This is a genomic window from Mesoflavibacter sp. (assembly GCF_964226795.1).
GTDB lineage: Bacteria > Bacteroidota > Bacteroidia > Flavobacteriales > Flavobacteriaceae > Mesoflavibacter > Mesoflavibacter zeaxanthinifaciens.
In genome coordinates, this window is sequence record NZ_CAXQQP010000007.1 from 288,357 (window position 1) to 346,027 (window position 57,671).

The following is a 57,671-nucleotide window of genomic DNA, read 5'->3' on the forward strand; positions in this document are numbered from 1 at the left end:
CCGTCAAGATATTCTGTCACTAAAGATGGATATGTAATTATGTCTTCAGAAACTGGAGTGATAGAAATTGATCCTAAAAACATAGAAAAACACGGTCGTTTAGAACCAGGGAAAATGTTTTTGGTAGACATGAATCAAGGTCGAATTATTAATGATGAAGAAATTAAAGCAGATATTGTTACCAAACATCCTTATAAAAAATGGTTAGATAAAAACTTAGTGCACTTGGCAGATATACCTGCAAAAAAAGGACCAATAAAACACAAAGAAGACGCATTAGACAAAAGACAAGTTGTATTTGGGTATACGCAAGAAGATTTAAACACCATTATCAAACCTATGGCACAGCTAGGAAAAGAGCCAATAGGATCTATGGGAAATGATACGCCTATTGCAGTGCTTTCTCAAAAACCACAACTAATTTACAACTATTTTAAACAGCTTTTTGCCCAAGTTACAAATCCGCCATTAGATGGTATTCGCGAAAAATTAATTACAGATATTAGTTTGACTTTAGGTAGCGATACTAATATTTTCAAGATTAACGAAGATCAATGTCGAAAGTTGAAAATTCAAAATCCAGTCATTTCAAAACACGATTTAGATAAGATAAAAAACTATAAAAATAATCCAGATTTTGTAGTTAGTACGATATCAATGTTGTATGAAGTTGATAAAGGCTTAAACGGTTTGGAAGCAGCGTTAGAAGATTTGGTAAAGCAGGCTTCAAAAGCTATAGATAAAGGAGGAAATATTATCATACTTTCTGATAGAGGTGTAAACAAAAAACTAGCACCAATTCCTGCATTAATGGCGTGTTCATATGTAAATCACGAATTGTATAAAATAGGAAAACGTGCCAAGGTTAGCCTAATTATCGAGTCTGCAGAACCAAGAGAAGTCCATCATTTTGCACTACTGTTTGGTTACGGTGCAAGTGCAATAAACCCTTACATCGTAAACGAAATTGTTTACAATCAAGTTGAAAATAAAGAAATAGAAAATTTAGATTACCTACCGGCTATTAAAAATTACAACAAAGCTGTTGGGATGGGTATTCTTAAAGTAATGAACAAAATCGGTATTTCAACACTTAATTCTTATCGCGGATCTCAACTTTTTGAATGTGTAGGATTAAACACAAAAATTGTAAACGATTATTTTCCAAATACAATCACAAGAATACAAGGTGTTGGCTTACGCGAAATTGAAAAAGAAATTTACAAGCGTCACAAAAAAGCCTACAAAACAGATGAAGTTGATGCCGATTTAAATTTAGAATTTGGTGGACAATACAAATGGAGACGTCATGGCGAAAAACATACGTTTAATCCATTAACTGTTGCAAAACTTCAAGAAGCTGTGAGAAGTAATAAGCACAAGACATATAAAGAATATTCCGATTTAATTAACGAGCAAAGCAAACAGTTAATGACCATTCGTGGCTTATTCGAATTTACTAACTACGATCCAATTCCTTTAGAAGAAGTCGAACCGTGGACAGAAATTGTAAAACGCTTCAAAACAGGAGCAATGTCTTATGGATCTATTAGTAAAGAAGCGCATGAAAATTTAGCAATTGCGATGAATCGTATTGGAGGAAAATCCAATTCTGGTGAAGGAGGAGAAAATGAAGAACGTTTTTATAAAGACTTAAACGGAGATTGGAAAAACTCGGCAATAAAGCAAGTTGCATCAGGTCGTTTTGGTGTGACGTCAAATTATTTAACCAATGCGTCAGAAATTCAAATAAAAATGGCGCAAGGTGCAAAACCTGGAGAAGGTGGACAATTACCTGGTCCAAAAGTAAATCCAGATATTGCAAAAACACGTAATTCTACACCTTATGTTGGTCTAATTTCTCCGCCGCCACATCACGATATTTATTCTATCGAAGACTTATCACAATTAATTTATGATTTAAAATCGGCTAATCGTGACGCGCGAATTAATGTAAAATTAGTATCCGAAGTCGGTGTTGGTACCGTAGCTGCTGGTGTTGCAAAAGCAAAAGGCGATGTGATTTTAATTTCGGGTCACGATGGTGGTACTGGTGCTTCGCCTTTAACATCATTAAAACACGCAGGTTTACCATGGGAATTAGGTTTAGCTGAAGCACAACAAACTTTAGTAATGAATGATTTGAGAAATCGTGTAGTTTTAGAATGCGACGGACAATTAAAAACAGGTCGTGATGTTGCTATTGCTTGTCTTTTAGGTGCTGAAGAATTCGGTTTCGCAACAGCGCCATTAGTGGCTTCTGGCTGTATTATGATGCGTGTTTGTCACTTAAATACGTGTCCAGTTGGTATTGCAACTCAAAATCCAGAACTACGTAAAAAATTCAAAGGAAAACCCGAACATGTGGTTAACTTCATGTATTTCGTAGCTCAAGAATTAAGAGAAATTATGGCGCAACTTGGTTTTAGAACCGTTAATGAAATGGTCGGTCAAGTTCAAAAATTAAACAGAAATAATACCATTAAACATTATAAGGCTTTAGGTCTAGATTTAACGCCAATTTTACATCAAGTAGATGCGCCAAAAGACGCTAAATTTTATAACACCGAAAAGCAAGATCATGCTTTAGATTCGGCTTTAGATTTTAAAATTATTAGTCAAGCACATCCGGCGTTATTCAGAAAAGAAAAAACAGTACTAGAATCAAAAATAACTAATCGTAATCGTGCATTTGGAGCGATTTTAAGTAACGAAATTTCAAAAATTTATGGAGCACAAGGTTTACCAGATAACACGTTAAAAATCAATTTTACTGGTGCTGCAGGACAAAGTTTTGGTGCATTTGCAACCAAAGGTTTAACCTTGGTAATAAATGGTAACTCTAACGATTATTTAGGTAAAGGATTGTCTGGTGCAAAAATAGTGGTAAAAGTTCCTGACGAGTCCACTTTAGTACCTGAAGAAAATATCATTATTGGTAACGTAGCGCTTTATGGTGCAACGTCTGGTGAAGCTTATATTAACGGAAAAGCTGGCGAGCGTTTCTGTGTGCGTAATTCTGGTGCAAGTGCTGTTGTAGAAGGTATTGGTGATCATGGTTGCGAATATATGACTGGCGGACGTGCTGTAATTTTAGGTGAAGTTGGTCGTAATTTTGGAGCAGGAATGAGTGGCGGAATTGCATACATCTACGATCCAAAAAACATCTTTGAACAACATTGTAATAAAGAAGGATTAAATCTTGATCCAGTTGAAACTGCTGAAGATATTTCAGAATTAAAAGACTTAATAGAGAATCATTACAACGCAACATTAAGTCCGTTAGCACAACGTATTCTCGAAAATTGGCAAACAGAATTGCCAAAATTCATTAAGGTATTACCAGAAGAATACAAACAAGCATTAATAAGAATAGCAGAAGAGCAAACTGTAAAAGCTTAAAATTATGGGAAAGACAACAGGATTTCTAGAATATAAAAGAGAAGACGAAGGTTATTTAAAAGTAGAAAATCGTCTAAAAAATTATAAAGAATTTACAGTGCCTTTAAAAGAGGAAAAACTCAAAAATCAAGGCGCTAGATGTATGGATTGCGGTATTCCGTTTTGTCATAGCGGTTGCCCATTGGGTAATTTAATTCCCGATTTTAACGATAAAGTCTACAAAGGACGATGGAAAGAAGCAGCACAAATTTTACATTCAACAAATAATTTTCCAGAATTTACAGGACGTTTATGTCCAGCACCTTGTGAAGAAGCGTGCGTATTAGGTATTAACGAAGATCCAGTAAATATAGAAAATATTGAAAAAAATATTGCCGAAATCGCCTTTAAAGAAGGTTGGGTAGAAGCGCATCCGCCAAAGCATCGTACAGGTAAAAAAGTTGCTGTTGTAGGTTCTGGTCCGTCAGGTTTAGCAGCTGCTCAGCAATTAAATAGAGCAGGACATTTAGTAACGGTTTTTGAGCGTGACGCTAAAGTTGGTGGTTTATTGCGTTATGGTATTCCTGATTTTAAGTTAGAAAAGAAAATTATAGATAGACGTATTAAAATTCTTGAAGACGAAGGTATAACATTTAAAACCAATGCTCATGTTGGACAAAATATAAGTGTTGAAACGTTAAAAGCAGATTTTGATGTGATTCTTTTATGTGGCGGTGCAACTGTTAGGCGTAATATTCCTATAAAAGGAAATCATCTAAAAGGTGTACACCAAGCAATGGAATTTCTAAAGAAAAATAACCAACATGTTGATGGATTGATAGATGAAGATGAAATTATTTCAGCAAAAAATAAAAAAGTAATTGTCATTGGTGGCGGCGATACAGGTAGTGATTGTATTGGTACAAGTAATCGTCATGGTGCAACATCGGTAACAAATTTTGAAATTTTGAGCAAACCAACTAAAGGTCGTCCAGCGCATCAACCTTGGCCTTATTGGCCTATGCGATTAAAAACAACAACGTCTCATAAAGAAGGCGTAGAACGTTTTTTTAGTATTTCAACTAAAGAATTTTTAGGTGATAAAAACGGAAATTTAATTGGTTTAAAAACGGTTGAAGTCGAATGGATTTTTAAAGAAGGCGAAAGACCAGAACTTAAAGAATTACCAGATACCGAAAAAACTTGGGACTGCGATTTAGCGTTGTTAGCACTTGGTTTTACCGGTGCCGAAAAAACTTTAGTAGAACAATTTGGTCTAGAAATGGATTTTAGATCCAACATCAAAGCAACCGAAAAAGATTATGCAACCAACGTAAAAGGTGTTTTTACAGCAGGAGATATGCGTCGCGGTCAGTCGTTAATTGTTTGGGCAATTTCCGAAGGTCGTCAAGCAGCACATCACGTAGATGCTTTTTTAATAGGAAAATCTAATTTACCATTAAAAGAAGAAGGTGATTTACCAAGAGTGTAATCGTGTAATTTGGAGTTTAATTAAATAATTTCAATATTTGATTATCAAGATGAGCAAACAAATCGTAAATATCATTTCAATTATTAGCATTGTGATTATTAAATCACGGTGTTAAGGAATGGTGTCTATTAGTTAAGAATAAATTTAAAAGCCTTCCTTTTCAGGAAGGCTTTTTTGTTGGGTTCATTTCATTTCAAAGTAAAATAAAAAGATCAAATATTATCTATTGGACATCATAAGTGTTTTGTTTTAAATTATTGAAAATCAATAATTTAAATAGTTAAATTGAATTATGGCTTTAGTCTATAATTCAATAACTAAAAAATCAAGCATAGTCAAATTAGTAATTTAGAAAATCATAAATAAGAAACGGACTAAATGAGTCAACTAAATAAATACAGTAAAACAGTAACACAAGATCCAACTCAACCAGCAGCACAAGCAATGTTGCACGCTATAGGATTAACCAAAGAAGATTTTTATAAACCTATTATAGGTATTGCAAGTACAGGTTACGAAGGTAATCCATGTAATATGCATTTAAATGACTTAGCAAAACTCGCTAAGCAAGGCACAAAAAACAAAGATGTTGTAGGCTTAATTTTTAATACCATTGGTGTAAGTGACGGAATTTCTATGGGTACACCAGGAATGCGCTATTCTTTACCTTCAAGAGATATTATTGCCGATTCTATGGAAACCGTAGTGCAAGCAATGAGCTACGATGGGCTAATTACCGTTGTTGGTTGTGACAAAAATATGCCAGGCGCATTAATGGCAATGATTCGTCTAGATAGACCAAGTATTTTGGTCTATGGCGGGACCATTGATTCTGGTTGCCATAACGGAAAAAAACTAGACGTCGTTTCTGCTTTCGAAGCTTGGGGAAGTAAAGTCGCTGGTACAATGAATGAAAGTGAATATCAAAATATAGTTGAAAAAGCCTGTCCTGGTGCTGGTGCTTGTGGTGGAATGTATACTGCAAATACAATGGCGTCAGCTATTGAAGCTTTAGGAATGACCTTACCTTTCAACTCATCAAATCCAGCAACTGGCGAAGAGAAAAAACAAGAAGCCATAAAAGCTGGCGAAGCGATGCGATTGTTAATTGAAAAAGATATTAAACCAAGCGATATCATTACACGCAAATCTTTAGAAAACGCTATTCGTTTGGTGACTATTTTAGGCGGATCGACCAATGCAGTGCTTCACTTTTTAGCAATTGCTCGTGCGGCAAATATAGATTTCACCTTAAAAGATTTTCAAAATATCAGTGATAACACACCATTTTTAGCCGATTTAAAACCTAGCGGAAAATACCTAATGGAAGATGTACATCGCGTTGGTGGTATTCCTGCAGTTTTAAAATATCTATTGAAAAAAGGTTTGATTCATGGTGATTGTTTAACCGTTACCGGAAAAACACTAGCAGAAAATTTATTAGATGTTAATGATTTAACAGAAGGTCAAGATGTGATAAAACAAATCGAAGAGCCTATAAAAATCTCAGGTCACTTGCGCATGCTTTACGGTAATTTAGCCGAAGACGGAAGTGTTGCAAAAATCACAGGAAAAGAAGGATTACGCTTTCGCGGAAAAGCAAAAGTATTTGAAGGTGAATACGCAGCAAACGATGGTATTAGAGATGGTAAAGTAGAAAAAGGTGATGTGGTTGTAATCAGATACGAAGGACCAAAAGGCGGACCAGGAATGCCAGAAATGCTTAAGCCAACTGCAGCCATTATGGGCGCAGGTTTGGGTAAAGACGTAGCGTTAATTACAGATGGACGTTTTTCTGGCGGAACACACGGTTTTGTGGTTGGTCACATTACACCAGAAGCTCAAGATGGCGGAAATATCGCGTTAGTTAAAGATGGTGACTTTATCACAATTGATGCTGAAACCAATACCATTCAACTTGAAGTTTCAGAAGAAGAATTATCACAAAGAAAACAATCATGGAAAGCACCAGAATTAAAATTTAATCGTGGTGTCCTTTATAAATATGCTAAAACAGTGTCGTCTGCATCCAAAGGTTGTGTAACCGACGAGTTTTAGAATAGAAACTAATAAACGCCATACTAATTTATGGAAACAAAAACGATAAAAAATAACGAGCAATCAACTTCAAAATCTATCCGCATTTCAGGTAGCGAAGCGGTTGTTCGTAGCTTAATAGCAGAAGGTGTAGATGTACTTTATGGTTATCCTGGCGGCGCAATTATGCCAGTTTATGACGAGTTGTATAAATTTCAAAACGAAATTCATCACGTCTTAACACGTCACGAGCAAGGTGCAACGCATGCAGCACAAGGTTACGCACGCATTTCTGGTAAAGTTGGTGTTGCTATGGCTACTTCTGGTCCTGGCGCAACCAACCTAATTACAGGTATTGCTGATGCGCAAATAGATAGCACGCCAATGGTTTGTATCACTGGTCAAGTTGGTTCACACTTATTAGGTAGTGATGCCTTTCAAGAAACCGATATTGTTGGTATTTCAACGCCTGTTACCAAATGGAATCATCAAGTCACAAAAGCTTCAGAAATTCCTGAAGTGATTGCTAAAGCATTTTATATCGCAAAAAGTGGTCGTCCTGGACCTGTTTTAATAGACATTACTAAGGATGCGCAATTTGAAGAATTCGATTTTAAATACGAAAAATGTACAGGAATTAGAAGTTACAAACCAATTCCTGAAACTGATCCTAACACCTTACAAGCTGCTGCAGATTTAATAAATAATGCAAAAAAACCATTAGTCGTTTGGGGACAAGGTGTGATTTTAGGGGAAGCTGAAGCTGAATTTAAAGCGGTTATCGAAAAAGCTGGTTTACCATCGGCTTGGACTATTTTAGGTGCTTCGGCAATTCCTTCAACACATCCATTAAATGTTGGTATGGTTGGTATGCATGGTAATTATGCACCAAATGTGTTAACAAATGAATGTGATGTTTTAATCGCAATCGGAATGCGTTTTGACGATCGTGTTACAGGAAATTTAGCAACATACGCTAAACAAGCTAAAGTGATTCATTTTGAAATTGATCCAGCAGAAGTTGATAAAAATGTAAAAACAGATGTCGCTGTTTTAGGAAATTCGAAAGATACTTTGGCGGCAATTCTTCCACTTTTAAAAGAAAATTCGCATACAGAATGGCATCAAAAATTTAAAGATTTATATCAAGTTGAATACGACAAAGTAATAAAAGACGATTTGCATCCAACAAAAGATGGATTGACTATGGGTGAAGTGCTTAAAGAGATTAATGCACAAACCAAAGGTGAAGCAGCAATAGTTACCGATGTTGGTCAGCACCAAATGATTGCGTGTCGTTATGCCGATTTTAATGTATCTAAAAGCAACATTACGTCTGGCGGATTAGGTACAATGGGATTTGCTTTACCAGCTGCAATTGGTGCAAAAATGGGCGCACCAGAACGTGATGTTGTAATGATTGCTGGTGATGGTGGTTATCAAATGACAATACAAGAACTTGGAACTATTTTTCAAACCAAAGTACCAGTAAAAATTGTCGTACTTAACAACAATTTTTTAGGTATGGTAAGACAGTGGCAACAACTATTTTTTGATAAACGTTATGCATCTACAGAAATGGAAAATCCAGATTTTGTAGCAATTGCTAAAGGGTATCATATTAATGCAAAAAGCATATCTAAAAGAGAAGATTTAGCTAATGCTGTAAAAGAAATGATGGAAACGGAAGGCCCATATTTCTTAGAAGTTATGGTTGAAAAAGAAGATAATGTATTCCCTATGATACCAACAGGAGCAAGTGTTTCAGACGTAAGACTAGAGTAATTATGAGTGAAAATAAATTATATACCGTTTCTATATATACCGAAAATAATATTGGGTTATTAAACCGTATTTCGGCAATATTTCAACGTAGACATATCAACATTGAAAGTATAAATTCTTCAATTTCTGAAATTGAAAATGTGTCTAAATGGACCATTGTGGTAAAGTTAACCGAAGACCAAATGAAAAAAATTATTGGTCAAATTGAAAAACAGGTAGAGGTGATTAAAGCCTATTATCACACGGAAGAAGAAACTATTTATCAAGAGTCTTGTCTGTTCAAAATCAAATCAGATTTATTGTTTGAAGAGCGACAAATTCAAAATATTATTAAAGAAAGTAACGCAAGAATTGTCACTGTAAATAAAGAATTTTTTGTACTTGAAAAATCAGGAAGACGAAGCGAAATAGAATTATTGCACAGAGAATTAAGTGCGTTTGGGATTTTGCAATTTACCCGTTCTGGGCGAATTGCAGTCACCAAAACACCAATGGAAATAACTAAAATGTTGGAAGCCTTTCAACACTAAAAAACAAACTAAAATGGCAAATTATTTTAACACATTACCATTAAGAAAACAATTAGAACAATTAGGAAAATGCAGATTTATGGAAGCTTCAGAATTTGAAGATGGCGTAGCTGTATTAAAAGATAAAAAAATAGTCATCGTAGGTTGTGGCGCACAAGGATTAAACCAAGGACTAAACATGAGAGATTCTGGTTTAGATATTTCTTACGCCTTACGCCAACAAGCAATTGATGAAAAACGTGCGTCGTACAAAAATGCAACCGATAACGGATTTAATGTTGGAACCTACGAAGATTTAATCCCATCAGCAGATTTGGTGTTAAACTTAACACCAGACAAGCAACATACAGATGTAGTAAATCAAGTGATGCCTTTAATGAAAAAAGGCGCAACGTTAAGCTACTCGCATGGTTTTAATATTGTTGAAGAAGGTACACAAATCCGTAAAGATATTACAGTAATTATGGTCGCGCCAAAATGTCCAGGAACCGAAGTGCGTGAGGAATACAAACGTGGTTTTGGCGTGCCAACATTAATTGCTGTGCATCCAGAAAACGATCCAGAAAATAAAGGTTGGGCGCAAGCAAAAGCTTACGCAGTTGCAACTGGTGGCGATAGAGCAGGCGTTTTAGAATCGTCTTTTGTGGCTGAAGTAAAATCTGATTTAATGGGTGAGCAAACCATATTATGTGGCTTGTTGCAAACAGGAGCAATTTTGTCTTTTGACAAAATGGTTGCCGAAGGAATTGATGCTGGTTATGCTGCAAAATTAATCCAGTTTGGTTGGGAAACTATAACTGAAGCTTTAAAACATGGCGGTATTACAAACATGATGGATAGACTTTCAAATCCCTCAAAAATTAAAGCTTTTGAATTGTCTGAAGAATTAAAAACCATCATGCGTCCGTTATTTGAAAAACATATGGACGATATCATTTCTGGTCATTTCTCAAAAACTATGATGGAAGATTGGGCAAATGATGATGTCAATCTATTAAAATGGCGAGCAGCTACTGGCGAAACTGCTTTTGAAAAAACCGAATTAACTTCAGAGCACATCACAGAACAAGAGTATTTTGATCATGGTGTGTTATTAGTCGCATTTGTGAAATCTGGTGTTGAGCTTGCTTTTGAAACTATGGTGAGCGCAGGAATAATCGAAGATTCTGCTTACTACGAATCGTTACACGAATTACCATTAATAGCAAATACCATTGCGCGTAAAAAGTTATTTGAAATGAATCGTGTTATTTCTGATACTGCTGAATATGGTTGCTATTTATTTGATCATGCGTGCAAACCTTTACTAGCTGATTTTATGAAAACTGTTGATACATCAGTAATTGGAAAGTCATTTTCAACAAAAACAGGCGTTGATAATATCGAATTAATCAAAGTGAATGACGCTATTAGAAATCATCCAATCGAAACTGTTGGTAAGCGTCTTCGTGCAGCAATGACAGCTATGAAAGTGATAAAAACCGAAGCTAAAGAAGAAAGTGTTTTAGCTTAAAAACAAACTAATGCAAACGCAAACAATCTATTTTCCTAAATTAAAAGCAGTAGAAGCTGCAGCCGAAAAGTTACGCGATGTTGCAGCGGTGACGCCATTAACATCAAGTTTTAGATATTCTAAAGAATTTGACTGTAATATCATGTTTAAACGTGAAGATTTGCAGCAAGTACGTTCCTATAAAATTAGAGGCGCATATAATAAAATGTCTTCGTTATCAGCTTCAGAAGTAGAGAATGGTGTTGTTTGTGCTAGTGCTGGTAATCATGCACAAGGCGTTGCTTTATCTTGTAAATTATTAAAAATTAAAGGCACTATTTATATGCCTGCTCCAACACCAAAACAAAAGGTGGAGCAGGTGAAAATGTTTGGAGAAGAGTATATCGATATTGTTCTTGCAGGCGATACTTTTGACGATTCTTATCATCTAGCGATGAAAGAATGCGAGCGACTTTCAAAAGCATTTATTCATCCATTTAATGATGAAAAGGTAATTGAAGGTCAAGCTACCGTTGGGTTAGAAATTATAGACCAAGCACATCATCCAATTCATTATGTATTTGTACCTGTTGGTGGTGGCGGATTATCAGCTGGATTATCTTCAGTGTTTAAAGAGTTATCACCGCAAACAAAAATTATTGGTGTCGAGCCTTTAGGCGCGCCATCAATGAAAACATCGATTGAAAATCAAAAAAACACACAACTTAATCACATCGAAAAGTTTGTAGATGGTGCAGCTGTGCAACGCGTTGGCGATTTAAATTTTGAAATCTGTAAGTCAAATTTAGATCAAATGGTAACGGTTGCTGAAGGTAAAGTTTGCCAAACTATCTTGGATTTATACAATAAAGATGCGATAGTAGTTGAACCTGCTGGCGCTTTGAGTATTTCTGCTTTAGATGATTTTAAAGAAGAAATAAAAGGTAAAAATGTGATTTGTGTAGTAAGCGGAAGTAATAATGACATTACTAGGACTGCCGAAATTAAAGAACGTGCCTTGTTACATGCTAATCTAAAACACTATTTTATCGTGACCTTTCCACAACGTGCTGGCGCATTACGCGAGTTTGTTGTTGATATTTTAGGAGAAAATGATGATATTACTCACTTTGAATATACCAAAAAAACAAACCGTGAAAATGGTGCAGCAGTAGTAGGAGTAGAGTTAAAATCGGCAGACGATTTAGAACCTTTAATTACAAAAATGAAACTTCATAATTTTTACGGGGATTATTTAAATAATAAACCAGAGTTATTTCAGTTTTTAGTGTAAAAAAAAGCACCTTTTTCAAGGTGCTTCATAGACTCCAAATTAAATACTAAAACTTAAATAATTGTGGATTGTCCTAAGTGAATATTAGTAAAATTTAAATTACTATCCTTAGGATTATGGATAAAATCTTCTATAAAATCTCCAACTTTAGACGTTGTGATATGATCAAAATTATCATTTAAATCTGGTGTTGTTACATGCAATTGTAACGATTTTTCTACACCAGCTTTAATAACATTTGCTTCTTTGTAAAGACCAAAATGTTCAAGTAACATTGCAGCACTTAAAATTGAAGCTATAGGATTTGCAATACCTTTACCTTTTGCTTGAGGATAAGAACCGTGAATTGGTTCAAACATAGCATGCTTATCTCCAACAGATGCGCTAGCTAACAAACCAATGCTTCCACCAATAACGCTAGCTTCGTCACTAATTACATCGCCAAACAAGTTTTCGGTTAAGATCACGTCAAATTGTTTTGGATTTAAAATCATTTGCATTGCAGCATTATCTACAAATAAAAAGTCTAATTCTACATCAGGATAACCTTTAGCTAGTTCAGTAACCACTTTTCTCCATAAACGCGATGTTTCTAAGACATTAGCTTTATCTACTAAAGTCACTTTTTTCTTTCGGCTTTGAGCAGCTTTAAAAGCAAGATGTGCAATACGCTCTATTTCTTCCCGAGAATATTCACATAAATCTGAAGCTACATGTCCGTCTTCGCTTAATTGTTTTTTACCAAAATAAATACCACCAGTCAACTCACGATAAATACTAATATCTGTACCTTTAATAATGTGTTCTTTTAGAGGCGATTTGTCTAATAACGTCTCGTAAGCCTTAACTGGTCTAATGTTAGCGTAAAGACCAAGAGATTTTCTTAATTTAAGTAACCCTTGTTCTGGTCTAACTTTAGCACTAGGATTATTATCGTATTTAGGATCACCAATAGCGCCAAATAAAATAGCGTCACTAGCCTCGCAAAGTTGTAAGGTGTCGTCTGGTAAAGGATTACCAGTTTGGTCAATCGCAATAGCACCAACAGGCGCTTCTTTAAATCTAAAGCTATGGTCAAACTCTTGTGCGATAGCTTTAAGTACTTTTATAGCTTGATGCGTAACTTCTGGGCCAATACCATCACCAGATAAAACTGCAATATTTAATTTCATAGTATATATTTTAAAGCAATTTTTGCTTTTTGTTAGTTAATTTTTTGTTTTTGGGCGTTTCCCTATCGGGTCGCGCTTTTCGTTAAATCTTTTTACTCTGTTTTCGTTACAATGCTCCTATCGTCGCATGACTCAAACTGACGTAAAAAGGATACCACTGCAATCGCTAACGCAGGCTAACTAGCTACGTTGGTTTTCAAACTGAGTGATTAATTCTTTTTTGCTTAATAAATAGTCAATATCATCATAACCATTAATTAAGCATGTTTTTTTATAAGGGTCAATCTCAAAATGTTCTTTAAACGAAGTGTTGGCAACGCTTATCGATTGGTTTTCAAGATTTACAATTAATTCGGTTTTAGGATTCTCTTTAATTTCGTTTAAAAGTACCTTTAAAAAATCGTCACTAACTTGTACAGGTAATAACCCATTGTTAAGTGCATTTCCTTTAAAAATATCTGCAAAAAAACTAGAGACAACAACTTTAAAACCGTAATCGGTTAAAGCCCAAGCAGCATGCTCTCTACTAGAGCCACAACCAAAATTATTACCAGCAACCAAGATGCTTCCGCTATATTCTGGTTGGTTTAATGCAAAATCTGTATTAACAGAGCCGTCTTTATTAAAACGCCAATCTCTAAACGCATTTTCGCCAAAACCATTACGGTCTGTAGCTTTTAAAAATCGCGCAGGTATAATTTGATCGGTATCTATATTTTCTATTGCTAATGGAATAGCTGTAGATTGTAATGTTGTAAATTTTTCCATGTCTTAAATTTCTTCAGCAATAAAATTGGTTGCAGTTACATCAATAATTTTTCCTTCAATAGCTGTTGCGGCAGCAACTAATGGACTTGCCAAAATAGTACGAGATCCTTGACCTTGTCTACCTTCAAAATTTCTATTTGAAGTCGATACACAATATTCGCCTTCAGGAATTTTATCGTCATTCATTGCTAAACAAGCACTACAACCAGGTTGACGTAGCTTAAACCCAGCATCTTCAAAAATACTTTTTAAGCCTTCTTCAATAATTTGAGATTCTACCTGTTTGCTTCCTGGGACTAACCAAGCTGTTACATTATCTGCTTTTTGTTTGCCTTTTATATATTGTGCAGCAATCCTAAAATCTTCAATTCTTGAGTTGGTACAACTACCAATAAACACGTAATTAATGGTTTTGTCAATAAGACTTTCACCTTTTTTAAAATCCATGTATTTTAAAGATTTTTCAAACGATGCATCATTAAATTGCGGTATGTTATCGGTGATTTTTATGCCCATTCCTGGATTAGTACCGTAAGTAATCATGGGGTCGATATCTTCAGCATTAAAGGTGTATTCTTTATCAAAAACAGCACCTTCGTCTGTTGGTAAAGTTTTCCAGTAGGCTACTTTGTCTTCAAAATCTTTTACTTTTGGAGCAAACTCTCTATCTTTTACATAGTCAAAAGTAGTTTGGTCTGGAGCAATAATTCCGCCGCGTGCGCCCATTTCAATACTCATATTACAAACTGTCATTCTGCCTTCCATAGACATATTTTCAAATACATCACCAGTATATTCGCAGAAGTAACCTGTTCCAGCATTAGTACCTATTTGAGCGATGATGTATAAAATGACGTCTTTAGGTAAAACGCCTTTTTTTAGTGTTCCGTTAACGGTAACTCTTAAGCTTTTTGGTTTGGTTAATAATAGGCATTGACTAGCAAATACTTGAGCGACTTGGCTAGTACCAATACCAAAAGCGATAGATCCAAATGCACCATGTGTTGAGGTGTGACTATCACCACAAACTATGGTCATTCCTGGTTGGGTAATGCCAAGTTCTGGTGCCATAACATGAACAATACCATTGTATTTATGACCTAACTCGTAAAGTGTGATATTGTTAGCTTTACAATTTTCAGAAAGTTGTTTTAATTGCTTTCTTGATAAATCGTCTTTAACAGGTAAATGTTGATCTACAGTTGGTGTGTTGTGATCTGCTGTTGCAATAATCTGATCAGGTCTAAAAATAGGAATGTTACGCGCCTTTAGCTCATTAAAAGCTTGCGGACTTGTAACTTCATGTATTAAATGTTTATCTATATATAAAATTTGTGGACCATTTTCTATTGCATCTACCACATGTGCGTCCCAAACTTTATCAAATAATGTTTTTTTAGTCATTATCTTTAATATTTACGCTGTATTAAGCGCTTATAATTTGTTGATATACGTTGCTAGTTGCAATAATCTCGTGTATATCGTGATCGTTAATTTCCTTTTTTCTATCTGCAAAACTTAGGAAGTTTGCATACACGTCGTCTAACTGAAGTTTTGTTAATTCGTAACCAACATTTTTTGCTCTGTAAGCTAGAGCAGCTCTTCCGCTACGAGCGGTTAATACAATAGCGCTTTCAGTAACTCCAACATCTTTTGGATCAATAATTTCGTAAGTTTCACGATTTTTAATCACACCATCTTGATGTATTCCAGAGCTATGTGCAAACGCATTTGCACCAACGATAGCTTTATTTGGTTGCGTGTAAATACCCATATTTTCACTTACCAATTGGCTGATGCCGTAAAGGTGTTTTGTATTGATTGAAGTGTCTAAATTAAGATATGGATGTTGTTTTAAAACCATAACAACTTCTTCTAATGCAGTGTTACCAGCACGTTCTCCAATCCCATTTATAGTACATTCTATTTGTCTTGCACCATTAATTACGCCTTCTATAGAATTTGCTGTTGCTAAACCTAAATCGTTATGGCAATGACAAGAAAGTATGGCATTTTCAATGCCTTTTACATTTTCTTTTAAGTATTTTATTTTTGCACCATATTCACTAGGTAAGCAATAGCCTGTTGTGTCTGGAATATTTAAAACTGTTGCTCCAGCTTTTATGGCAGCTTCGCAAACACGTGCTAAATATTCGTTTTCTGTACGACCAGCATCTTCGGCATAAAATTCAACATCTTCAATAAAGGATTTAGCATACTTAACCGCTTCAAAAGCACGATCTATAATAGCAACTCTGTTTGATTTAAATTTGAATTTTATATGAGAATCTGAAGTGCCAATTCCTGTGTGGATTCTAGGATATTTTGCTTTTTTTAAAGCTTCTGCAGCAACTTTAATATCATTTTCTACAGCTCTTGTCAAGCCACAAACAGTAGCATTTTTTACAATTTCAGAAATTGCTTCTACCGATTGGAAGTCGCCAGGACTAGATACAGGAAATCCAGCTTCTATTACATTAACACCAAGTAAGTCTAGTTGCTTTGCAATGACTACTTTTTGTTCTGTATTTAATTTACAACCTGGGACTTGTTCTCCGTCCCTAAGTGTAGTATCAAATATTTGAATTGTGTTTTTAGACATTTTAAGAGAGAATTATTTTTCTATTGACTCACTAATTTATACTTTGGTATGTCTAACACATAATGGCTAATTGATATCTTACGATGTTCAGTTTCTAAAAACAAACATAAGCAACTGTAAATAAGTTAGTTAAATAACATGTTGATTGATGACTAAAGACCAAAAAGATAATTTATTTATACTAGTTAAATCTTTAACTAAGTCAGAAAAACGACAATTTAAATTGTATGTAGGTAGGTTAGGAGTAAATAGTGACTCTAAATTTTTAAACCTTTTTAATGTCTTAGATAAGTTGAAAATGTATGATGAAATTGCAATTTTAAAGTCTACTGAAATTAAAAAACAGCAATTAGCCAATGTAAAAGCACATTTATATAAGCAAATTTTAATAAGCCTTAAGTTAAGCCCATCTCATCAAAACATACGTTCTCAAATTAGAGAACAGTTAGATTTTGCTTCTATTTTATATCATAAAGGACTCTATAAACAGAGTCTAAAAATATTGGATAAAGCCAAAGAGCTAGCCGTACAAAATGAAGAAAAAAACTTAGCTTATGAAATTGTAGAATTCGAAAAAGTTATAGAATCTCAATACATAACACGTAGTATCAGTAGTAGGGCAGATGAGTTAACTGTTCAAGCAAAAGAGTTAAGTGCTCAAAACATGATAGCAAGTAAGTTGTCAAATCTATCACTTCAGCTTTATAGTATTATTCTTAAAACTGGCTATGTAAAAAGTGAAGCAGAAGGTAATGAGGTTAGTGATTATTTTAAAGCTAGATTGCCTAAATACAAAATAAAAGATTTAGGATTTAGAGAAAAATTATGGTTGTATAACGCTTATTTGTGGTACAGTTTTTTATTACAGGATTTTAAAAACTGTTATAAATATGCCTTAAAGTGGGTTGATCTTTTTTATGAAAATCCTTCAATGATAAGCCTAAATCCTGTTTTCTTCTTAAAAGGAAATAACTACTTGTTAGAATCACTGTTTTTTATAAAAAACAAAAATAAATTTGACGAAGCTTTAAATAAATTTCAAGCAGTTATAGAAGATAAAAAATTCCCTAAAGATGAAAATGTAGAAGCACTTTCGTTTTTGTACTTCAATTTAAATAAAATCAATTCTTTTTTTATTGATGGAAGCTTTAAAGAAGGTGTAGAATTAATACCAAAAATTGATAAAGATTTAGAGCGTTTTAAGGATAGGATTGACGAGCATCATACCATGATTTTTTACTACAAATTTGCTAGCTTACATTTTGGGTCTGGTAATAATAAAGCATGCATTTTTTATCTAGATAAAATAATTTCAAACAAATCTTTAACTATGAGAGAAGATTTGTTATGTTTTTCTAGAGTTTTAAATTTAGTTGCGCATTATGAAGCTGGTTTAGATTATCATTTAGAAACTTTATTGCGTACAACTTATAAATTTTTAATACAAATGAATGAGTTGCACGATGTGCAAAAAGAGATGATAAAATTTATTAGAAATTTACAAGATATTTATCCACAAGACATCAAAAAAGCATTTAAATCTTTACTTGAAAAGTTGAAAGTTTATGAGAATCATCCTTTTGAACGTCGTGCATTTTTATATTTAGACATCATTTCTTGGTTAGAAAGTAAAGTTGAAAACAAGCCTGTAGACCAGGTGATTAGAGAGAAGTTTTTGGAAGAAAATTAATAGTGTTTTTCATCTTTTTTAAAAATTTTAGTATAAATTATTTGGATTTTAAGTTTTTGTGTTTGAATATTTGTGCTCACAAAGTTCAATAACTTACTGAAATGTTATCAAGAAAGGCAGAGGGAATAGACCCAATGAAGCCTTAGCAACCCTTAAACTTACTAAGAAGGTGCTAAATTCTACTTGAAAGTGCGAATCATTTCTCGCATTCTCGGATAGATAACCAACACGTAATTACTCATCTGTAATTACTATTTTTCTTATAACATTTTTCTATTAAGTACGCTTCTTACGAGGCTTATTTGGCTTTTGGTTTAATTATTTATTAACTCAAAAACTTAGAAAAATGAGTACACAAAAATTTGCAACCCAAGCGTTGCACGCAGGTCATGACGTTAGTCAACATGGAGGAACAAGAGCAGTCCCAATTTATCAAAACACAGCATATGTTTTTGATAATGCAGATGACGCAGCAGGAAGATTTAATCTGTCAGTTCCTGGGTTTATTTACACTAGATTAAATAATCCAACTACAGATGTTTTAGAACAACGATTAGCTGCTTTAGAAGGCGGTATTGCTGCAGTAGCAACAGCTTCTGGCACATCTGCAATAGCAACTACATTACTAACATTACTTAAGGCAGGAGACCATATTGTTGCTTCAAATAGTCTTTATGGTGGATCGTATAATTTATTAAGTGTAACCTTGCCAAGACATGGTATAACGACCACTTTTGTAGACCCTTCAGATCCTGATAATTTTAGTAAAGCTACAAAAGAAAATACAAGAGCTATTTTTGTGGAATCTTTAGGAAATCCAAAATTAGATGTTTTAGATTTAGAAAGTATTTCTAAAGTAGCAAAAGCACACAAAGTACCATTAATTGTTGATAATACAGTGCTAACGCCATATTTATTAAACCCAATAGAATATGGTGCAAACATTGTTATTCATTCCTTAACAAAATACATTTCAGGTAATGGGACTTCATTAGGCGGAATTATTATTGATGCAGGAACATTTGATTGGACAAATGGTAAATTCCCAGAATTTACAGAACCATCACCAGGGTATCATGGATTAGTATATAGTGAAGCTATTGGTGCTGCTGCATTTATTGCAAAAATAAGAATAGAAGGTTTGCGTGATTACGGTAGTGCTTTAAGTCCGTTTAATGCGTTTCAAATCATACAAGGATTAGAAACTTTAGAATTACGTTTAAATAAGCATAGTGATAATGCACTACAACTAGCTAAATGGTTACAAGAACAACCAGAAGTTAATTGGGTAAACTATCCAGGTTTAGAAACCAGCAAGTACTATTCTTTAGCACAAAAGTATTTGCCAAAAGGACAAAGTGGTGTTTTAACTTTTAGAGTAAAAGGCGGTTATGAGTCTGCAAAAAAAATAGTAGATACAACCAAACTGTTTGATTTAGTAGCAAATTTTGGAGACTCAAAATCATTAATTATTCATCCAGCTAGTACAACACATCAACAACTTAGTGATGCGTCTCAAGAAGATACAGGTGTTACAAAAGATTTAATTAGACTATCTGTTGGGTTAGAAAATATTGAAGATTTAAAAGCTGATTTAAAAGAAGCTTTTAATGTTGTAGAAAAGTCAGTATTGGCTTAAAAATAGCATGTTTTATTTTTAGTTATTAGTAAGAAATAGCTTCGCATTTTATATGAAAAAGTGAAGTGCGAAGTCTATTTTAAAAAATCTGCAATTATGAGAAAATTACAACATATATCAATATATGACTTTGCGTTAAGCAACGGTCAAACAAAATCAATAGACTTAACATATCAAATATTTGGGCAAGCTTTACACACAGCACCAATAGTTCTTATTAATCATGCATTAACAGGAAACTCAAATGTAACAGGAATAAATGGTTGGTGGAACGATGTTGTAGGCGACCAAAACATAATTGATACCCAAAAATATACAATTTTATGCTTTAACATACCAGGTAATGGCTTTGATAATAAAAAAGAAAATATAATAAATAACTATAAAGATTTTACAGTAAATGATATAGCAAAAATCTTTGAAATTGGGCTTTATACACTAAATATTGACAGCATACATACTGTAATTGGTGCCTCTTTAGGTGGCGGTATTACTTGGCATTTGGCAGTAAACAATTCAAATCTATTTGATAATATAGTTGTTGTTGCTAGTCATTGGAAAGCAGACGACTGGTTGATAGGTAATGTTTTTATTCAAGATAATATTTTAAATAATTCTAATCGACCAATAGAAGATGCGCGTATGCATGCTATGACATTTTATCGCACAGCAACATCTTTCAATCATAAATTTAAAAATCAAAAAGAAGCTAATTATTATGCAATAGAAAATTGGTTGCAATATCATGGTAATACATTAAAAAATAGGTTTCAATTGTCTTCCTATAAATTGATGAATCATTTGCTAAAAACTATTGAAGTTGCCAAAACAAAAGAAGAGTTTATTAGCAAAGCTTCAAAAATATCTGGACAAATTCATCTAATAACGATAAATACAGATGGTTTGTTTTTATCAGATCATAACTGGGATACTTATATTCATCTAAAACCTAAAAAAGAAAATATATCTATTTCAGAAATTAAATCAATACATGGTCATGATGCGTTTTTAATAGAGTTTGAGCAACTTTCAAAAATTTTAAAACCTATTTTTCAATACTCAAACTTAAATAAAGAAGCCTTAACAAAATATAAACAAGCCGCTAGTTAATTAAGCTTTATCTTTGTAGCTGTTAGATAAACAATTTAATGGCTTTAACAATAAACGTAAGATTAAAAGATAAAGTAGAAGTTTTTACCAAAAGACTTTACTACTTTATGTTTGACGAACAAGCTGAGGATTCTCAATTTTTAGAAGAAAAATTTTTAGAAATAACTACAGCTTTAGGAGTAAATGATACAGCTCAAATTTGGAATGATTTCAACTCAAGTCTGCCTTCAATTAGAGAAAAATTGCATTTAGATGCAAAAGCTTTTCAAAATAATGACCCTGCAAATAAATGCGTAGAAGAAATCTATTTAGCATATCCAGGATTTTATGCAATTTCAATACACCGTTTAAGTCATCAATTATTAAAACTTGGTGTTAGGATTTTGCCAAGAATGATGAGTGAATATGTGCATGGTATAACAGGTATAGATATTCATCCAGGAGCAACTATTGGCGATTCTTTTTTCTTAGATCACGGTACAGGAATTGTAATAGGAGAAACCACAATCATAAAGGATGAAGTAAAAATTTACCAAGGTGTTACACTTGGCGGATTACATGTATTAAAAAGTCTTGCAGATACAAAAAGACATCCAACTATAGAAAAAAATGTGGTTATTTATGCCAATGCTACAGTGTTAGGCGATATTGTTATTGGCTCTAATACCATTATAGGTGCTAATGTATGTGTAACAGAAAATGTTCCTAAAAATTCAACGTTAACCTATAAAAAAGAATATAAAATCAGAACAAAAAGTGAGTAATAAAAGTATCATAAACCTTATAGGAAACACGCCTTTAGTAAAGTCTATAAGTATCAACCCAAATAAAAACGTGACCTTATATTTTAAATTAGAAGGACACAATCCTGGTGCTAGTGTTAAGGATAGAGCGGCTTATAACATGATAAACGAAGCTTTAAAAAGAGGAGATATAAAAAAAGGAGATACTTTAGTAGAAGCAACAAGCGGTAATACAGGAATAGCATTAGCTTTTATAGCAAACTTATTAGGCTTAAAAATGAAATTAATCATGCCTGAAAATTCTACTGAAGAACGTGTGAAAACGATGAAAGCTTATGGTGCAGAAGTCATTCTAACATCTGCAGAAGACGGTATTGAAGGCTCAAGAGATGTGGCTTTTAAACTTCGTGATGAAAAAGGATATACACTATTAAATCAGTTTGAAAATAATGATAACTGGAAAGCACATTACAAAACTACAGGTCCAGAAATCTGGAGAGATACTAACGGAGAAGTAACACATTTTGTATCTGCAATGGGAACAACAGGAACCATTATGGGTACATCTACTTTTTTAAAAGAAAAAAATAATAACATCACTATAGTTGGTGCGCAACCTACCGATGGATCAAAAATCCCAGGAATTAGAAAATGGTCACCAGCTTACGTGCCAACAATATTTGATAAAAACAAAGTAGATCAAGTTTTTGAAGTTAGTACAGAAGAAGCTAAAGCAATGACACAACGGTTAGCAAAAGAAGAAGGCGTTTTTGCAGGAATGAGTAGTGGTGGCGCTGTTGCAACTGCATTAAAATTGATTAAAAATTTAGACCAAGGAACAGTTGTTGTGATTATATGCGACAGAGGAGATAGATACTTATCTTCAGATTTATTTGATTAATAAAATTAGTGTTTTAAAAAACCATTACTTTTGTTTCATTAATTTTTAAGATGAAACTAAAACTAGCCCTAATTTGTTGTTGTTTTACAACATTAATTTTTGCTCAGGAAGACAAGCGACCATTCTCTTTAGATGTCAATTACTTTTATGGAAATATAGCAGAACATAATACTGATATTTCGCATTTAATTAAAGGTCATCCAACTGGTGTTATATTAAGTTATAACCAAAAAACCTTTGGCGATCAAGCATGGCAAAGCAGGTATAATTATCCGGATTATGGCGCGTCTTTTATCTATCAAAACCTTCAGAATAAAACCTTAGGAAACAATTTTGGGTTATACGCGCATTATAATTTCTACTTCTTAAAAAGACATTTAATGTTTAGGATTGGTCAAGGTTTAGCCTATAATACTAATCCTTACGATAAAGTAGAGAATTACCGCAATAATGCGTTTGGGACACATTTATTAAGTTCGACATATTTGATGCTTAACTACAAAAAAGAAAGCTTATTTAAAGGTTTAGGATTACAAACTGGATTATCGTTAATCCATTATTCTAACGCCAATGTAAAAGCACCAAACAGTTCAATAAACAGTATTACATTTAACTTAGGTGTAAATTATGTGTTAGATGCAGATCAATTACCAGAATATATCCCAAATACAGAAGACAAAGCTTTTACCGAAAAAATTAAATACAATTTCGCTTTTAGAACAGGTGTAAACGAAAGCGATATCATCAATTCTGGTCAATACGTATTTTACATTGTGTCTGCTTATGCAGATAAAAGATTAAATCGTAAAAGTGCCATCCAAATAGGAACAGATGTGTTTTTTTCAAACTTTTTAAAGAAGCATATCGAGTATAAATCAGTCGCTTTTCCTTTAGATAATGTTAGTGGAGACGAAGATTACAAACGTGTTGGCGCATTTGTGGGACATGAGTTGTTTATTAGCAAAACGTCCTTAGTGACGCAGTTAGGCTATTACGTGTATTATCCTTTCGATTTTGAAGGTCGTGTCTACAGTCGTGTTGGTTTAAAACGTTATTTTGGAGATAAAATTTTTGGAGCCTTAACCTTAAAATCTCACGGAGCAAAAGCAGAAGCTGTAGAATTTGGCGTTGGAATTAGATTATAAAATTTGGGCGTTACCACAAGGGTCGCGCTTTCGGTAGTCGCTTTTTTGTGTTGCATATGTGCAACAACACAAAAAGAGCTCCGACAAAACCTTAATCGCTAACGCAGGTAAAACCAATGGTTAGAGTTTGATGATAAAGTAAAGAGTAAATAAATGAAAAAATTACTATACATAATTACCCTATTTTTTGTTTTTGGATGCAATCAAGAAGATGCGCCAGACTGTTTTCAAAGTGCAGGAGATATCATACAGCAAACTTTTGAAGTTGGTACATTTTCTAAAATCACGGTACATAAAGATGTCGAGTTATTTCTAACTCAAGGCGCAACGCCAAGTGTTTTAGTAGAAACTGGTGAAAACTTAATTAATGATGTTGAGGTTTATGTACAAAACGACCGATTGATTTTAAGAGATAACAATACTTGTAATTTAACCAGAGATTACGGTATCACCAAAGTACACGTTACTGTTCCAAATCTAACCGAAATTAGAAATAGTAGTACTTTAGATGTGCATAGCGTTGGTGTTTTAAATTTTGAGGAATTAAAATTACTGTCTGAAGATTATGGTGGAGATTTTTATAACGTAGGTAATTTTAATTTAGAAGTTAATTGCACAACATTAAGAGTTGTAATTAACAATCTAACAACAAATATAATTTCTGGTACTACAGAAAATTTAAACATAAGTCATGCATCAGGAGATGGACGTTTTGAAGGACGATATCTTGTGGCGCAAAACGTGACTATTTATCATCGTGGTAGTAACGATATTCTTGTAAATCCGCAACAAGAACTTAAAGCAAACCTAGTAAGTACAGGAAATGTAATTGCAGTCAATACTCCACCAATTATTGATGTGACCGAGCAATTTGATGGTCGTGTTATTTTTGAGTAAATTAGAAAAAGTTAAATAAATATTGAAAATAGTTAAAAATATACTTTGGTTTAGTAGTGTTATTCTACTTTATACTTTATTCGGTTTTGTGTTTAGGGGTAATCATCAATGGTTAACTTTAGTTGTATTAATAAGTGTATTTTTTTTATCTCTTTTATTTTTTAAAACTCGTAAAGAAGATTTTTTTCAAGGATTTGTTTTTATAGTATTTCCAATAGTTGCTTTAATGTTAATAGTGTCTTTAGATGCAGGCTTTGTAAGGACTTTTTTATATTTAGTTTTTATACCAATAGCATTTTTATTGGCTTGGATATTAAGAAGTAAATCAATTTTAATAAAATCACTTTTAATTTTATCCTTTTCTCTTTTCGTTACTTTTTTAATTTTTCCAAACCATAGAAGTTATATTGCAAATCATAACTCTAAAAGCGATTTAATTTTTCCAGAAATTTCATTAGTTGATAGAAATCTTAATTCAAAACAACTACCTAATGATAAAATAATAGTCTTAGATTTTTGGAATACAGCGTGTGGAGTTTGTTTTAAGAAGTTTCCTGAATTTGAAAAACTCTATTTAAAATATAAAGACAATCCAAACATCGAATTCTACTCAGTAAACATGCCTCTTAAAAGAGATAAGTTTGAAAATGTATTAAACCTAGTTGATAAATTAAATTATAAATTTCCAACTTTATATTGTAAATCAGATAGTAAAGTAGTAGAAGAAAAACTAAAAATTGATGGTTACCCAACGTTTTTAATTATTAAAAACAATAGAATTCGTTTTGATGGCTTTTTAAATATTGATGATAACATCTTTTTATACAATACTATAGATATTATTGACCAATTACTAGATGAAGATGATTTGTCTTTAAAATAAACTTAACTCGTCAATTCCCTAAATAAACTCTCTAAACTCGCGTTTTTCTGGTTTAACTGAAGAATCTTCAACTCATTATCATGTGCAAAATCAAATACATGAGCACGCATATCTGTTGTTGTATCAAACACAATTTCATAAATAAAATCGTGAACATTTTTTACGCTTTTAGCATGCGGAAGTTTAAGTAAAAACGCATCTTCTACGCGATAATCAAACTCGACAATAACGGTTTGTTCTTGTCCTTCGCGTAATTCGCTTAATTTTTTATCGGCAACAATTTCACCTTTATTTATTATAATAACACGGTCACACATAGCTTCTACTTCCTGCATAATGTGCGTAGATAAAAACACGGTTTTGTCTTTGCCTAAGCCTTTAATTAATTGCCTAATGTCTACCAATTGGTTTGGGTCTAAACCAGTTGTAGGTTCGTCTAAAATTAAGACTTCGGGATTATGCAATAACGCATTAGCTAAACCAACACGTTGTCTGTAACCTTTAGAGAGTTGCCCAATAGTTTTATGTGCTTCTGGTGTTAATCCAGTAAGTTCAATAACCTCTTCAACTCTAGATTTGTCAACGTTATATACGTTTGCATTAAATCTTAAATACTCACGCACGTATTGGTCTAAATATAAAGGATTGTGCTCTGGTAAGTAGCCAACACTTTTTTGTACTTGCTTTTGTTGGTTTGATACAGCATGCCCATTTACTTCAGCGTTACCAGAAGTAGGAGAAAGGTAAGTGGTTAAAATTTTCATCATTGTAGATTTACCGGCGCCATTAGGACCTAAAAATCCAACAATTTCTGGACGATTAACGCTAAAAGATACATTGTTTAATGCCTTTTGAGATCCAAATTGTTTAGTGATGTTTTTAACTTTTATTGACATGCTAATATGTTTCTTCAAAAATAAACATTCTATAATTTAAAAGCTTAATTGTATCAAAATCTTTAAAACTTGTTATAAAACTCATAATTTCAGGCTTTAGTATTTTGATTTTTCAATTAATTGTCTACTTTAGCAATAACAAAACAACGATGAACACAATTTTAAATACATATTATAACTGGTTTTACTTCTTTTTTAACAAAAAGAACGAGACGTTATATGTGTAATTTAAACAACATAAATTCAATACAAAGTCTCGATTTAATCGGGACTTTTTTTTTTATGACAAAAACAATAGCAATACAAGGTATAAAAGGCTCTTTTCATCATATAGTGTCGTTAAATTATTATGGTAACACACAACATGTAAAAGAGTGCTTAACGTTTGATGAAACTGTTGCGTCCTTATTTGATAATACCGCAGAGACAGCAATACTAGCTTTAGAAAACTCTATTGCTGGTTCTATTTTGCCAAATTATGCGTTAATAGATAATAACGATTTACACATTGTTGGCGAGCATTATTTGGATGTGCAACATCAATTAATGGCGTTACCAAACCAAACAATTGCAGATATAAAAGAAGTGCACAGTCATCCTATGGCGCTATTGCAATGCAAATCGTTTTTTAAAGATTATCCGCATATTAAACTAGTAGAAGATAAAGATACTGCAGATGTGGCAAGAAAAATTGAGACGCAGCAAATAAAAGGTGTTGCAGCAATAGCAAGTACTTTGGCAGCAAAGATTTTTAACTTAGACATTTTAGCCGAAAGTATTCAAACCATAAAACACAATCAAACCCGATTTGCTATTGTAAAAACGCAACCAATTAACAATCATAAAAATGAAATAAACAAAGCATCATTAAAATTTGAATTAGATCATAAAAGAGGAAGTTTAGCTTCAATTTTAAATGTGATGAGCGATTGTAAATTAAACCTTACCAAAATACAATCCTTACCAAAAATTGAAACACCTTGGAAATATTCGTTTTTTGTAGATGTTACTTTTGAAGTTTATGAAGATTTTGAAAAAGCAGCATCAATTATGGCAATAATGGCAACACATTTTAAAATTTTAGGGACTTACAAAAACGCAAAACTATAATGAAAGTTGCAGATCGATTACATAGCGTTCAAGAATACTACTTTTCTCGTAAGTTAAAAGAAGTCAATCAATTAATTAAAGACGGAAAGCCAATTATTAATTTAGGAATTGGAAGTCCAGATTTAGAGCCACCAAAACAAGTGGTTGATGTTTTGGTAGATAGTTTAGTACATCCTGTGGCGCACAAATACCAAAGTTATCAAGGGTTACCAGAATTAAGAACAGCAATTGCAGATTTTTATAACTCTGAATTTAATGTCGAAGTAAATCCTGATACCGAAGTTTTACCACTTATGGGAAGCAAGGAAGGTATTATGCATATTTCTTTAGCGTTTTTAAATGAAGGCGATGCAGTTTTAATTCCAAACCCTGGTTACCCAACTTATAGCTCGGTAACACAATTGGTACAAGCAACACCAATTCATTATAACTTAGATGAAACCAATAATTGGCTACCAAATTTTGAAGCTATCGAGCAGCAAGATTTAAGCAAAGTTAAATTAATGTGGACCAGTTATCCGCATATGCCAACTGGTGCAAAAGCGACAAAAGCCGATTTAGAAACATTAGTCGCATTTGCTAAAAAGCACAATATTTTATTAATAAATGACAATCCGTATAGCTTCATTTTAAATAATAATCCAATAAGTATTTTAGATGTTGAAGGAGCAAAAGATGTCGCTTTAGAGCTAAATTCGTTAAGCAAAACATTTAATATGGCAGGTTGGCGAGTTGGAATGGTTTTAGGAAAAGCAGAGCATATCAATGCGATTTTAAATGTGAAAAGTAATATGGATTCTGGTATGTTTTACGGAATCCAAAAAGGTGCGATAGAAGCTTTAAAATGCTCATCAGCTTGGTATAAAAGTTTAAATGAAATTTATAAAAGCAGACGCGAACTTGTTTGGAAATTAGCCGATAAATTAGATTGTACGTACGATAAAAATGCAACAGGATTATTTGTTTGGGCAAAGTTACCAGAAGGAAAAACATCTGAAGCATTTATAGATCAAATTTTATATAAAAACAGCGTGTTTATTACACCAGGAACCGTTTTTGGTTCTCAAGGCGAAGGTTATATACGTTTTTCGCTTTGCGCTAAAGAAGCACAAATTAAAGACGCAATTAGTAGATTATAATGAAACATATATACATCATAGGAACAGGTTTAATTGGCGGTAGCTTGGCATTAGATTTTAAAAATGCGTTACCAGATTGTATCATTTATGGTATTGATAAAAACGAAGCGCATTTAATAGAAGCGCAAGAATTAGGCGTTATTGATCAAAAAGCAACTTATGAAGATTTGCCAAATGCAGATTTGGTAGTGCTTGCAATTCCAGTAGATGTTGCGGTAAATGAGTTGCCAAAAGTACTGGATAAAGTGTCTGATTTTTCGGTAGTGATAGATGTTGGTTCTACAAAACAAGCTATTTGTAAAGCGGTAGATAATCACCCAAAACGTCGTAACTTTTTAGCAACACATCCAATTGCTGGTACCGAGTTTTCTGGTCCTAAAGCAGCTATTCAAAATTTATTTAAAAATAAAACAAATATCATTTGTGAAGTTGAAAAAACCGCATCAAAACTACAAGAACAAGTTTTAAATATGTTTTCAAAAATAGGTATGCGCATGCGTTACATGAATCCTGAATCGCATGATAAACATATAGCATACGTGTCGCATTTATCACACATTAGTTCGTTTATGTTAGGAAAAACTGTAATAGAAAAAGAAAAAAACGAACGCGATATTTTTGATATGGCAGGATCTGGTTTTGAAAGTACAGTTAGACTTGCAAAAAGTAGCCCAGAAATGTGGACGCCAATTTTTGAGCAGAACAAACAAAATGTCGTAGAGACTTTAGAAGAGTATATTCAAAATCTTTCAATGTTTAAACAAATGATTGTAGAAGACGATTTTCAGTCGGTTTACAAAGCAATGAAAGACACTAATTATATAAAACAAATTTTAAACGGAATACATTAATATAACCTGGTAGGTTAAATTCAGAAAAAGAAATGGAAAACAAGAAAGAATTAAGAACATGGTTGGACGATTTACAATTAGATCATCCTTTAGTAATTGCAGGACCATGTAGCGCAGAAACCGAAGAACAAGTTTTAAAAATCGCTCACGATTTAAAAGAAACAGACGTAAGCTATTACAGAGCAGGAATCTGGAAACCACGTACAAGACCAGGTAATTTTGAAGGTGTTGGTGCATTAGGTTTAAAATGGTTACAAAAAGTTAAGAAGGAAACAGGATTAAAAACAGCTACCGAAGTTGCCAATCGTGCACACGTAGAATTAGCGCTAGAGCATGATATTGATTTGTTATGGATAGGAGCAAGATCTACAGTTAGTCCATTTATAGTGCAAGAAATTGCAGATGCTTTAAAAGGAACAGATAAAGTAGTATTAGTTAAAAACCCTGTAAATCCAGACTTACCGTTATGGTTAGGTGCGATAGAGCGTTTAGCAAGTGCAGATATTAAAAAGTTAGGTGTAATACATAGAGGATTTTCAACGTATGAAAAAACAAAATACAGAAACAATCCAGAATGGCAATTGGCTATCGAGTTGCAAACCAAGTTTCCGGATTTACCGTTAATTAACGATCCGTCACATATTACTGGTAAACGCGATATGATTTTTGACGTATCACAAACCGCATTAGATTTAAACTTTGATGGATTAATGATAGAAACTCATTTTGATCCAGATAATGCGTGGAGTGATGCTGCACAACAAGTTACACCAAGTAGTTTAGTGCAAATTATGAAAGACTTACGCATTAGAAAAGAAACCGATCCTGAAGCAGAGTTTAATAGAGACTTAGCCAATTTAAGAGCTAAAATTGATGTTGTAGATAATCAAATTATCGAGCTTTTAGGAAAGCGTATGCAAGTAGCAGATGGTATTGGACAGCTTAAAAAAGAAAAAAACGTAGCAGTTTTACAAAGTAAGCGTTGGAATGAGATTTTAGGAAAAATGGTGCTTGAAGGCGAGCAAAAAGGATTAAGTGAAGAGTTTATTTTAAAGTTATTTAAAGCTATTCATCAAGAATCTATAAATCATCAAGAGAAAATTATTAAATCTTAAAAATTAAAAAAGCCTTTTTCATTAATTGAAAAAGGCTTTTTTTATGATGTTTTTTAAGATTATTTTACTCTTTTAAAAGTATATCTAGTAATAAAAATACCTTTACCGTCACCTTTTCCACCTTCACTTTCTACACCTGTGTTTACAAATGCTAATTCCCAACCTTCACTAATCATTGTGTTAATTTTAGAAGACATTACAGCGTCATTTGCAGCAATATTTTGAAATCTAATTCCGCCTAAATTATAAAAGTTTAAAAGTTTAGTTTCTTCGTAATTTTTAACTCTTATTTCGTCTCTTTTAGATTTGTTTTTTTCGTCTTTATCTTTGTCGTCACTTCTTAAAGTTGTAAATTCTTGATAGTCTTTGTCTTCTGTAGCCATTATCATTCTAGAACGACCAATACCGTTAGGAACAATAGATTCTACAGCAGTAACAACCTTGTATTCTACTTGAGCAGGTTTGTTAATAAAAGAGATTGATGTGAAAGCAATTGCAATGATTGCGATTAAGAATAAAGATTTTTTCATAATAATGTTAAATTGATTAATAGTTTGAAGCTAATATACATTAATTATTTACAATTAAAATTTATTGCATTAAAGGCTATTATTCATCATATTTGTACAGATGACAGGACGCGTTTATAAATCTACAGGAAGCTGGTACACAGTAAAGACCGAATTAGGTCAGACTTACGAGTGTAGAATAAAAGGTAAATTCCGTTTAAAAGGAATAAAAAGTACCAATCCAATTGCTGTTGGTGATTTTGTAGATTTTGAACTAGATGATAAAAATAACGAAGAAATAGGTGTTATTAATAAAATCCATGAACGCAAGAATTATATTGTAAGAAAATCGGTTAATCTGTCTAAACAAACACACATAATTGCTTCTAATATTGATCATGTATTTTTGTTAGTAACAATTGATAATCCTCCAACATTTACCAGTTTTATAGATCGTTTTTTGGTTACTGCAGAAGCTTATGATATTAAGGCTGTACTTTTGTTTAATAAGGTAGATACTTATGATCAAGATACACTAAATGAGGTAAGGTATTTGGCACATGTTTATAGACAAATAGGATACGAGTGCGTTGGCATTTCAGCAAAAACAGGAAAAAATATAGACAAGGTAAAAAGTATGATGTCTGGTAAAGTAAGTATGTTTACAGGTCATTCTGGTGTAGGAAAATCTACTTTAGTAAATGCTATAGAGCCATCTTTAGATTTAAAAACTAAAGAAATATCCATGCAGCATATGCAAGGACAACATACTACTACTTTTGCAGAAATGTTTGATTTAAGTTTTGATGCTAAAATCATAGACACTCCAGGGATTAAAGGTTTTGGAGTTGTAGATATGGAAAGAGAAGAAGTAGGTGATTATTTTCCTGAGTTTTTTGCCTTAAAACAAGACTGTAAATTTAATAATTGTCTACATTTAGAAGAGCCAAAATGTGCTGTAAAAAATGCTTTAGAAAATGATGAAATTGCAGCATCAAGATATAGAAGTTATGTTCAGATTTTAGAAGGAGAAGAAGAGCATTACCGAACTGATAATTGGGATAAAGAGTAAGATGAAAGTTGTATTACAACGTGTTAGTCAAGCAAGTGTTACTATAGATAACCAAACAGTAGCTAAAATAGAACAAGGTCTATTAGTTTTAGTAGGAATTGTAGAAGAAGATGCGCAAGAAGACATTAATTGGTTAGTTAATAAAATAATGAATTGCCGTATTTTTTCTGATGAAAACGGTGTAATGAACAAGTCTGTAAAAGATATTGATGGCGATGTAATAGTTGTAAGTCAATTTACGTTACACGCCAGTACAAAAAAAGGCAATAGACCAAGTTATATAAAAGCAGCAAAACCAGATGTTGCAATTCCGCTTTACGAAAGTTTTATAAAAACTTGCGAAGCAGAGTTACAAAAACCTATTCAAACAGGACAATTTGGTGCAGATATGAAAGTTGCTTTAGTAAATGATGGACCAGTAACCATCATTATAGATACAAAAAATAAAGAATAACCATGAAAAGAAAAATCTTAGAATTTATTGTAGCTTTTTTATTTAACGGTATTATCTTTTCGTTAATTCATTTAGTTATAGATAATGATTATACTTTAAATGAATTAGTTAAAATGGGCGTGTTTTTTGGTGTAGCAATGGGATTATTTCATATTTTAATTTTACCATACATAGTTAAAAGGAAAAACAGAAATTGATATAAGTTTTTTTGTTGAATTAATATTCATATATTAGTCGCAAATTAATCAATAATGCCCTTTTATAAAAACCTGAAGAGCGCTTTGCTCTTAATCCTTTTTTCAACAACTTTTTTTGCACAAAGTAACTTACAGTTTAGTTTATTTAATACTGCTTTAACAGATAATGCTAATGCAATTATTAGAGAAAATTCAGTAGAGATTACTATTGAATCGGTTGATGTTATTACTTATAAAAAACGTCGAATAGTAACGGTTTTAAACGAAGCAGGAAATAGACACGTAAATGCAGTAGCTTATTATGATGATGGTAAAGATGTCAAGAAGATAAAAGCGATTATATATGATCAATTAGGAAGAGAAATTAAAACTGTAAAAAAAAGAGACTTTTCAGATGTTAGTGTAGCAGATGGATTCTCTATTTTTAATGATAATCGTGCATTGCATTTAGATTATACACCAAGCAGTTATCCTTATACAGTAGACTTTACTGTCGAGACAATTAATACAAATACTGCTTTTATTCCGTCATGGTATCCTTTAGAGGCTTATAACGTAAGTACAGAGCTTTCTTCCTACAAAATAATAAATAACACACCTATAGAGGTAGTTGTAAAGGAATCTAATTTAAAAGAATATAAAGCTGAAAAGATTTCAGATTTTAATTATAAGATTGAAAACGCTTCAGCAGTTACAAGAGAAGCTTTTAGTCCTTCATTATCAAAAATAGTTCCTTCAGTCAAAGCAACTTTAAAAAACTTTAGCATGTTAGGCGTAGAAGGTGTTAATAACAATTGGCAAGACTTTGGGAAGTGGATGGATGATAAACTATTATCTGGCACACAAGAGCTACCAGAAGAAGTTAAAACAGAAATTACAGAGCTTACCAAAGACGCTTCTTCACCAATTGAAAAAGCCAAAATAGTCTATAACTACATGCAAAATAAAACAAGGTATATAAGCATACAAGTTGGTATTGGTGGCTGGAAACCAATGTTAGCAGAAGATGTAGATAGACTTGGGTATGGAGACTGTAAAGGTCTTTCTAACTACACAAAAGCATTACTAGATTACGTAGGTGTAACCTCTTATTATACTGTTGTTTATGGTGACTCAGATATACGAGATATCGATTCAGATTTTTCTTCATTACAAGGTAATCATGCTATTTTAAGTATACCTAATAATGACGATTATATTACTTTAGAATGTACAAGTCAAACAGCACCATTTGGTTATATAGCTAATTTTACAGACGATAGAGATGTGTTGATAATAACACCAGAAGGCGGTAAAATAATACATACAAAAAGTTATGCTCCTAAAGAAAATAAACAAACAACTTTAGCAAGTGTAAGTATTGATCAAACAGGAAGTATTAAAGCTAATGTTAGCATAAAATCTCAAGGAACACAATATAAAAAATATCAACGCTTAGATATACAAACAGAAAAAGAAAATATACTTTATTATAAAAATTATTTTGATAATATAAAGAATCTTAAAATAGAAAATATCAACCTAATCAATAACAAAGATCAGATTGTATTTGAAGAAAATTTAAAATTATCTGCAAAAAACTACACAACAAAAGCAGGAAACAGATTTTTGTTCTGCCCTAATATTTTTAATATAATGGCATACGTGCCACCAAGATATAAGACCAGAAGTTTACCTTTTGAAATAGACAGAGGTTTTTATGATGTTGATGAGTATGAAATATTACTACCAGAAAATGTAGTAGTAGAAGCTCTATTTGAACCAATAGAAATAAAAAATAAATTTGGGCTATATAAAGCTTCTATCCAATCAAAAGATGAAAAAACTTTAATATACACAAGAGAATTACTTATCAATAAAGGCGCATATACTAAAGAAGACTACAAAAACTACAGACAATTTAGACTAGATATAGCAAAATATGACAAATCAAAAATGGTCTTAAAAATAAATCAATAACCAATGGGAAGAATAATTATTATTTTACTGTTAATATCTACAGTAACAACAAAAGCACAAAATTTTAAATTCGGAAAAGTTAGTAAAGAAGAGGTTGAAGAAAAACAACATCCTTTAGAGCCAGAAGCAAATGCAGCAGTATTATATAAAAGTGAAGAGATTGCTTTTGATTTTAGTACAATAGAAGGCTTCGAGCAAACAAGAAAAGTACACGAAAGGATTAAAATTTATAATAAAGAAGGTTACGATTATGCAACTAAAAAGTTGAAACTATACAATGAAGATGCCTCAACAAGAGAGAGAGTTATAGGAATTAAAGGCTATACTTATGTTTTAAAAAATGGAAAAGTCGAAAAAATAAAACTTAGAAAAGAAAATATTTTTGAAAACGAAAACAATGAATTTTGGGCTACCAAATCTTTTACAATGCCAAGTATAGAAGAAGGATGCGTAATAGAGTTTGAATATATTCTTAAAACTCCATTTATGACTATAGATGACATTATTGTACAATATGATATTCCAATAAATAAAATAGAAAGTAGAATAGCAATACCAGAGTATTTTAACTACAATAAATACCCAAATCTTAAAGCAAAAATTCAACCAGAACTAACAGAAACAAAAAAAGTAAGAAGAGAGCAATTTGATGCAAAATCTCAAGGATTAGAGTTTGATGAAAACATCATCAATATCAATATGGATAATGTAGCTTCGTTAAAAGATGAACCGTATGTTGATAATTTAGATAATTATAGAGGTAAATTAGCATTAGAGTATGCTTTTTATAGAGCTCCAAACGGAAAAGTTACATCATATTCTACCACTTGGGACAAAATCACAAAAAACATAAATAAAAGCGAAAGCTTTGGAGAGCAAATAGAAAAATCAAGTTACTACGAAGAAGATTTAGCAAAAGTACTTAAAGAAACTAATAGTGATGACGAAAAGATTCTTGCAATATTCGACTTAGTAAAATCCAAGGTAAAATGGAATGACTTTATAGGATATAAAACCAATGACGGTGTAAAAAAAGCTTACAAAGAAGGAGTAGGTAATGTTGCAGAGATAAACCTTATTTTAGTATCAATGCTTAAAAAAGCAGGAATAAAAGCAAATCCTGTATTAATAAGTACAAGAGATAATGGTGTGCCTCTTTTTCCAACAAGAAGTGGATTTAACTATGTAGTCTGTGCAGTAGAAAAAGAACAAGGTTTAATCTATTTAGACGCTACACAAAAAAACGCAAACATAAATATTCTTCCTACAAGAGCTATTAATTGGTTAGGTAGAATTGTAAGAGAAGACAATACTTCAGATTGGGTACGATTGTCTCCAAAAAAAACATCTAAAGAAATAATTTCATTAAACTTAGATTTAAATGAAGATTTAACCGAAACAGGTAAACTTAGAAAAAGACTAACCGATTATTATGCTTTTAATTATAGGGATGATAATAGAGGTAAAGCAAAAGAATCTATAATTCAAGACATAGAAAATGATAATTCAGGGTTAATAATTAATGAGATTAATCATAAAGATTTAGATAATACATACAAGCCAATAACCTATGATTACGATTTTACATACGAAGGTGCAGCAGAAGAAATTGCTGGTATGATCTATTTGTCTCCTTTAGCATTTTTAATCTCAGAAGAAAATCCATTTGTACAAGAACAAAGAAATTATCCTATAGATTTTGTAGCACCATTATCAAGTAAATATATCGTAAATATTAACCTACCAGAAGGCTATGTGGTAGATGCTTTACCAGAAAGCGCATCAGTTAAGTTTAATGCTAATGCAGCTAGCTTTACCTATATAGCAAAACAGGTAGGTAATAAAATTCAGATTATGGTAGATACAGAGATAAATCAAACTTTAATTACTCCAGATCAATATCTTGATTTTAAAAAATTCTATCAGTTTTTAAAAGACAAAGAGTCAGAAAAAATTGTTCTTAAAAAAGCTTAAACAAAAATTTAATCAAACATTCTAATCATATTTTAAAAGTATTATAGCTTTTGAAAATACAATAATTATCTTTGAAGTGTTTAATCAACATTTCAAAGGTAATTAGTAATGAATATCAAAAACGCACAGCAAGAAGTAGATAATTGGATTAAAAATCATGGAGTAAGATATTTTAACGAGCTTACTAATATGGCGCAACTTACAGAAGAAGTAGGTGAAGTTGCACGTATTATTGCAAGACGTTATGGAGAGCAAAGCGAAAAAGAAAGCGATAAAAATAAAGATTTAGGTGAAGAGTTAGCAGACGTTATGTTTGTAGTTTTATGTTTAGCAAATCAAACAGGAGTAGACTTACAAGATGCTTTTGATAAAAAGTTAGACTTAAAAACAAAACGCGATCACGACAGACACCATAACAATCAAAAATTAAAGTAAATCATAGATAGATGAATTTACAACTCCATAAATCTACCATATCAAGCAACAAAAAAATAGCTATAACAGGATCAAAAAGTGAGTCAAACAGACTGTTGCTTTTACAAGCGTTATATCCAAGTATTAATATTGCAAACCTGTCAAATTCAGACGATAGTCAATTAATGCAAAAGGCATTAAAATCATCAGATAGAATTATAGATATACATCACGCTGGTACAGCAATGCGTTTTTTAACAGCATTCTATTCTACTCAAAAAAATAGAGAAGTAGAATTAACTGGATCTAAACGGATGAAAGAGCGACCAATAGCCATATTAGTTGATGCTTTAAGACAAATTGGTGCAGATATTTCATATAAAGAAAACGAAGGTTTTCCTCCATTGATCATAAAAGGAAAACAACTAACAGGTCATGAAGTTATTTTAAAAGCCAATGTTAGTAGTCAATATATTTCGGCATTATTGTTAATTGCTCCTAAATTAGAAAACGGACTAAAGTTAACTTTAGAAGGTACAATAACATCTATTCCATATATTAAAATGACGCTTAATTTATTATCACAAATAGGCGTAGAATCTTCTTTTAAAGATAATGTAATTACAGTAAAACTATTACTAAATATAAAAGAAAACAAAAATTTGGTAGTAGAGTCCGATTGGTCTTCTGCATCTTATTTTTATAGTATTATAGCACTTTCAGATATAGGTGCTAATGTTACTATTTCATCTTATAAAAAGGAAAGTTTGCAAGGCGATTCTGTTTTAGCACAGATTTATAAAACATTTGGAGTTTCGACTGAATTTAATAATAACTCCGTAACAATTTCAAAAACTTCCGAAGCAAAATCAATTAAAGAGTTAAACTTACAAGAAGCACCAGATATAGCTCAAACTATTGCAGTAACAGCATTTGGCTTAGGCTTGTCTTGTCATTTAACAGGTTTGCACACTTTAAAAATAAAGGAAACAGATAGATTAATTGCTTTAAAAACCGAAATAGAAAAACTTGGAGGTAATGTGTCTATAACTAATGATAGCTTAACTCTAGAAGCGTCAAATTCAATTTTAAATAATATCGAAATAGATACCTATAATGACCACAGAATGGCTATGGCATTTGCACCATTGGCATTAAAAACAGATATTATAATTAAAGATTATAAAGTCGTTTCTAAGTCATATCCAACATTTTGGGAAGATTTAAAAACTTTAGGTTTTAATTTAGCTCTGTAAACCCTTGTTATTGCTAGGTTGTAAATAATAATTGCTCATTTACTTGACAACGCCTAGTTTCAGATTGTATATTTGCAACTTGTAAATAAAATAAAGCAATTAGATGAAATTATCACATTTTAACTTTGACTTACCAGAAGAACTTTTAGCAGAATATCCAGCAGAAAATAGAGACGAGTCTCGTTTAATGGTATTGCACAGAGATACTCAAAAAATCGAACACAGAATGTTTAAAGACTTGATCGATTATTTTGATGAAAAAGACGTGATGATTCTTAATAATACCAAAGTGTTTCCTGCACGTTTATTTGGTAACAAAGAAAAAACAGGAGCACGTATAGAAGTATTTTTATTAAGAGAATTAAACGAAGAACAACGTCTTTGGGATGTATTAGTAGATCCAGCGCGTAAGATTCGTATTGGTAATAAATTGTATTTTGGAGAAGACGAGTCTTTGGTTGCAGAGGTAATAGATAACACAACATCTCGTGGTCGTACACTACGTTTTCTTTACGATGGATCTTACCAAGAGTTTCGTAGAAAATTAAATGAGTTAGGAGAAACACCATTACCAAAATATATTAAAAGAGAAGTAGAGCCAGAAGATGAAGAGCGTTACCAGACCATTTTTGCAAAAGAAGAAGGCGCAGTAGCAGCACCAACAGCAGGATTACACTTTTCAAAACACTTATTAAAGCGTTTAGAAATTAAAGGTGTAGACTTTGCAGAAGTAACATTACACGTTGGTTTAGGTACATTTAACCCAGTAGAGGTAGAAGATCTTTCTAAACATAAAATGGATAGCGAAGAGCTAAAAATAGGACCAGAAGCAGTAAAAATAATCAATAACGCAAAAGCCGAAAAACGTCGTGTATGCGCAGTTGGTACTACAGCAATGCGTGCTATAGAAAGCTCGGTATCTTCAAGCGGTACGTTAAACGAGATTGAAGGTTGGACAAATAAATTTATTTTCCCACCATACGATTTTAGTATTGCTAATTCAATGATTACAAACTTCCATACACCAAAATCAACATTATTAATGATGATTTCTGCATTTGCAGGACACGATTTTGTTAAGCATGCTTACGAAGAAGCTGTTAAAGAAAAATACAAGTTTTACAGTTATGGTGATGCCATGTTAATTCTATAAAAGAAAAATAAATATAAATTAACCTCTTTTTATGTCAATAAGAAGAGGTTTTTTTATGGCATTACCCAAAAGGGTCGCGTTTTCGGCAGTCGCTTTTTTGTGTTGCATATACGCAACAACACAAAAAGAGCTTCAACAAAGCCTTAACCGCTAATGCGCCAGCCAAAGACTATTACATTAAATAAGTCAATCACTTACACAAAGGATAAATCATAATTTGTAGCTTTGCAAAATCTATGGAAATAAAGAAAAAAGACATACGTGCATTAACCAAAGACCAATTAAGAGATTTTTTTGTGTCTCAAGGTGACAAAGCCTTTAGAGGTAATCAAGTATATGAATGGTTATGGAGTAAAAGCGTTCATACTTTTGAAGATATGACCAATATCTCAAAAGAAACACGTCAAATGCTAGAAGATAATTTTGTAATTAATCATATACAAGTAGATACTTTACAGCGTAGTAGTGATGGTACAGTAAAAAATGCTGTAAAACTACATGATGGTTTGGTGGTCGAGTCGGTTTTAATACCAACCAGTACACGTACAACAGCATGTGTTTCTAGTCAAGTTGGTTGTAGTTTGGATTGTAAGTTTTGCGCCACAGCACGTTTAAAACGTATGCGTAATCTTAATCCAGACGAAATTTATGATCAAGTAGTAGCTATAGATAGAGAAAGTAGATTATACCATGATAGACCTTTAAGTAATATCGTTTTTATGGGTATGGGAGAACCATTAATGAATTATAACAACGTATTAAAGGCAATAGATAAAATAACCTCTCCAGAAGGTTTAGGGATGTCTCCAAAACGTATTGTAGTTTCTACATCAGGTGTGCCAAAGATGATTAAAAAAATGGCAGACGATGAGGTTAAATTTAAATTAGCAGTGTCATTACACTCTGCAATAGATGAGGTAAGAACATCAATAATGCCATTTAACGCAACATTTCCTTTATCAGATTTAAGAGAAGCTTTAGAATATTGGTATGCTAAAACAAAAAATAGAATAACCTACGAATATGTAGTCTGGAAAGGTATAAACGATAAACGTAAAGATGTAGATGCATTAGTTAAGTTTTGCAAATTTGCACCAAGTAAAGTTAATTTAATCGAATATAATCCAATTGATGATGGCGAGTTTCAGCAAGCAAACACAGAAGCGATTGATATGTATCAAAATATATTAGAAGCTAATAATATAACGGTAACAGTTAGGCGAAGTAGAGGTAAAGATATTGATGCCGCTTGTGGTCAATTAGCCAATAAGAGTAAATAAAAAAAGCGATTTCAATTATTTTGAAATCGCTTTTTAAATATTAATAAGTGTAATTATTCTTTTATAACTTTAAAAGTTTCTTTCCTTTCTTCAGCGGTAATAGTCATAAAATAAATACCGTTATTAAACTCTTTTACATTTATGGAGTTGTCTATTATTTGATCATTATTTAATGATAATACTTTTTGTCCTAATTGATTAAATATTTCAACAGAATTTATAGTTACTTCTGTTTTAATTTTTATAAAGTCTGATGTTGGATTAGGATAAATACTAAATGGTTTAATGTTAAATTCATCTGTAGATAAAGGATCAGCTTCGGTTGTAAAAGTGTAATCAACACTAGTTACTGTTCCTAAACAATTAGTAGAAGTAATATTCCATGTATAGGTCGTGCCATAAGCCCAAGAACCATAAGTTATGTTAACAGGACTTGTAACTCCAGTAACAGTTCCTACAGTTAATAGATTTAAGTCGTACGTAGTAGCAGCGCCATTATCTGTCCATGCAAAACCGTTTATAACAGGGTTTGCTGGATCTGTCATATCAATTGGTACATCGATAGCCCCATTAGCAGGATAAGTAATATTTGCAGCATCAGGCATCATTGTAGCGGTGCAGGTACAAGAAGGACTTGTACATTGTATTGTAGTTACTGTTGCGTCAAAAGCTTGGGTTTGACAAGCTGCATTTAAATGCCAATGAATTATGACATCTGTTGTAGTAGCAGTAAACGATACAGAAGAAGCACCATGTGCTAATACTGTACCTCCTACAACAGGATTTTGCCAGTCGATTTCTGCAACAGTAATATATATGCTAGTAGTATTTGTTCCTGTAACAGTATAGGTGTTACCTATAATTAAGCCTTCAATAGCAGAATATTCTGCGTTTGGCCAATTATCTGCAGCAATTTGTTCTGCTGTACCATCATTGACCATAACCAAGTTTCCATAATTTTCACCTGTAATAGTGGTGCATTGGCTATAAGCACCAATCGAAAAAATAATGGATAATAAAAGTAAAGTAAAATTTCTCATAAGCTAATTAGTTGTTGATTAATAAATTAACTTAAAGTTAAACAAAAAAATCTATTAAATAGCACGACTACAAAAAATTACAAAATATTAATAATATTGTGTCTTACTTTATTCGTATTTTTGAAATTCATAAAATAAGCACTGTTTTTTGAAAATAACCGAACAAATAAAACAACCTATAGCGTTTGAAATGGATCTTTTCGAACAAAAATTTAGGTTGTCAATGTCTTCTAAAGTCGCATTACTTAATCGTATTACCTACTACATTGTAAATCGAAAAGGAAAACAAATGCGACCAATGTTTGTGTTTTTAGTTGCAAAAATGGTAGCAAACGGAGAGGTTAGCGAACGTACCTATCGTGGTGCATCTGTTATAGAACTAATCCATACAGCAACTTTAGTACACGATGATGTTGTTGATGATAGTAACAAACGTCGTGGTTTTTTCTCGATCAATGCACTTTGGAAAAACAAAATAGCAGTTTTAATAGGAGACTTTTTATTATCAAAAGGGTTATTACTTTCTATAGATAATAACGATTTTGATTTGCTTAAAATAATTTCGGTTGCCGTAAGAGAAATGAGTGAAGGCGAATTACTTCAAATCGAAAAAGCCAGAAAATTAGATATTACCGAAGAAGTCTATTACGAAATCATCCGACAGAAAACAGCAACTTTAATTGCTGCTTGTTGTAGTTTAGGCGCAGCGTCTGTAAAACCTAATTCTGTTGAAGTAGAAACCATGCGTAAATTTGGAGAGTTAATAGGAATGGCTTTTCAAATAAAAGACGATTTGTTTGACTACGGTTCTAAAAGTATTGGTAAACCTATAGGTATAGATATTAAAGAGCAAAAAATGACCTTACCGCTTATTTATGTGCTTAATACTTGCTCTAAAAAAGATAAAAACTGGTTAATCAATTCAGTAAAAAATCATAACAAGGATAAAAAGAGAGTTAACCAGGTTATAGAATTTGTAAAAGAAAATGGCGGACTAGATTATGCTGTTTCTAAAATGAAATCTTTTCAAAAAGAAGCCCTAAACATCCTTGAAACTTTCCCAGAATCAGACTATAAAGCATCATTAAAACTGATGGTAAATTACGTGATAGAAAGAAAAAAATAATTTTTTTTCAACTTCAGGCAACCTTTTTCACAGTTTTTGCGTCTTTATAAATACAACGTCCAACTAAACACGTTTTTGTGAAAGTAGTAACACTTTTTAATAACGAAGCAAAGCTGATAAAAAAAGCAATTCAGCATAACAGAAAAGCGCAGCATACGCTATACGAGATGCATGCGCCAAAAATGTTAAGCGTTTGTCGTTATTATATAAAAGACCTTCAAAAAGCAGAAGAAGTCATGTTAAACGGTTTTTTAAAAGTGTTTAATAATCTTAAACAATTTAAAAGCGAAGGAAGTTTTGAAGGATGGATAAGACGCATTATGATAAGAGAAAGTATCTCTTTCTTACGTCAAGACAAGCAACTATTTTTTACAGAAGATACGCATCCTTATACCGAGATAGAAGATAGTACATCACAACAATATGATGTGGCACATTTGCAAAAAATGATTGATAATTTACCTGATGGCTATAAAATGGTTTTTGTTATGTATGCAATAGAAGGTTATAAACACTCAGAAATTGCAAAAGAATTAAACATTTCAGAAGGTACATCAAAATCACAATTGTATAAAGCACGACAATTATTACAAACCCAAATTAATAACCAAAATACCAAAGAGTATGGCTCCAAATAAATTTGAAAAGAAAGCTAAAGACGTTTTAGAACGCCGTACCATAGCGCCAAGCAAAGACGCTTGGGCACAGTTAAATAATAAACTAGAGCAGTCTGATAAAAAAAGAAAATTATCTGTTTGGTGGTTAGGTGTAGCTGCAACTTTAGTAGGTGTAATGTTAGCAATTACTTTGTTTAACAAAGAAGAAGTATTGCCAGAAAACACTATTGTTAATCAAGAAAAAAACCAACAAAACAAAGAAAAGCCTACAATTACAAAAAATAAAATTGAAGATAAAATTGAAGAAAATTTAGAAAATAAACCATTAGTAAATGTTAATGAAGAAAGCGAAAACTCTAAATTAAAAACAGAAGCACCTAAAACATTAATAACTAATAAAAAGAAAAAACCAGAGCAACATTTAGCAACGGTTAACCATAAAAATAAAGAAGAAAATAACAATCAATTAATTAATCAAATATCAGAAAATATAGTTGCAGAAGTATCTAAAGAACAAATAAATTTAGACGAAGCTAACCAGCTTTTAGAAAATGCAATGAATCAATTTTCTGTAGATGATTATAAAAACGTAACAGAAAAAATAAACGCTAACGATCTATTGGAAGAAGTAGAGATGACTTCAGAAAAGTCATTAAAACACAGACTGTTTCATGTCGTAAAATCAGGCTATGAAACCGTAAAAAGCACAGTAGTAAGTAGCGATAATTAATATTTCATCTAACAAAATTAACACGAACAATTATGCAAAACATTATTAAACACTTAACGCTATTAATTTCAATTTTTGTAGTTAGTCAACTGCAAGCACAAGACACATTAACAGTTGCAAAACAAGACGTTTCTAAAATGATCGAAGATTATAAAGAACGTATTAAAAAAGCCGAACTTGAAACTTTAAAAGAAGAAGTAGATAATATTAATGACCGTTTAGATAGAGAAGATATTACTTTTGAAGAAGCAGAAAAGCTTAAAAAAGAAGCTGCGGAAAAACATGCTAAAAACATAGAGAATCGTTACATTATTTTAGAAAATAAGTTCGAATTAATGGAGCGCAATAACGATCTGCCAAATCCAGATAAAAAGTCAACAGTGTTTTCTATCAATATAGGAGATGGACAAAAAGAAATAGTAGAAGTTAAAGCAAAAAAAACTCCACCAAAATATGATATAAGAACTGGTAATCAATTGCTTTTTGCAATGGGTTTTAATAACGCAATTATAGATGGTGTTTCTTTAGATGATTCTCCATACAAATTAGGAGGATCTGGGTTTGTAGAACTTGGTTGGTTATGGAATACACGAGTTTTTAAAGAATCAAACTTTTTAAGATTTAAATACGGGTTATCTTTTCAGTGGAATAAATTTGATATAAAAGACAATTTGTATTTTGAAAAAGGAACAGAAGAAACAACTCTGCAGGTTTTTCCTAACGACCTTAAAAAAGCAAAGTTTAGAACTACAAATCTTGTAATACCTGTGTATTTTGAGTTTGGACCATCAACTAAAAAAGAATATAAAGATCGTATTAGATATTTTACAGATGATCATTTTAAAGTAGGTATAGGTGGTTATGGTGGTGTCAATTTAGGGACACAACAAAAGTTAGTTTACGAAGATGAATTTGGTGATCGTGTAAAACAGAAAATAAAAACAAGCTACAATACTAATACTTTTGTTTATGGTTTAGCGGCTTATATAGGTTATGGAGATTTAAGTTTATATGCTAAATATGACTTGTCTACAATTTTTAAAGACACAACAGTAGATCAAAATAATATTTCATTAGGTATTAGAGTAGATTTGGATTAAGTCTAATAAGTTAGTATTAAAGCCTCTTAAATTTTAAGAGGCTTTTTTTGTTTAGATTGTTTTGTTATTAAAAGAAGAAGTAAAATATTATTACTTTTACAATCTAAATAAGCATTAAAAAACACACATCTTTTGATATCAAAAACTACCATAGATCAAGTATATGAAACCGCTAGACTAGAAGAGGTTATTGGTGACTTCGTTCAGCTTAAAAAAGCTGGTAGTAACTTTAAAGGGTTAAGTCCGTTTTCAGACGAGCGTACACCAAGTTTTATGGTGTCTCCAGTAAAGCAAATCTGGAAGGATTTTAGTACAGGTAAAGGAGGAAATGTAGTAGCTTTTTTAATGGAGCATGAGCATTTTACTTATCCTGAAGCAATAAAGTATTTAGCAAAAAAATACAACATTGAAATTGAAGAAACAGAGCAAACTAACGCTCAAAAAGAAGCGCAAGATAAAAGAGAAAGTCTTTATTTGGTAAGTGAATATGCAAACACATATTTTCAAAATATATTACATAATACAGATAAAGGTAAAGCAATTGGTTTAAGCTATTTTAAAGAACGTGGTTTTACACCAGAAACTATAAAAAAGTTTGATTTAGGTTATTCTTTAGACGATTGGAGTGCTTTTACAGATGAGGCTATAAAACAAGGATATCAATTAGAGTTTTTAGAAGAAACAGGACTTACAATAGTTAAAGAAAACAAACAGTTTGACCGATTTAAAGGTCGTGTAATGTTTCCTATACAAAGCATGAGTGGTCGTGTTTTAGGTTTTGGAGGTCGTATTTTAACAAACGATAAAAAAGCTGCCAAATACCTAAATAGTCCAGAGAGTGAAATTTACCATAAAAGTAAAGTGCTTTATGGTATTTATCATGCTAAGCAAAGCATAGCAAAAGAAGATAATTGTTATTTAGTAGAAGGTTATACAGACGTTATTCAGTTTTATCAAACAGGAATAAAAAACGTAGTTTCAAGTTCTGGTACAGCTTTAACAAGTGATCAAATTAGATTAATTAATAGGCTAACCAAAAATATTACGGTGCTTTTTGACGGCGATGCTGCAGGTATGCGTGCGTCATTACGTGGTATAGATTTGATTTTAGAGCAAGGTATGAATGTTAAGGTTTGTACCTTTCCAGAAGGCGAAGATCCAGATAGTTTTGCAAAATCAAATACATTAGAAGAGTTAACAACTTATTTAGAAGAAAACGCTAAAGATTTCATTCAGTTTAAAGCATCGGTGTTATACCAATCTGCAAAAGGAGATCCAATAAAAAAAGCTGAAACGATTAGAGACATTGTTACAAGTATCTCAAAAATACCAGACAGGATTAAAACCGAGGTTTATATTCAAGAATGCGCTCGTATTATGGATATAAGTGAAGATGTACTTTTTACAACTTTAGCACAACTTCAAAATAAAGAAGTAAACGAAGCTTCAAAACAAAATGTCGCAGCAAAAAAAGCATTTGATGTAATAAAACCAGAGCAATCTGTAAAAAAGGTTGATGTTCAATATGAATTAGAAAGAAAAATTATTGAAATTTTATTGCTTTATGGTGATAGAACAGAAGAGTTTGAAGATTCTATATTGAAAGAAAATGAAAAAGGTGATTTAGTAGAGGAAACAGTAATGCAAGAAGCTAAAGTATTTGAAAAAATTTACTTAGATCTTCAAGAAGACGAAATGGAGTTTTTAAATCCTAAATTTAAATCTATTTATTATGAAGTCATAAATGGTTTAAACCAAGATCCTAATTTTAAAATAGAAAACCTTATTAACACTATAGATCCTGTACTTTCACAAGAGATCACTTCTATTATGATGGAAGACGAAAAATATAGTCTAGCAGATTGGCAAAGAAACAATATCTTTCCTAAGGACAAAACAATAAGTTTATCTCAATTAGTTAGCCAAACTATTTTGCACTTAAGGTCATTTTTAATAACTAAAAAGATAAACAGTTTGTTGCAGCAAACAGATAGTGATTTAACAGTACAAAATAGATCTATTATTGAAGATGTAATGGATTATAAAAAATTAGATAACATTTTATCTAGACGCTTAGGTAAACCTCTATAGGTTTAAATTATTAGCTTGATTAACCAAGTCTATTAAGTTAGAAACGTTTAACTTTTTCATTAATCTTGCTTTATAAGTACTTACCGTTTTTTCGTTTATGTTTAATTCTTCAGCAACTTCTTTGTTTCGTCTACCATTAGAAAGAAGTTTTAAAACTTCTACTTCTCTTGTAGATAGTTTTTTAAAATAACTTCCTCCTCTACTTTTAGATTTATTTGATGCAATTTTTTTAGATAAAGCAGGACTTAAATAAACGCCTCCTAAATGCACTTTCATTATTGCATCTTTTAATGTTAATAAGTCTTCTGTTTTAGATATAAATCCATCTGCTCCAGCTTTAATAGTGCTAATTGCATAAACATCTTCTTGCTGTCCAGAAAAAATAATTGTTTTAACGTTAGGATATTCTTTTTTTAAGCGTCTTAAAACGCTTATCCCATTAAGTTTGGGTAAGTCAATGTCGCACATTATAATGTCTACGTAGTATTCATTTAAAACGTCAAAGATAGCTTCTCCGTCTGCTACAGTAGCAACAATTTTTACATCTCTAGAATCTGAAAAGACCAATTCTATTCCTTTTGTAATAATAGGATATTGGTCTGCAACCAATAATTTGACCATGTTGTAAGTTTTTTATATCTATCAAAAAGTAAGATAGACTGGTTATAGAATAATTAATAGCATTCTAAAGTTATGTAAAAAACAGAAAAAAACAAAGTAAATTAAGGTGTTATAACAAAAATTTAGGGATTTCACACACAGGTATAGGGTTCATTTTGTGTAAGTTTCTGGTATTGTATGACTTATATATTTTAAAAACTTCTTTTTCTCTTCCCGAAAAATCAGAAATCTGTTTTCCTTTGGCATCCATGGTCATAGCCCATTCTAATTCAGGATAGCTAGCGCCTATTTGTTCTTCGTCGCTTCTTGCGTCACCAAATAAACCATCGCTTGGTGCTGCCTCAATTATTGATTTAGGGACATGTAAAAATTCGCCAATTTTATATACTTCACTTTTCATCAAATCTGCAATTGGACTTAAGTCTACGCCGCCATCTCCATATTTTGTATAAAAACCAACGCCAAAATCTTCAACTTTATTTCCAGTTCCAGCAACTAATAACCCATATAAACCGGCATGGTAGTACAAAGTAGTCATGCGCAGTCTTGCTCTTGTGTTAGCAAGTGCCATATCTACAGTCTCTTGTTTGCCTTCTAAAGAAACTTCTGTCTTAAATTCCTCAAAAACAGGAGTTAAATCTACTCTAACATCTTCAACATTACTATATCGACTTTTAAGTTGTTCGATGTGTTCTTGTGCTCTACTTACGTGGCTAGCTGCTTGATGTATAGGCATTTCTATGCATAAAACTTTTAAGCCTGTTTCTGCGCACAAAGTAGATGTTACTGCGCTATCGATTCCGCCAGAAACACCAACAACAAAACCATTAACTTTTGCGTTATTTGCATAGTCTTTTAGCCAGTTTACAATATGTTTAACAACTTTTTCTGTTTGCATAATAAAAGAATTTAAGTTAAAGTGTAGTACCTTTGTTTAACAAAAGTAAAGTAAAGCTTTAAGTAATAAAAATTAAGAGAAGTTTAAGTCTATGAGAGTTTACATTTTTTGTGTTTTTGTTTTTTTTAGTCTGTTTTCTTGCGAAGACGACAATAAAATAGAAGAAGAAATATCTAAAATTAATGTGAATTTAGATGTAGAACGTTTTGATTTAGCGTTTTCTAACACTTCTAAAGAAGATTTTCCAAAACTAAAAGAAGCATATCCATTTATGTTTTCTAATAAATATGAAGATGAGTTTTGGTTAAACAGAATGACAGATACTTTAGATGTTCTAATTGCTGAAAAAACAAGAGAAGTTTTTCCTGATTTTAAGGATGAGACTGTTGAAATAAAAAAAATGTATCAACATCTAAAATATTATTTCCCAGATACTAAAATCCCAAGAATAATAACCTTTAATGATAGAGTGGTGTATCAAAACAGAGTTTTTGTAACGGATACTGTTACGTTAATAGAACTTGATACGTATTTAGGAAAAGATCATGAGTTTTATCAAGGTATGCAAAAGTATATTGCTAGTAATATGGAGTCAGAATATATAGTTTCAGACCTATCTGAAGCTTATGCTAAAAAAATAATTTTAGATGGCAAACGAAAAAACTTGTTAGAAGAAATGATTTACCACGGAAAGATACTGTATTTCAAAGACATGATTATTCCGTTTAAAACTGATGCAGAAAAAATAAAATACACACCAGAGCAAATAGAATGGGTAAAATCTAATGAAGAGTACATCTGGCGTTACTTTGTAGATAAAGAGTTGCTTTTTAGTACAGATGCAAAATTACCTGGTAGGTTTATTAATCCAGCTCCTTTTTCTAAATTTTATTTAGAGCAAATTGATAATGAATCGCCTGGTCGTGTAGGAAGATACATAGGTTGGCAAATTGTAAGGTCTTATGCAGAAAAAAATGACATAGATTTTGTACAGTTGTTAAATACACCAGCACAAACAATTTTTAATAAAGCAAAATATAAACCAAATTAATAATGGCAAATATTAAATCAGAAATAAAATTAAACGTAGAATTAGATGAAAATCGTGTTCCAGAAAAATTAAACTGGACAGCACAAGATGGCGGAATAACAAATGCAGAAGCTAAAGCAATGATGCTTTCTGTTTGGGATAGTAAAGCGCAAGAATCTTTAAGAATAGATTTATGGACTAAAGATATGCCTGTAGATGAAATGAAAGTATTTTTTCATCAAACATTAGTAGCTATGAGCAACACATTTCATAGAGCAACACAAGACGAAAAAATGTCTGCTACAATGAAAGATTTTTGCGATTACTTTGCAGAAAAACTTGAATTGAAAAAATAAGAGCATCATAATTTAAAATAAAAAAACCGAAGCAATTTGCTTCGGTTTTTTTTATTGAATAATTTATAGATTATTCACCTAAAAACGGATATCTGTAATCTGTTGGAGTTACAAATGTTTCTTTAATCATTCTTGGTGAAACCCAACGTAATAAATTTAAAGCACTTCCTGCTTTATCGTTAGTTCCAGATGATCTTGCACCACCAAAAGGTTGTTGTCCTACAACAGCACCAGTTGGTTTATCGTTAATGTAGAAGTTACCAGCACAATTTTGTAATGCTTTTGTTGCTTCTACAATAGCATATCTGTCTTGTGCTAAAATAGCTCCTGTTAAAGCATACTCGCTAGTGCCATCTACTAATTCTAAGGTTTCAGAGAATTGATCATCTTTAAACACGTAAATAGTAATTACAGGACCAAAAAGTTCTTCTTGCATTGTTGTATACTTTGGATCTGTAGTTAAAAGTACAGTTGGTTCAATAAAATAACCTTTACTTTTATCGTAATTTCCACCAGCTATAACTTCAACATTATCATCAGCTTTAGCTTGGTCGATATACTTTGCTAATTTATCAAAAGAACCTTCGTGTATTACTGCAGTAAAGAAGTTGCTCATATCTTCTGGAGAGCCCATTTTAAATGACTTTACATCTTCAACTACGTAATCTTTAACTTGGTCCCAAATACTTTCAGAGATGTATGCTCTAGAAGCTGCGCTACATTTTTGACCTTGAAACTCAAATGCGCCTCTAACAATTGCAGTAGCGACTTGTTTTGGGTTTGCAGTTTTATGTGCAACAATAAAATCTTTTCCTCCAGTTTCACCTACAATTTTAGGGTATGTTTTGTAGTTGTGAATGTTGTTACCTATTTTTTTCCATAATTCTTTAAAGATGAAAGTAGATCCTGTAAAGTGTAATCCTGAAAAATCTGGACTGTCTAAAACAGTATCTGTAATCATCACTGGATCACCAAAAACAACGTTAATTACACCATCTGGTACACCAGCTTCTTTAAATACATCCATTACAACTTTAGCAGAGTAGATTTGTGAGTCACTTGGTTTCCAAACCACAACATTACCCATCATAGCCATACAAGAAGGTAAGTTTCCTGCAATTGCAGTAAAGTTAAATGGAGTTACTGCGTATGTGAATCCTTCTAACGGGCGATATTCTAAACGGTTCCAAGCATCACTTGTGCTTTCTGGTTGGTCGTGATAAATATCTGTCATGTATTGCACATTAAAACGTAAAAAATCAATTAACTCGCAAGCAGAATCAATTTCAGCTTGGTGTATTGTTTTTGATTGTGCAATCATGGTTGCTGCATTAATTTTTGCACGGTATGGACCAGCAATTAATTCTGCAGCTTTTAAAAATATAGCAGCACGTTGTTCCCAAGGTGTGTTAGCCCATGTTTTTCTAGCTTCTAATGCAGTTGCAATAGCTTCGTCAACATGTTTTTTTTCAGCTAAATGGTAGGTTCCAACAACATGTTTATGGTCGTGAGGCGGAGACATTGTTCTTGTGTTTCCTGTAGTAACATCTTTACCATTAATATACATTGGTACATCAATAGTCGTGTTAATCATTTCTTTGTATGCTTTTAAAACTGCTTCGCGTTCTGGCGAGCCTGGAGCATAGCTTTTTACTGGTTCATTAACAGCAATAGGTACGTTAAAAAATCCTTTTCCCATAGTTTAATGTTGTGTTTTTAATTCAAAATTTTGTCACACAAAGGTACAATTTTTTTATGGGTAAAAGTATGTTTTTAGGAATAGTTAATGGGTAATGTAAATGCTTGTTTGGTAGCTTATTATTTAAAAATAATTAGTTGATAGCAAATGGCGCACTAAGGTGAAACTTAGGTATTGCTACTTCAAAATTTTTGGTGGTTGCAAAATTAACCATATTGTAAAATCCTGACATAGCTCCAAATGGAGATGTTAATAAGCAACCAGAAGAATAGGTGTGAGATTCACCAGGTTTAATTACAGGTTTTTGACCAATTACGCCTTCGCCTTCAACTTCTTCAATATTGTTTAAAGCATCGTAAATTGTCCATTTTCTTGAATTAAGTTGAACAGCATCTTTACCTTGGTTTTCAATAGTTACTTGATAACCAAAAGCAAAATGAAGTTTGTAGTTTTTGTAAAACGTACCTTCAAAATTTGTTTCTACCGAAATTTTTATGCCTTTAGTAATTTGCTGTACCATAATAGATTAACTGGTTTTCTGCTATTGCAAAAATAGCAAATTATCAGTTAAGTTGATTGTTTTTAATGTTTATTAGAATAATTTTAAGATTAATTGGTGATTCCAACCGAGTTTTTTTCGCCTAAACCAATGATTTTGTCATATCTAGCACCAAGTTCTCTATAATAAACTATAACTTTATAATTATTTTCTGTTTGCCAAAAACTTCCGCCTATTTTATCATGATCTATGGAGTTGTCTTTATTTAAAATAACATATTTGTAGTTGTAAAAACCTTGTTTTAATATAAATGAAGTGGTATAAATACCTTCTTCTTCAAAAAACTCCATTCTTGTAGCATCTTCAAGTTCGTAATTATTGAAATTTCCGTAAACAAAAATATCTTGACCATCTTCTAATTTTGGGTATTGAAGACTAAAATGAACTTCGGCATAATCTGCTTCTACATCAGGATTATTAACATCTAAAGCGGTGATTACAAAATTACCGTTAATGTCAGGGTTGTATGTGTATTTTTGATTTGCTCTTGATACGTTTGTAAATAAATATGAGTGGTATAAGTCTTGTAAATCAATAAATTGAACGCCGTTACTTGCGGCTCTTATTTCTTTGTTTTCGAAAAAGAAAAATTCGTTACCTCCATAAAAGCTAGACTTTTCATTATATCTATAAGTTAACTCGTTGGCTAAGATGTATTGTGGTTTTAAATCAGTAATTGCAGTTTTTAAATTGTTGTTTTGAATAACTACGGTTTTTACAGTTTCTTTTGGGTTTACAAACTGAATTTGACTAGAGTTAATGGTAATATCTACTGATTGTTTTTTGTCTATTTCTTTAACGTTTCTGGATCGTCTTATTGCAACTCCAACATCAGCTAATTGCTCATAAACCATAAATTTTCTAGAGAAAATTATATCGTCATAATCATCATAAATGGTAATCATATAGTTGCCTGTAACCTTAATGGCTTGCGTGTATTGATTAGGTATAGTTAACTTGTAATGCGAGTAAGTTTGTAGTGTGTTAAATGAGTTTTGGTAGTTTCTTATGCGTTGTTCATCAAAGCCATCTAAGTATTCAGATTCTACTAATTGCGATGGTGTCCAGTCAAAATTATAATGTTTAATCTCGTAATAATAATCATCTTCATTTCCATTAAGAGCATCAAATTCAAGTTGTAAGGATTCGCCTAATTTTATGATTGGAAGTTGGCTTTCTGCAGTCCCGCCATTAAAATAAATGGTTTTAATATAGTCAGGAGGAATAATTTCTTCAACTTGTGAAAAGCCAAATAAAGGAAAGATTAATAGCAATATAAGTTGTTTAATTTTTTGTTGCATTTAACGAAGATTTTATATAACAAATATAAACAAAATCTGTGCCTTAAAGTTTTTCTTGATTATTTATGATATAATTATGTATTTATTCTTAAATTTGCACGGATTTTTGATTCCTCAAAACTCAATCAGTATAACTATTAACTAATAGATTTATAACATGTCAAACGACATTAAGATTAAAAAAGGTCTAGATATAAAGTTAGAAGGAGAAGCAGAAAAGGCTACTGAAAATGCCATAGTAAGCAACTTTTACGCTATTAGACCAGAAGATTTCCATCAAGTTACTCCAAAATTAGTTGCTAGAGAAGGAGATAAAGTAAAAGCAGGAAGTACTGTTTTTTATGATAAATCCGACGAAAGTGTAAAATTTGTTTCTCCTGTTTCTGGAGAAATCGTTGAGATAGAACGTGGAGCTAAAAGAAGAATTTTAACAATCAAAATTAAAGCAGACAAAGAGCAAGCTTACGAAGATTTTGGAAAGTTAGACGTACAGTCTGCAAATGCAGAAGCAGTAAAGTCTAGGTTATTAGAATCAGGTTGTTGGGCTTTTATCAAACAACGTCCTTACGATGTTGTTGCAAAGCCAAATAGTATGCCAAAGTCTATCTTTATCTCAGCTTATGCAAGTGCGCCATTAGCAGCAGATTTAGATTATACACTGCAAGGTAAAGAGGCTGAGCTTCAAGCTGCAGTAACTGCTTTAAGTAAGTTAACAGAAGGAGCAGTGCATGTTTCTGTTGGTAAAAATGGTAACTCACCATTAGCTAACTTAAATAATGTAACAGTACACAAAGTATCTGGTCCACATCCATCTGGTAATGTAGGAACACAAATCAACAAAATAGATCCGATTAATAAAGGTGAAGTTGTTTGGACAGTAAATGCTCAAGATTTAGTAATCATAGGAGAATTACTTTTAACAGGAAAGTTTAATGCAGAACGTGTTATCGCGCTAGCAGGAGCATCTGTTAAAAAGCCAAGATATTTCCGTACTAAAATAGGAAGTGAAGTGTCTACTATGATTTATGATAATGGTGTTGATAAAGATGGTAATGACCGTATTATTTCAGGAAATGTCTTAACAGGAAAGCAAGTTAAACCAGACGGATATTTAGATTACTACAGTAACATAATTACGGTAATTCCTGAAGGAGACGATTACGAATTTTTTGGTTGGAATAAGCCTGTATTTAATAAAATATCTACATCAAGAGCTTTAACTTTTTCTTGGTTATCGCCAAACAAAAAATATAACTTAGATACTAATACTAACGGAGAGCATAGAGCTTTTGTAGTAACAGGAAGTTATGAAGAAGTGTTTCCTTTAGATATTTATCCATTACAAATCTTAAAATCTTGTATGTATAAAGATTTAGATGAGATGGAAGCTTTAGGGATGTATGAGGTTGCACCAGAGGATTTTGCTTTAACAGAATTTATTTGTGTGTCAAAACAACCACATCAAAAAATAATTAGAGAAGGATTAGACTTAATGCTTAAAGAAATTGGATAATGGGTTTAAAAAGTAACTTACACAATTTAAAAGAAAAGTATAAGGGCACCAAAATGGCGCCAGCATTTAATGCAATACATACTTTTTTATATCTGCCAAATGAAACGACTCATGGAGGAACTCATGTAAAGGCAGCAGACGATTTAAAGCGTACAATGAATACTGTAATCATGGCATTAATACCATGTTTAATCTTCGGTATTTTTAACGCCGGTTACCAACACTATGCAGCTATCGATGCTGCAGCAGGTATAACAAGAGAAGCTTCTTTATTTGGAAACTTCTTAACATGGGATAATTTTGTTATCGGTGCTTGGACCGTTTTACCTTTAGTAATAGTATCTTACGGAGTTGGTCTTTTAGTCGAATTTATTTTTGCAGTAATTAAAGGTCACGAAGTAGAAGAAGGTTACCTTGTAACAGGAATGTTAGTACCATTAATTGTTCCAGTAGATATCCCATTATGGATGTTAGCTGTAGCAGTTGTTTTTGGTGTAGTTATAGGTAAAGAAGTTTTTGGTGGTACAGGAATGAATATCTTAAACCCAGCATTAACTATTCGTGCATTCTTATTCTTTGCTTATCCAACATGGATGTCTGGAGATAAAGTATGGGTACACGGAGCAGTTGAAAGAGCAGGTACACCAGATGCTATTTCAGGCGAAACACTATTAGGAGCTTATGCTCAAAACAGTAGTCTAGCCGGAATTGACTACATGGACATGTTCTACGGTTTTATTCCAGGTTCAGTAGGAGAAACTTCTAAGTTATTAATTATAGTAGGAGCATTATTCTTAATCTTCACTAAAATAGGAAGTTGGAGAATTATCCTATCTACAATAATTGGAGCTTTATCTATGGGATTAATTTTTAATGGTGTAGTAGATGCAGGTTGGATAGGAGAAACTAGTAAGTTTTATGGCTTAATGAGTGTTCCTTTCTGGCAACATTTAATTATTGGAAGTATTTTGTTTGGTGCTGTTTACATGGCAACAGATCCTGTTACAGCATCTCAAACTAATAAAGGAAAATGGATATATGGGTTTTTAATTGGTTTCCTATCAATAATGATACGTGTATTTAATCCAGCTTATCCAGAAGGTGTTTTCTTAGCTATTCTTTTAATGAATGTTTTTGCACCAACAATTGACCATTACGTTGTACAAGCAAATGTAAAACGTAGAATGAAACGTTTAAAAGTTAAAACTGCTTAGTCATGTCAAACAAAACAGATAGTAATTTATATACCGTATTATTTGCCATAGGAATGGTAGTTGTAGTTGGTGCTTTATTAGCTTTTACAGCAGCATCTTTAAAGCCTACTATAAAAGAAAACGAAAGAATGGAAAAACAACAAAACATTCTTTATGCTATGGGAGTAAATGACAATGGAGAAACTGATGTTGCATTTATTTCTACAGATAAGGTTAGCGAAGCTTTTTCAAAATACATTACTAAACAAATTGTAATAGAAGGTAATGATGTTAAAGAAAATGACGAGGCTTACTTAATCGATGTTAAAAAAGAACAAGCAAAAGCAAAAGCAGGAGAAACAAGACGTTTACCTTTATTTATTGGAGAAAAAGATGGTAATACATTTTACGTAGCACCAATATATGGTAAAGGACTTTGGGACGCTATTTGGGGCTATATTGCTATGGATAAAGATATGGTTGTTCAAGGTGTGTATTTTGACCATAAAGGAGAAACACCAGGTTTAGGAGCAAACATTAAACAACGTTATTTTATGGATGACTTTTATGGAGAACACTTACTAACAGATAATGGAGTGTTTAAAGGTATAACAGTTGCAAAAGGAAATAACGATCCTAAAAATGAAGATAAAACAGATTATGAGGTAGATGCTCTGGCAGGAGCTACCATTACAGGTAATGGAGTTAGTGCTATGATTAAAAATGACTTGAAGTTATACTTGCCTTATTTTGAAACATTAAAAAATCAAGCTAATTAATTATGGGACTACTTTCAAAAAAAGACGCTAAATTAATTACAGATCCATTAGCAGATAATAACCCAATTACTATACAGG

At 32.2% G+C, this 57,671-nt stretch carries 51 protein-coding genes and 1 riboswitch (2 of these 52 cut by a window edge); of the genes, 39 read left to right on the forward strand and 12 right to left on the reverse strand.

The genetic code is table 11. From position 1 onward, the window contains the following. The 7 genes from gltB to ilvA all read left to right on the forward strand — a co-directional run. Window positions 1–3,402, forward strand: the 3' portion of a protein-coding gene (gene gltB / locus ACEQT4_RS06515) for a glutamate synthase large subunit (RefSeq protein WP_370226625.1). 1,104 nt of this gene lie to the left of the window's left edge; the window shows 3,402 of its 4,506 coding nt (coding positions 1,105–4,506); its start codon lies beyond the left edge, outside the window; it ends in the stop codon at window positions 3,400–3,402. Between the two features lie 4 nt (window positions 3,403–3,406). After that, window positions 3,407–4,873 carry a glutamate synthase subunit beta gene (locus tag ACEQT4_RS06520; RefSeq protein WP_370226626.1) on the forward strand — a complete coding sequence of 489 codons (1,467 nt, stop codon included), beginning with the start codon at window positions 3,407–3,409 and terminating at the stop codon, window positions 4,871–4,873. A gap of 378 nt (window positions 4,874–5,251) precedes the next feature. Then, the gene (ilvD, locus tag ACEQT4_RS06525) at window positions 5,252–6,931 is read left to right on the forward strand and encodes a dihydroxy-acid dehydratase (RefSeq protein WP_370226627.1); all 1,680 of its coding nucleotides are present in this window, start codon (window positions 5,252–5,254) and stop codon (window positions 6,929–6,931) included. A gap of 30 nt (window positions 6,932–6,961) precedes the next feature. After that, a complete protein-coding gene (gene ilvB, locus ACEQT4_RS06530; RefSeq protein ID WP_370226628.1) occupies window positions 6,962–8,695 on the forward strand; it encodes a biosynthetic-type acetolactate synthase large subunit in 1,734 nt (577 codons plus the stop codon). A gap of 2 nt (window positions 8,696–8,697) precedes the next feature. Beyond that, window positions 8,698–9,225: an acetolactate synthase small subunit gene (ilvN, locus tag ACEQT4_RS06535; RefSeq protein WP_370226629.1), complete on the forward strand. Its 528-nt coding sequence runs from the start codon at window positions 8,698–8,700 to the stop codon at window positions 9,223–9,225. Between the two features lie 13 nt (window positions 9,226–9,238). Then, entirely contained in the window at window positions 9,239–10,738 is a 1,500-nt protein-coding gene (gene ilvC / locus ACEQT4_RS06540) for a ketol-acid reductoisomerase (RefSeq protein ID WP_370226630.1), read from the forward strand. Window positions 10,739–10,748: 10 nt separating this feature from the next. Further along, on the forward strand, window positions 10,749–12,011 hold the full coding sequence (gene ilvA / locus ACEQT4_RS06545) for a threonine ammonia-lyase IlvA (protein WP_370226632.1): 1,263 nt from the start codon (window positions 10,749–10,751) through the stop codon (window positions 12,009–12,011). Window positions 12,012–12,064: 53 nt separating this feature from the next. Here ilvA and leuB read toward each other — a convergent pair whose 3' ends face one another. The 4 genes from leuB to ACEQT4_RS06565 all read right to left on the reverse strand — a co-directional run bounded on the left by leuB (window position 12,065) and on the right by ACEQT4_RS06565 (window position 16,553). Further along, window positions 12,065–13,183: a 3-isopropylmalate dehydrogenase gene (leuB, locus tag ACEQT4_RS06550; protein WP_370226633.1), complete on the reverse strand. Its 1,119-nt coding sequence runs from the start codon at window positions 13,181–13,183 to the stop codon at window positions 12,065–12,067. Between the two features lie 180 nt (window positions 13,184–13,363). Then, window positions 13,364–13,951, reverse strand: coding sequence for a 3-isopropylmalate dehydratase small subunit (gene leuD, locus ACEQT4_RS06555; RefSeq protein WP_370226634.1), 588 nt, complete (start codon window positions 13,949–13,951; stop codon window positions 13,364–13,366). 3 nt (window positions 13,952–13,954) lie between these two features. After that, entirely contained in the window at window positions 13,955–15,355 is a 1,401-nt protein-coding gene (gene leuC / locus ACEQT4_RS06560) for a 3-isopropylmalate dehydratase large subunit (protein ID WP_370226635.1), read from the reverse strand. Window positions 15,356–15,377: 22 nt separating this feature from the next. Beyond that, on the reverse strand, window positions 15,378–16,553 hold the full coding sequence (locus ACEQT4_RS06565; protein WP_370226636.1) for a 2-isopropylmalate synthase: 1,176 nt from the start codon (window positions 16,551–16,553) through the stop codon (window positions 15,378–15,380). A gap of 148 nt (window positions 16,554–16,701) precedes the next feature. On the opposite strand from ACEQT4_RS06565, the gene ACEQT4_RS06570 reads away from it, so the two are divergent. The 8 genes from ACEQT4_RS06570 (at window position 16,702) to ACEQT4_RS06605 (ending at window position 25,561) form a co-directional block, all read left to right on the forward strand. After that, window positions 16,702–18,243, forward strand: a complete 1,542-nt coding sequence (locus ACEQT4_RS06570) for a hypothetical protein (RefSeq protein ID WP_370226637.1) — start codon at window positions 16,702–16,704, stop codon at window positions 18,241–18,243. 101 nt (window positions 18,244–18,344) lie between these two features. Next, window positions 18,345–18,469: riboswitch (SAM riboswitch) on the forward strand. Between the two features lie 120 nt (window positions 18,470–18,589). Next, a complete protein-coding gene (locus ACEQT4_RS06575; protein ID WP_370226639.1) occupies window positions 18,590–19,882 on the forward strand; it encodes an O-acetylhomoserine aminocarboxypropyltransferase/cysteine synthase family protein in 1,293 nt (430 codons plus the stop codon). A gap of 96 nt (window positions 19,883–19,978) precedes the next feature. Beyond that, the gene (locus ACEQT4_RS06580; RefSeq protein ID WP_370226640.1) at window positions 19,979–20,992 is read left to right on the forward strand and encodes an alpha/beta fold hydrolase; all 1,014 of its coding nucleotides are present in this window, start codon (window positions 19,979–19,981) and stop codon (window positions 20,990–20,992) included. A gap of 38 nt (window positions 20,993–21,030) precedes the next feature. Then, window positions 21,031–21,756, forward strand: coding sequence for a serine O-acetyltransferase EpsC (epsC, locus tag ACEQT4_RS06585; RefSeq protein ID WP_370226641.1), 726 nt, complete (start codon window positions 21,031–21,033; stop codon window positions 21,754–21,756). Next, entirely contained in the window at window positions 21,749–22,636 is an 888-nt protein-coding gene (gene cysM / locus ACEQT4_RS06590) for a cysteine synthase CysM (RefSeq protein ID WP_370226643.1), read from the forward strand. Before epsC ends, cysM begins: the two co-directional genes overlap by 8 nt. A 50-nt stretch (window positions 22,637–22,686) precedes the next feature. Further along, window positions 22,687–23,781: an acyloxyacyl hydrolase gene (locus tag ACEQT4_RS06595; protein WP_370226644.1), complete on the forward strand. Its 1,095-nt coding sequence runs from the start codon at window positions 22,687–22,689 to the stop codon at window positions 23,779–23,781. 153 nt (window positions 23,782–23,934) lie between these two features. Beyond that, on the forward strand, window positions 23,935–24,678 hold the full coding sequence (locus tag ACEQT4_RS06600; RefSeq protein WP_370226645.1) for a head GIN domain-containing protein: 744 nt from the start codon (window positions 23,935–23,937) through the stop codon (window positions 24,676–24,678). A gap of 22 nt (window positions 24,679–24,700) precedes the next feature. Then, window positions 24,701–25,561 carry a TlpA family protein disulfide reductase gene (locus ACEQT4_RS06605; protein ID WP_370226647.1) on the forward strand — a complete coding sequence of 287 codons (861 nt, stop codon included), beginning with the start codon at window positions 24,701–24,703 and terminating at the stop codon, window positions 25,559–25,561. A 2-nt stretch (window positions 25,562–25,563) separates the two neighbouring features. Here ACEQT4_RS06605 and gldA read toward each other — a convergent pair whose 3' ends face one another. Next, window positions 25,564–26,457: a gliding motility-associated ABC transporter ATP-binding subunit GldA gene (gene gldA, locus ACEQT4_RS06610; RefSeq protein ID WP_336129587.1), complete on the reverse strand. Its 894-nt coding sequence runs from the start codon at window positions 26,455–26,457 to the stop codon at window positions 25,564–25,566. Window positions 26,458–26,739: 282 nt separating this feature from the next. Here gldA and ACEQT4_RS06615 point away from each other — a divergent pair, with 282 nt between their 5' ends. From ACEQT4_RS06615 to ACEQT4_RS06630, 4 genes are read left to right on the forward strand one after another with little or no spacing between them, the layout of a single operon-like run. Further along, window positions 26,740–27,567 carry a prephenate dehydratase gene (locus tag ACEQT4_RS06615; protein WP_370226648.1) on the forward strand — a complete coding sequence of 276 codons (828 nt, stop codon included), beginning with the start codon at window positions 26,740–26,742 and terminating at the stop codon, window positions 27,565–27,567. Further along, entirely contained in the window at window positions 27,564–28,706 is a 1,143-nt protein-coding gene (locus ACEQT4_RS06620; RefSeq protein ID WP_370226711.1) for a pyridoxal phosphate-dependent aminotransferase, read from the forward strand. Before ACEQT4_RS06615 ends, ACEQT4_RS06620 begins: the two co-directional genes overlap by 4 nt. Beyond that, a complete protein-coding gene (locus tag ACEQT4_RS06625; RefSeq protein ID WP_370226649.1) occupies window positions 28,706–29,557 on the forward strand; it encodes a prephenate dehydrogenase in 852 nt (283 codons plus the stop codon). Before ACEQT4_RS06620 ends, ACEQT4_RS06625 begins: the two co-directional genes overlap by 1 nt. 32 nt (window positions 29,558–29,589) lie before the next feature. Continuing rightward, window positions 29,590–30,672 carry a chorismate mutase gene (locus ACEQT4_RS06630; protein ID WP_370226651.1) on the forward strand — a complete coding sequence of 361 codons (1,083 nt, stop codon included), beginning with the start codon at window positions 29,590–29,592 and terminating at the stop codon, window positions 30,670–30,672. Between the two features lie 59 nt (window positions 30,673–30,731). Here the strand turns inward: ACEQT4_RS06630 and ACEQT4_RS06635 are convergent, their stop codons facing one another. Next, on the reverse strand, window positions 30,732–31,202 hold the full coding sequence (locus ACEQT4_RS06635; RefSeq protein ID WP_370226652.1) for a hypothetical protein: 471 nt from the start codon (window positions 31,200–31,202) through the stop codon (window positions 30,732–30,734). Between the two features lie 100 nt (window positions 31,203–31,302). Between ACEQT4_RS06635 and rsgA the strand changes: the two genes are divergently transcribed. The 9 genes from rsgA (at window position 31,303) to rlmN (ending at window position 40,940) form a co-directional block, all read left to right on the forward strand. Continuing rightward, the gene (gene rsgA / locus ACEQT4_RS06640; RefSeq protein WP_370226653.1) at window positions 31,303–32,253 is read left to right on the forward strand and encodes a ribosome small subunit-dependent GTPase A; all 951 of its coding nucleotides are present in this window, start codon (window positions 31,303–31,305) and stop codon (window positions 32,251–32,253) included. Between the two features lies 1 nt (window position 32,254). Beyond that, window positions 32,255–32,707 (forward strand): D-aminoacyl-tRNA deacylase, encoded by a 453-nt coding sequence (dtd, locus tag ACEQT4_RS06645; protein ID WP_370226654.1) that lies wholly within the window; start codon window positions 32,255–32,257, stop codon window positions 32,705–32,707. Between the two features lie 2 nt (window positions 32,708–32,709). After that, a complete protein-coding gene (locus ACEQT4_RS06650; RefSeq protein ID WP_027881085.1) occupies window positions 32,710–32,904 on the forward strand; it encodes a hypothetical protein in 195 nt (64 codons plus the stop codon). 84 nt (window positions 32,905–32,988) lie between these two features. Further along, window positions 32,989–34,863 (forward strand): DUF3857 domain-containing protein, encoded by a 1,875-nt coding sequence (locus ACEQT4_RS06655; protein ID WP_372521213.1) that lies wholly within the window; start codon window positions 32,989–32,991, stop codon window positions 34,861–34,863. Window positions 34,864–34,866: 3 nt separating this feature from the next. Further along, the gene (locus ACEQT4_RS06660) at window positions 34,867–36,837 is read left to right on the forward strand and encodes a DUF3857 domain-containing protein (protein WP_370226656.1); all 1,971 of its coding nucleotides are present in this window, start codon (window positions 34,867–34,869) and stop codon (window positions 36,835–36,837) included. Window positions 36,838–36,945: 108 nt separating this feature from the next. Continuing rightward, the gene (locus tag ACEQT4_RS06665) at window positions 36,946–37,272 is read left to right on the forward strand and encodes a nucleotide pyrophosphohydrolase (RefSeq protein ID WP_027881088.1); all 327 of its coding nucleotides are present in this window, start codon (window positions 36,946–36,948) and stop codon (window positions 37,270–37,272) included. An 11-nt stretch (window positions 37,273–37,283) separates the two neighbouring features. After that, the gene (gene aroA / locus ACEQT4_RS06670; protein ID WP_370226657.1) at window positions 37,284–38,507 is read left to right on the forward strand and encodes a 3-phosphoshikimate 1-carboxyvinyltransferase; all 1,224 of its coding nucleotides are present in this window, start codon (window positions 37,284–37,286) and stop codon (window positions 38,505–38,507) included. Between the two features lie 103 nt (window positions 38,508–38,610). Next, window positions 38,611–39,660, forward strand: a complete 1,050-nt coding sequence (gene queA, locus ACEQT4_RS06675; RefSeq protein WP_027881090.1) for a tRNA preQ1(34) S-adenosylmethionine ribosyltransferase-isomerase QueA — start codon at window positions 38,611–38,613, stop codon at window positions 39,658–39,660. Between the two features lie 236 nt (window positions 39,661–39,896). Then, window positions 39,897–40,940: a 23S rRNA (adenine(2503)-C(2))-methyltransferase RlmN gene (gene rlmN, locus ACEQT4_RS06680; RefSeq protein WP_027881091.1), complete on the forward strand. Its 1,044-nt coding sequence runs from the start codon at window positions 39,897–39,899 to the stop codon at window positions 40,938–40,940. 53 nt (window positions 40,941–40,993) lie between these two features. Here the strand turns inward: rlmN and ACEQT4_RS06685 are convergent, their stop codons facing one another. Next, window positions 40,994–41,980, reverse strand: a complete 987-nt coding sequence (locus tag ACEQT4_RS06685; protein ID WP_370226658.1) for a T9SS type A sorting domain-containing protein — start codon at window positions 41,978–41,980, stop codon at window positions 40,994–40,996. 148 nt (window positions 41,981–42,128) lie between these two features. Between ACEQT4_RS06685 and ACEQT4_RS06690 the strand changes: the two genes are divergently transcribed. From ACEQT4_RS06690 to dnaG, 5 genes are all read left to right on the forward strand, one after another. Next, entirely contained in the window at window positions 42,129–43,106 is a 978-nt protein-coding gene (locus ACEQT4_RS06690; RefSeq protein ID WP_027881093.1) for a polyprenyl synthetase family protein, read from the forward strand. Between the two features lie 77 nt (window positions 43,107–43,183). Further along, a complete protein-coding gene (locus ACEQT4_RS06695; protein ID WP_370226660.1) occupies window positions 43,184–43,744 on the forward strand; it encodes an RNA polymerase sigma factor in 561 nt (186 codons plus the stop codon). Beyond that, window positions 43,731–44,453, forward strand: a complete 723-nt coding sequence (locus ACEQT4_RS06700; RefSeq protein ID WP_370226661.1) for a hypothetical protein — start codon at window positions 43,731–43,733, stop codon at window positions 44,451–44,453. Before ACEQT4_RS06695 ends, ACEQT4_RS06700 begins: the two co-directional genes overlap by 14 nt. A gap of 32 nt (window positions 44,454–44,485) precedes the next feature. Further along, a complete protein-coding gene (locus tag ACEQT4_RS06705; protein WP_370226663.1) occupies window positions 44,486–45,553 on the forward strand; it encodes a hypothetical protein in 1,068 nt (355 codons plus the stop codon). A gap of 132 nt (window positions 45,554–45,685) precedes the next feature. Further along, window positions 45,686–47,644, forward strand: coding sequence for a DNA primase (gene dnaG, locus ACEQT4_RS06710; protein WP_370226664.1), 1,959 nt, complete (start codon window positions 45,686–45,688; stop codon window positions 47,642–47,644). Here the strand turns inward: dnaG and ACEQT4_RS06715 are convergent. Then, on the reverse strand, window positions 47,639–48,265 hold the full coding sequence (locus ACEQT4_RS06715; RefSeq protein WP_370226665.1) for a response regulator: 627 nt from the start codon (window positions 48,263–48,265) through the stop codon (window positions 47,639–47,641). The genes dnaG and ACEQT4_RS06715 overlap by 6 nt on opposite strands. Window positions 48,266–48,374: 109 nt before the next feature. Further along, a complete protein-coding gene (gene nadE, locus ACEQT4_RS06720) occupies window positions 48,375–49,163 on the reverse strand; it encodes an NAD(+) synthase (protein ID WP_370226666.1) in 789 nt (262 codons plus the stop codon). Between the two features lie 91 nt (window positions 49,164–49,254). Here nadE and gldB point away from each other — a divergent pair, with 91 nt between their 5' ends. Next, window positions 49,255–50,214 carry a gliding motility lipoprotein GldB gene (gene gldB, locus ACEQT4_RS06725; RefSeq protein WP_370226668.1) on the forward strand — a complete coding sequence of 320 codons (960 nt, stop codon included), beginning with the start codon at window positions 49,255–49,257 and terminating at the stop codon, window positions 50,212–50,214. A gap of 2 nt (window positions 50,215–50,216) precedes the next feature. Next, the gene (gene gldC, locus ACEQT4_RS06730; protein ID WP_027881101.1) at window positions 50,217–50,549 is read left to right on the forward strand and encodes a gliding motility protein GldC; all 333 of its coding nucleotides are present in this window, start codon (window positions 50,217–50,219) and stop codon (window positions 50,547–50,549) included. 70 nt (window positions 50,550–50,619) lie between these two features. Here the strand turns inward: gldC and pruA are convergent, their stop codons facing one another. The 3 genes from pruA to ACEQT4_RS06745 form a co-directional block, all read right to left on the reverse strand. Beyond that, window positions 50,620–52,248, reverse strand: a complete 1,629-nt coding sequence (gene pruA, locus ACEQT4_RS06735) for an L-glutamate gamma-semialdehyde dehydrogenase (RefSeq protein WP_336129607.1) — start codon at window positions 52,246–52,248, stop codon at window positions 50,620–50,622. A gap of 133 nt (window positions 52,249–52,381) precedes the next feature. Next, entirely contained in the window at window positions 52,382–52,768 is a 387-nt protein-coding gene (gene apaG, locus ACEQT4_RS06740; RefSeq protein WP_027881103.1) for a Co2+/Mg2+ efflux protein ApaG, read from the reverse strand. An 89-nt stretch (window positions 52,769–52,857) separates the two neighbouring features. Continuing rightward, the gene (locus ACEQT4_RS06745) at window positions 52,858–54,108 is read right to left on the reverse strand and encodes a type IX secretion system plug protein domain-containing protein (RefSeq protein WP_370226669.1); all 1,251 of its coding nucleotides are present in this window, start codon (window positions 54,106–54,108) and stop codon (window positions 52,858–52,860) included. Between the two features lie 157 nt (window positions 54,109–54,265). Here ACEQT4_RS06745 and ACEQT4_RS06750 point away from each other — a divergent pair, with 157 nt between their 5' ends. The 4 genes in view from ACEQT4_RS06750 to ACEQT4_RS06765 are tightly spaced (at most 2 nt apart) and all read left to right on the forward strand, a layout consistent with a single transcriptional unit that may run on beyond the window. Further along, entirely contained in the window at window positions 54,266–55,621 is a 1,356-nt protein-coding gene (locus tag ACEQT4_RS06750; RefSeq protein ID WP_370226670.1) for a Na(+)-translocating NADH-quinone reductase subunit A, read from the forward strand. Then, a complete protein-coding gene (locus ACEQT4_RS06755; RefSeq protein ID WP_106680144.1) occupies window positions 55,621–56,835 on the forward strand; it encodes an NADH:ubiquinone reductase (Na(+)-transporting) subunit B in 1,215 nt (404 codons plus the stop codon). The genes ACEQT4_RS06750 and ACEQT4_RS06755 overlap by 1 nt, the downstream gene beginning before the upstream one ends. A gap of 2 nt (window positions 56,836–56,837) precedes the next feature. Further along, the gene (locus ACEQT4_RS06760) at window positions 56,838–57,593 is read left to right on the forward strand and encodes a Na(+)-translocating NADH-quinone reductase subunit C (RefSeq protein ID WP_370226672.1); all 756 of its coding nucleotides are present in this window, start codon (window positions 56,838–56,840) and stop codon (window positions 57,591–57,593) included. Between the two features lie 2 nt (window positions 57,594–57,595). Then, window positions 57,596–57,671, forward strand: the beginning of a protein-coding gene (locus ACEQT4_RS06765) for an NADH:ubiquinone reductase (Na(+)-transporting) subunit D (RefSeq protein WP_027881108.1). The gene runs 569 nt beyond the window's last position; only the first 76 of its 645 coding nucleotides appear in the window; its start codon is at window positions 57,596–57,598; its stop codon lies off the right edge, out of view.

Coding starts and splice junctions, on each gene's coding strand:
- epsC (WP_370226641.1), top strand. CDS start 21,031: ATGGCTTTAACAATAAACGTAAGATTAAAAGATAAAGTAGAAGTTTTT.
- ACEQT4_RS06665 (WP_027881088.1), top strand. CDS start 36,946: ATGAATATCAAAAACGCACAGCAAGAAGTAGATAATTGGATTAAAAAT.
- ACEQT4_RS06520 (WP_370226626.1), top strand. CDS start 3,407: ATGGGAAAGACAACAGGATTTCTAGAATATAAAAGAGAAGACGAAGGT.
- ilvD (WP_370226627.1), top strand. CDS start 5,252: ATGAGTCAACTAAATAAATACAGTAAAACAGTAACACAAGATCCAACT.
- ACEQT4_RS06650 (WP_027881085.1), top strand. CDS start 32,710: ATGAAAAGAAAAATCTTAGAATTTATTGTAGCTTTTTTATTTAACGGT.
- gldC (WP_027881101.1), top strand. CDS start 50,217: ATGGCAAATATTAAATCAGAAATAAAATTAAACGTAGAATTAGATGAA.
- pruA (WP_336129607.1), bottom strand. CDS start 52,248: ATGGGAAAAGGATTTTTTAACGTACCTATTGCTGTTAATGAACCAGTA.
- ACEQT4_RS06700 (WP_370226661.1), top strand. CDS start 43,731: ATGGCTCCAAATAAATTTGAAAAGAAAGCTAAAGACGTTTTAGAACGC.
- ACEQT4_RS06745 (WP_370226669.1), bottom strand. CDS start 54,108: ATGCAACAAAAAATTAAACAACTTATATTGCTATTAATCTTTCCTTTA.
- ilvB (WP_370226628.1), top strand. CDS start 6,962: ATGGAAACAAAAACGATAAAAAATAACGAGCAATCAACTTCAAAATCT.
- apaG (WP_027881103.1), bottom strand. CDS start 52,768: ATGGTACAGCAAATTACTAAAGGCATAAAAATTTCGGTAGAAACAAAT.
- rsgA (WP_370226653.1), top strand. CDS start 31,303: ATGACAGGACGCGTTTATAAATCTACAGGAAGCTGGTACACAGTAAAG.
- ACEQT4_RS06635 (WP_370226652.1), bottom strand. CDS start 31,202: ATGAAAAAATCTTTATTCTTAATCGCAATCATTGCAATTGCTTTCACA.
- ilvC (WP_370226630.1), top strand. CDS start 9,239: ATGGCAAATTATTTTAACACATTACCATTAAGAAAACAATTAGAACAA.
- ACEQT4_RS06705 (WP_370226663.1), top strand. CDS start 44,486: ATGCAAAACATTATTAAACACTTAACGCTATTAATTTCAATTTTTGTA.
- ACEQT4_RS06600 (WP_370226645.1), top strand. CDS start 23,935: ATGAAAAAATTACTATACATAATTACCCTATTTTTTGTTTTTGGATGC.
- ilvN (WP_370226629.1), top strand. CDS start 8,698: ATGAGTGAAAATAAATTATATACCGTTTCTATATATACCGAAAATAAT.
- rlmN (WP_027881091.1), top strand. CDS start 39,897: ATGGAAATAAAGAAAAAAGACATACGTGCATTAACCAAAGACCAATTA.
- leuD (WP_370226634.1), bottom strand. CDS start 13,951: ATGGAAAAATTTACAACATTACAATCTACAGCTATTCCATTAGCAATA.
- ACEQT4_RS06565 (WP_370226636.1), bottom strand. CDS start 16,553: ATGTCTAAAAACACAATTCAAATATTTGATACTACACTTAGGGACGGA.
- dtd (WP_370226654.1), top strand. CDS start 32,255: ATGAAAGTTGTATTACAACGTGTTAGTCAAGCAAGTGTTACTATAGAT.
- ACEQT4_RS06570 (WP_370226637.1), top strand. CDS start 16,702: ATGACTAAAGACCAAAAAGATAATTTATTTATACTAGTTAAATCTTTA.
- ACEQT4_RS06685 (WP_370226658.1), bottom strand. CDS start 41,980: ATGAGAAATTTTACTTTACTTTTATTATCCATTATTTTTTCGATTGGT.
- queA (WP_027881090.1), top strand. CDS start 38,611: ATGAAATTATCACATTTTAACTTTGACTTACCAGAAGAACTTTTAGCA.
- ACEQT4_RS06625 (WP_370226649.1), top strand. CDS start 28,706: ATGAAACATATATACATCATAGGAACAGGTTTAATTGGCGGTAGCTTG.
- ACEQT4_RS06575 (WP_370226639.1), top strand. CDS start 18,590: ATGAGTACACAAAAATTTGCAACCCAAGCGTTGCACGCAGGTCATGAC.
- ilvA (WP_370226632.1), top strand. CDS start 10,749: ATGCAAACGCAAACAATCTATTTTCCTAAATTAAAAGCAGTAGAAGCT.
- gldB (WP_370226668.1), top strand. CDS start 49,255: ATGAGAGTTTACATTTTTTGTGTTTTTGTTTTTTTTAGTCTGTTTTCT.
- ACEQT4_RS06630 (WP_370226651.1), top strand. CDS start 29,590: ATGGAAAACAAGAAAGAATTAAGAACATGGTTGGACGATTTACAATTA.
- ACEQT4_RS06615 (WP_370226648.1), top strand. CDS start 26,740: ATGACAAAAACAATAGCAATACAAGGTATAAAAGGCTCTTTTCATCAT.
- ACEQT4_RS06660 (WP_370226656.1), top strand. CDS start 34,867: ATGGGAAGAATAATTATTATTTTACTGTTAATATCTACAGTAACAACA.
- leuB (WP_370226633.1), bottom strand. CDS start 13,183: ATGAAATTAAATATTGCAGTTTTATCTGGTGATGGTATTGGCCCAGAA.
- ACEQT4_RS06715 (WP_370226665.1), bottom strand. CDS start 48,265: ATGGTCAAATTATTGGTTGCAGACCAATATCCTATTATTACAAAAGGA.
- leuC (WP_370226635.1), bottom strand. CDS start 15,355: ATGACTAAAAAAACATTATTTGATAAAGTTTGGGACGCACATGTGGTA.
- nadE (WP_370226666.1), bottom strand. CDS start 49,163: ATGCAAACAGAAAAAGTTGTTAAACATATTGTAAACTGGCTAAAAGAC.
- ACEQT4_RS06760 (WP_370226672.1), top strand. CDS start 56,838: ATGTCAAACAAAACAGATAGTAATTTATATACCGTATTATTTGCCATA.
- ACEQT4_RS06755 (WP_106680144.1), top strand. CDS start 55,621: ATGGGTTTAAAAAGTAACTTACACAATTTAAAAGAAAAGTATAAGGGC.
- ACEQT4_RS06750 (WP_370226670.1), top strand. CDS start 54,266: ATGTCAAACGACATTAAGATTAAAAAAGGTCTAGATATAAAGTTAGAA.
- ACEQT4_RS06595 (WP_370226644.1), top strand. CDS start 22,687: ATGAAACTAAAACTAGCCCTAATTTGTTGTTGTTTTACAACATTAATT.
- gldA (WP_336129587.1), bottom strand. CDS start 26,457: ATGTCAATAAAAGTTAAAAACATCACTAAACAATTTGGATCTCAAAAG.
- aroA (WP_370226657.1), top strand. CDS start 37,284: ATGAATTTACAACTCCATAAATCTACCATATCAAGCAACAAAAAAATA.
- ACEQT4_RS06580 (WP_370226640.1), top strand. CDS start 19,979: ATGAGAAAATTACAACATATATCAATATATGACTTTGCGTTAAGCAAC.